Genomic DNA, 57,671 nt, shown 5'->3' with positions numbered 1-57,671 from the left:
AACTTATAAAGTAAGTACTTAAAACCACTATGGGATTGATTATGCATTCAATTAGTGAAGGATGAATTCATCACCAATAAAAACCGACTTTTTAAGTTCATTAAAAATCTATATAAGAATTAAAGCCTATTAAAATTTAAAGCCTTAATTTAGCCCTTCAATTTCTAAAATCATGGAACAATATCATCATCTTTTAAAACATATATTGGATAACGGAACAGACCGTGGAGACAGAACAGGAACGGGAACTCGCTCCGTTTTTGGACACCAAATGCGCTTCGATTTGAGCAAAGGTTTCCCTGTAGTTACCACCAAAAAACTGCATTTAAGATCTATTATTCATGAATTGCTTTGGTTTATTAGTGGTGATACCAACATCAAATATTTAAAAGAAAATAAGGTTAGAATTTGGGATGAATGGGCAGATGAAAATGGTGATTTAGGTCCTGTTTACGGTCATCAATGGCGTTCTTGGCCTGATGGCAACGGAGGAACGATTGATCAAATTGAAAATCTAGTACATTCCTTAAAGAACAATCCGAATTCCAGACGACATATTGTAAGCGCTTGGAATGTTGCAGATGTTGAAAAAATGGCTTTACCTCCATGTCATTGTCTGTTTCAATTTTATGTTGCAGATGGCAAATTAAGTTGTCAACTCTATCAACGTTCTGCCGATACTTTTTTAGGTGTTCCTTTTAACATTGCAAGCTATGCTTTATTTACCATGATGTTGGCACAAGTTTGCGGTTTAGAAGCTGGAGATTTTGTGCATACTTTTGGAGATGTGCACTTATATTCTAACCATTTTGAGCAGGCAGAATTGCAATTAACAAGAGAGATTCGTCCACTTCCAACCATGAAAATCAATCCAGATGTAAAAAGCATTTTTGATTTCAAATTTGAGGACTTTGAATTGATCGGCTATGATCCACATCCACACATTAAGGCAAAAGTAGCTGTATAAATTTCTATTATCATGAAACATGCATTAATCGTAGCGATGGGGAAACATCGTGAAATAGGAAAAGACAACGATTTACTGTGGAGATTGCCGCGTGACATGAAGATTTTTAAAGAAACTACGCTCAATCATGTGGTTGTTATGGGAAGGAAAAACTGGGAATCTATTCCAGAAAAATTTCGTCCACTTCCGCAAAGAAAAAACATTATTTTAACTCGAAACAAGGACTACAAAGCTAAAAATGCAATTATTATTCACGATTTTAAGGACATTTCCAAACATCTTGATGAAAATGAAAAATGTTTTATCATTGGTGGAGCAGAGATTTATCAACTTGCATTGAAACATGATTTCGTAGATGAAATGTACATTACGCAAGTGGATGAGACTTTTGAAGCCGACACATTTTTTCCTTTTGTGAATTGGGAAAATTGGGAGGAAGAAGATTTACTTAAATACGAAAAAGACGATAAAAATCCGTATTCATTTACGGTAAAAAAATATACAAAATAAACATGAAAGTTTGCATTGCCGAGAAGCCGAGTGTGGCTAAAGATATTGCCAATACGATTGGAGCAACCCAACGTAAGGACGGCTATTATGAAGGTAATGGATATCAAGTGACATGGACTTACGGTCATTTGTGTACACTAAAAGAACCCAAAGACTACGTTGAAGATTGGAAATACTGGAATTTACGGTATTTACCCATGGTTCCTTCTCGATTTGGAGTAAAAGTCATAGAAGATGAAGGAATTCAACGGCAATTCCACATTGTGAAAAGATTATTGACCAAGGCCACAGAAATCATAAACTGCGGTGATGCTGGACAAGAAGGAGAAGTTATTCAACGCTGGGTTTTCTTAAAAGCGCAAACAAAAGCACCCATCAAAAGATTATGGATTAGTTCACTTACGGAAGAAGCAATTAAGGAAGGATTTGCGAATTTGAAAGAAGGAAATCAATTCAATAATCTTTATGCCGCAGGGAGTGCACGAGCAATAGGAGATTGGTTACTGGGAATAAACGCCACACGTTTGTTCACCAAAAAGTTCGCTTTACAACGACAAGTTTTATCAATAGGACGTGTGCAAACCCCTACTCTAGCGATGATTGTCAATCGAACATTAGAAATTGACAATTTTAAACCTCAAGACTATTGGGAATTGCGAACCGTTTATCGGGATACCGAGTTCAATAGCGTCTTGGGGAAGATTAAGAAAAAAGAAAAAGCAGAATATGCTTTAAGCAAAATAAAAGAAGAGCCTTTTGAAATCACATCTTTTGAGCAAAAGGAAGGAAAAGAAAAACCACCACGCTTATTTGACTTGACGGCATTACAGGTCGAAGCCAATAAAAAAAGAGGCTATTCAGCGGATCAAACCTTGAAATTGATTCAGAACTTGTATGAGAAAAAGTTGGTGACTTATCCACGTGTAGATACAACCTATTTACCCGATGATGTTTATCCAAAAGTACCAGGAATATTGAAAAACCTCGGTTATTATCAAGAATTAACGGCTCCACTTTTAGAAAAAAAGCTTCCAAAAAGTAAGCAGGTTTTTAACAATAAAAAAGTTACCGATCACCATGCGATTATTCCGACTGGAGTTAAACTAAGTGGCGTCACTCCAGACGAACAGCGCGTTTACGATATGGTTACACGCCGGTTTATAGCTGTTTTTTATCCTGACTGTAAGGTAAGTAATACAACCGTATTGGGAGAAGTTTTAAAATTAGAATTTAAAGCTACAGGAAAACAGATTTTATCTCCCGGATGGCGCGTAGTTTACCAAAAAGATGATTCAAAATCGAAAGGTAAAAAGGAAAAGCTAATGCCTGTTTTTGAGAAAGGCGAAAAAGGTCCACACGAACCACGCATCGATCAAAAGCAAACTTCTCCTCCCAAACCATATACAGAGGCAACACTTTTACGTGCCATGGAAACCGCGGGAAAGAACGTTGAAGACGAAGAAGCACGGGAATTAATGAAGGACAACGGAATTGGAAGACCTTCTACCCGAGCCAACATTATTGAAACTTTATTCAGAAGGCGCTACATCGAGCGATCAGGAAAATCAATTGTAGCGACACATACCGGTATTGACTTAATTCAAGTGATTGACAACGAAACTTTAAAATCGCCAGAATTAACAGGAGATTGGGAACGTAAGCTTAGACTCATCGAAAAAGGAGAATATCAGCCAGCACAATTCAAACAAGAGTTGATTGAAATGGTGGTTGAGTTGACCAATGAGGTTTTATTTAACAAACAGCAGAAAGTCATTCGTATTTTAGACGATACACAAAAGGAAGAAAAGGACAAACCTAAAAAGAAAAGAGCCAAGACAAAAAAAGTTGAAATCACCGAATTGTCTTGTCCGAGTTGTAAAAAAGAAGGATTTTTAGAAGGGAAGAAAGCTTATGGTTGCGCCCACTATAAAGAAGGTTGCAAGTTTGTGATTCCCTTCAAATTTATGGGTAAAAAACTAACCAACAAACAGCTGAACGACCTTATCACGAAAGGGAAAACAACAAAAATTAAAGGTTTTCAAAAACCCGGAAGTGAGGATAAAGTTGATGGAAAACTCGAATTAACCGATGATTTTAACGTGACGTTAAACACTGATTAAACGACTATAAAACAATATTTAAAAAACTAAAAAGATAATGCGATGATAAGAATTTTACTTTCAATAATAACTTTAGCCGCGTTCATATTCCTACATGATTCAGTCATTGCCTTAGGATTAAAAGTTGGCCTATCATTCACTTTTTCGAAGATTTTACCATATATGTTGCAATTTTTAGCAGTGTGTATGCTTATTTTTAATGTATATCGTCAATATTTAGAAAGTGCCTCTTTGACTGCACGACGTTTAGTAAGTATTTTAATTTTATTTGGAGGAAGTGGAGTTGCATTTGCTTTTCATCCAATTTACGAAGGCGATTTTAGTCACCAATACAGAGAGATTAGTTTAGCTGGAGCGCATAAAGATGCATTCGAACAAGGACTTACGATGATTGCGCTTCCAGGTTGTGGTTTCTGTTTTGAAAAGTTAGAAGAAATGAAATATGTTAAAAAGTTATATCCACAACTTCCCATGCATGTTTTGGTCATCAACCAGGACGAATTAGCATTAGAATCATACCGTGAAGAAAGCGAGGGATTAATTGAAGTTGACTTTTTTCCTGAGTCAACATTATTAAAAAACATTATAACAGACGGTTTTCCTAATTTGATTTACAAACCATCAGGAACAGACCAAAAATTAATCAATTGGTCGAATAGTGGGTTTGGAAGTGCCAGTTGGGACTACGTACTAACAGAAGAAGGCTTATAAAAAGCTTAGCATTTCAATGAAAGGCAACATTTGTTACGCATTGAAGTCATTAAAATTCTTAATTTTGTCACCCATAATTAATTCACAAGAAAATGAGTAAAATAGAAAATACAAACTGTTTAATAATTGGTTCAGGACCTGCGGGATATACAGCGGCAATTTATGCAGCACGAGCAGAGATGAATCCAATTATGTATCAAGGTTTACAACCAGGAGGTCAATTAACGACAACCAATGAAGTTGAGAATTTTCCAGGATACCCTGAAGGAGTTACCGGTCCAGAAATGATGGATCAACTGCAAAAACAAGCTGAACGATTTGACACAGATGTACGTTCAGGTTTTATAAACAAAGTTGACTTTTCAGGTGATGTGCATAAATGCTGGGCGGATGACGGCACTGAAATTCATGCAAAGACAGTTATTATTTCTACAGGAGCCTCTGCCATGTATCTTGGTTTAGAATCAGAACAAAAATACCTCAAAATGGGTGGTGGTGTTTCTGCTTGCGCTGTTTGTGATGGTTTCTTCTATAAAAACCAAGAAACTGTTATTGTTGGGGCTGGAGACACAGCTTGTGAGGAAGCACATTATTTATCAAAATTATGTTCTAAAGTCACAATGTTAGTGCGACGTGATGAATTCCGTGCTTCTAAAATCATGGAAGACCGTGTTAAAAACACACCAAATATTGAAATTTTACTGAACACAGAAACAGAAGAAGTACTAGGAGACGATAATGGTGTTACGGGAGTTCGTGTAATCAACAACAAAACGCAAGAAACAAAAGAAATAGCCTGTACAGGTTTCTTTGTTGCGATAGGTCATAAACCAAATACGGAGATTTTTAAGGATTACATCAACATGGATGAAACAGGATACATTAAATATGAAAAGCCAGGAACATCATTAACAAATGTGAAAGGGGTTTTTGTTGCTGGTGATGCCGCAGACAATGTTTATCGTCAGGCAGTAACTGCTGCAGGAACTGGATGTCAAGCAGCTTTAGATGCAGAACGTTATTTAGCAGCCTTAGAAGGATAAGAAAACATAAGTTTGAAATAAAAATAGTGAAAAGGTGATTTTGTAAAATCACCTTTTTTTATGGCCAAAACTTCTTGCTTTAATGAAACACTGTATGATGAGAATTGATACTTCGCTATTGAAACGCACACATTCGCAAAACAGCATTATTATGTTCTGACAGAAATTGTAATTTGTGGTATGCCCCAGCGTAAATGGAAAGCTTGCTGAACTTTTTTGGATAATTTTCTTCGTTTTGAAGAGCGACCCTGGGAGGCTCCTACAAAACGATAGAGAAATTTCAAAAAAGAAAGCAACTTGAAATTGAAGATGGAAAAAGGCCCAAATAAAAAAAACAAAAAAAGCCATAAAACATGCTGAAATGTTGATATAATTGGAAAAGTTAGCCTTATATTTTTTTCTTCCCGAAAAAGGGCGTATTTTTGTACCCCAATTTTTGAGATAACCAAACTATGATAGACGAAGCCCTTTTTGAGCCAAAAACATTATATCCATTTCAACAAAGAACTGTTGATCAGATCCTTGCTGAGATAAAAGAAAATGGAAACGACTTTAACCTATTATTTCAGTTACCTACTGGTGGTGGAAAAACGGTAATATTTTCTGAAATTACTAGAAACTATATAGAAAATTGGGGAAAAAAGGTTTTGATCTTAACGCACAGGATTGAATTATCGGTGCAAACATCAAAGCAGCTCAATGCGATTGGTGTTAGCAATAAAATTATTAATAGTGAGGTAAAAACACTTGAGGATCAAAATGAATTCAATTGTTTTATTGCTATGGTGGAGACACTCAATAATCGTTTACAAGATGATGAAAACTTCATAAAAGAAATAGGGTTAGTCATTGTGGATGAGGCGCACTACAATAGTTTTCGAAAAATATTTCAATATTATAAACAGGCCAACATTTTGGGAGTAACTGCAACCCCTTTAAGTTCCAACAAAGCTTTGCCACTCAATGATCATTATGATAAATTAAAAGTTGGAGAAAGTATTGCATCCTTAATTGAAAGTGGATATTTGGCCAATGCGGAGACATTTACATATGACGTTAACTTGCACGGATTAAAGATTGGTTCCAACGGTGACTTTACGGTAAGCAGTTCAGAACACGTTTACGGAAACTACTTTATGCAAGAGAAATTACTTTTTGCATACGAAGAAGTTGCTGTGAACACTAAAACGCTTATTTTTAATTCGGGTATTGAGACCAGTATCCGCGTTCAAGAAACTTTTCATAAAAGAGGTTATAAAATACGGCACTTAGACAGTACTTTTTCGGATAAAGACCGAAAGGATATTCTAAAATGGTTTAAAGAAACGCCAGATGCTATTTTGACCTCTGTGGGTATTTTGACAACTGGTTTTGATGAACCTACAGTAGAAACAATTATTTTAAATCGAGCTACGCGATCTTTAACGCTCTATCATCAAATGATTGGTAGAGGTTCTCGAAAATTGCCAAAGAAGGATGTTTTTCAACTCATTGACCTGGGGAATAATGTTCGCCGTTTTGGATTATGGCAGGACTACATTAATTGGCAAGATGCCTTCCAATATCCTGATCGATTCTTGGAAGCACGTTTATCTGAGCAAGAAGATATTATGTTTGAGGCCGCTTATGTTCTTCCAAAGCACATTAAAGAAAAGGTAGACACTGAAGTTTTGGATCAATTTAAAATGAAACAAGTTTACGAAGATCTTATTGACCGTGGTAAAAAAGGAAAATTGGCCGTTGATCAGTCACTAGAAAACCATTTCCAAGCAATTTACAATAAAGCAGATGACTTTTATGATGGGCTTGAAATTCAAGAAGCGCTTCAAGAACACATAGAGAATCGTTTAAAACAATATACGAAGTGCATTGCTAAGAGTACACGTAATTATTTCAAATATTTGATGGAAACATACAACCGTCAATTGCGTCAGAAACTACGTGCCAATCTTGACGATGAGTAATTTTGTTTTATTCCACTAAAAAAACATTTACACGTGTTTTCAATAATTTAAAGCGTATTTTTGCACAAATTTTTTTAAGCTATGATTACAGTTAATAATTTAACCCTTCAATTTGGGAAAAGAGTCTTGTTCGATGATGTTAATTTAAAATTTTCTCATGGAAACTGCTATGGAGTGATTGGCGCAAACGGTGCTGGAAAATCAACATTTCTAAAAATATTAACAGGTGATCAGGACCCAACCAAAGGACATGTTACCTTAGAGCCAGGTAAAAGAATGGCTGTATTAAAACAAGATCACTTTGAGTTTGATGAATTTGAAGTGTTGCAAACTGTAATTCGTGGACATCAGCGTTTGTTTGAAATCATGGTTGAGAAAGATGCATTATATGCCAAGCCTGATTTTTCTGAAGAAGACGGTATGAAAGCATCAGAGTTAGAGGCCGAGTTTGCAGATATGGAGGGCTGGAATGCCGAAACAGACGCTGCAACTATGCTTTCAAGTTTGGGTATTGAAGAATCTATGCACAACACACTAATGAAGGATATCCCCAATGCATTGAAAGTACGTGTATTACTGGCTCAGGCATTATTTGGGAATCCAGACTTATTGGTTCTCGATGAGCCTACCAACGATTTAGATTTAAAAACAATCGAATGGTTAGAGGACTTTTTGCTTGATTTTAAAAATACAGTAATTGTAGTTTCTCACGACCGTCACTTTTTAGATACAGTTTGTACCCACATTTGTGACATTGATTACTCTAAAATAAACTTATTTACAGGAAATTACACATTTTGGTATAAATCTTCTCAATTAGCAGCTAGACAAAGAGCTGATAAAAACAAAAAGGCTGAAGACAAGAAAAAAGAACTTCAAGATTTTATTTCTAGGTTCTCTGCAAACGCTTCCAAGTCTAAACAAGCAACCAGTAGAAGAAAATTGCTAGACAAGCTAGATTTAGATGAAATACAACCTTCATCAAGAAGATATCCCGGAATTGTTTTTGAACAAGAAAGAGAAGCAGGTGATCAGGTTTTACACGTAAACAATCTGGCTTATGAGCAAGATGGGCAAACCTTATTTCAGCATATAAACATAAATGTTTCAAAAGATGATAAGATTGCTTTTATTTCACGAAATTCACAAGCATTAACAGCATTTTTTGAAGTTTTAAATGGAAATAAAGCTCCTAGTAAAGGAGATTTTAAATTTGGAACAACAATTACAACTGCTTATCTCCCCAATGATAACAGTTCATTTTTCCAAAAAGATGAAAGCTTAGTAGACTGGTTAAGAAATTATGCACAAACCGAAGAAGAACGTGAAGAGGTTCATTTACGTGGTTTTCTAGGAAGAATGTTGTTTTCTGGAGAAGAAGCGATGAAAAGTGCAACTGTTCTTTCAGGAGGAGAGAAAGTAAGATGTATGCTTTCCCGATTGATGATGAAGAGAGCAAATTTATTAATGTTAGATGAGCCAACAAATCACCTGGATCTAGAGTCAATTACAGCTTTAAACAATGGAATGAAAGACTTTCCAGGAATTATTTTATTCACTTCACATGACCAGGAGTTGGTGCAAACCGTGGCTAATCGAATTATTGAAATAACGCCAAATGGAATGATTGACAAACTCATGCCTTATGATGAATATTTAAAAGACGAAAAGATTAGTCAAATTCAAGAAGAAATGTACGCATAAACTAGATTTTAGAATTGAAAATAGTTAATTTGACATTCGGTAGATAAACGGATTGTACATTAGAAACCTTTCAAAAAACATAAAACTTTAGTTTTATGTTTTTTGAAAGGTTTTTTTTTGACCTATTTATCGAAATCATCAAGAATTACCTCACAACATTGTAGGCTTAAGAGCTTATCAAACAAATAGTTTGGGGTTAACTCCTCAACAAAGTTGAATTTAACAAAAAGTTTTCAACATTTTACGTAACCATTGTTAATAACTTGCGTTAAAGAAGCAAAAACAATGGAGAAATGAATAAGATATTGGCTTTTACTTTTTTTGCTTTAATTGGAGGTTCAACTTTTGGATTTGCACAAAAACAAAGTTTAGAGCGCTATATCGAAGTTTGGAAAAACACAGCAATTCAACAAATGCACACACATGGAATTCCAGCAAGTATTACACTTTCACAAGGAATTTTAGAAAGTGGATTTGGCAATTCTAAATTAGCACAACAAGCCAATAATCACTTTGGAATTAAGTGCCATGATTGGGAAGGTGAAAGCTTTCTAAAAGATGATGACAAAAGAAACGAATGTTTTAGAAAATACGATGATGCCGCCCAATCTTATGAGGACCATAGTTTATTTTTAACAAGTCGTTCTCGATATGCGCCCTTATTCGAATTAAAAACCACAGACTATAAAGGATGGGCAAAAGGGTTAAAAACTGCTGGGTATGCGACAAATCCAGCTTATGCCAAAAGATTAATTGAACTTATCGAGCGATATGAACTTTATCAATATGACCAAGCATCTACCCATGACTTAATTGTTGAAGCATCAATTTCCACAAAACCAACAAAGAAGGAGAACAATAAATTAGATGCTGAGCAGGGTCCAGCGAAAACTACGCTTAAATCAGACAGAAAATTTGAAATATTTACAAACCCTAATAAAACAAAATACGTTTTAGCAGGAGAGCATGATACATTTTATCAAATTTCGAAATCAATGGGTGTGAGTTTACATCAATTACATAGGTGGAACGATTTCCCGCCCACAAAGGATTTATTGAAAAAAGGAGACAAAGTTTATATCATGCGAAAACGAAGCAGAATTAATATGGATGATGCACAGCTTGCAAATTATCAAAATACAGACTTATGGAAAGTTTCTCAAGAAATAGGCGTACAACTTTCGAGTCTATTAGACAAAGAAATTTTTAAAAGTTCTTCGATCGCTTCAAATTAGAAATGAAAAATTTTTCATAGTTGCCACAACTCAAAAGTGGATAGTTTAAAATGTTGTTGTTTGTTAAAAAGAACTGTCTTGCAAGGCAGTTCTTTTTTATTTTAGGAAAACAAGAATACCTAATTTCTGTTATTCTATTAAATTGCTTAAATTCGAATTTGTATTGCTAAAATAATTTAGAACCCATGAAGCCAAGTAATGAATTATTCCATCTTATTAAGTCGTTAACTAAATCTGAAAAACGATTTTTTAAGCTTTCTTCCTCTATTCAATCAGGAGAGAAAAATTACTTTAAAATATTTGACTTCATCGATGCCCAAGACAGTTACGATGAAAAAAAGTTAAAGGAACATTTTAAAGATGAAAGATTTATAAAGCACTTGCCCTCTGAAAAAAACCATCTTTATAAACTTATTTTAAAAAGTTTACGGCAATTTTATGGCGAGCAATCGGCTTCGAATCTAATTATGCAAGAGATCAAAAACATCGAAATACTCTACAACAAAGCTTTACACAAGGAATCGAACAAGTTTTTAAAACGTGCAAAAAAATAGCACATGAAAACGAAGAGTTTTATTATTTAATTGAACTTATTGCATGGGAAAAAGTTTTAACGGAAGAAGCGTATCAGTCAGGAGATTTCACAATCGACCTAAACGATATCATTAAAGAGGAAAGTCGAGTTATTGATAAACTTAAAAACTTAGCTGAATATCATATCCTCTATTCAAGAATAAATGCCGTTTTTAGGAGTGATGGATTCACTAAAAATGAAGAAGAGAGAAAAACCGTAGATGAAATTGCAGACCATCATCTTATAAAAGGTAAAAACACGGCAATTTCTAAAAGAGCAGCTTCAATTTGTTATTACATACAAGGATTATGTGCAGTCACCAACAGAGACTTTGAGTTAAGTCATGCAAAGTTTAATCGCGTTAAAGAAATCTTAGATGCTAATCCCAAAATTAAAATTGATTTGGGACAGCGGTACGTTCTCACACTTACGCATTTGATGCAAAGCTATATTTATGAGAAAAATTTTGATTTAGCACATCAAATGATTGATCAAATTAAGGGGTTAAAAGGAAAGGTTGGTTTTAAATCGCTCTACTTGAATTTAAGAATCAATAATATTTTACTTACTGACCAAATGAACCTGTTTAATATCCAAGGTCAATTCGAGAAGTCACGCGAAGTTTATCAAAAAGATTATACAAAAAACAAGGATTTAATTGAACGCTCAAGTAAGGAGAATCAGATTAAGTTTTACTTTACAACAGCCTACACTTTATTTGCGGTTGATGAGAAAAAAGAAGCCTTAAAGTTTATCAATCTTCTATTGAATGACAATGAACAACAATTGAGACAAGACATTTATAGTTTTTCGCGTATACTCAATTTAATGCTTCATTTTGATTTAGAGAATTATGAGTATATAGAATATTCAGCAAATTCTGCCATAAGATACTTAAACAAAGTAAAACGTGACCATCAAATCGAGAAGGTGTTCATTAAGCAAATTAAGAAAATTGCCAAAACGGCAACCAGTTCTGAAACTATACCAATATTTAAGGAAACGCTTTCGGAAATAAATTTGTTGTTAGTAGAAGAAAACGAGAGGGTAATTCTCGACTATATTGATATTGTATCCTGGTTAAAATCGAAGCTTACTAATGATTCTTTCTCTAATTTAGTTAAGCATAGCCTTAAAACTTAAAACTTGCTGTAAAAACAAGATTATGTGCATTGGTATTAAAAACAGTACGATTTTCCACCTTACTCGGATCAAATGCGTAATATTCACTATTCATTTCCAATAGCCTGTATCCTAAGTTGAGAGACAATAATCTATTCTCCCATCCAATACCCGCTGCATAAGTCATATTTGGCCTTGTAATACTTGAAATATCTTTATTTTTGTAAGGTTGGGGAAGAATAGCAATTCCACCTCGAACGAAGAATCCAGAAAAAATCATATATTCAATTCCCAATCGTGTATTCACGATAGTTCGATACTGTTCTCTTACCGCATCATTTTCATATTTAAAATCGTATTGACTAGCATTGTATTCATTCGAATTCGCAGGTCTAAGTTTTCCAGCAACTAAACGTGATAATTCTAAATCTAAATTAATTGCTCCGCGCATTCCTAAAATATAAGCGAAAGAAGTTCTAATTTTCATGGGTGTCTTCAATCTATATTGAAAAGTACCTTCTGGAACATATTCAGGTTCAACATATTTTAAACCGTCGTCATGCAATGCAGTCATATCAGCTGTCCATTTATCTTCTAGGGTAAAAACTGTTGGCGACTCAAAAGACAATCCAATTCGATATTGATCAGTAGGCAAATAAATTAAGCCGAGTTTTAAATTAAAACCTGTCCCCTCTGTAGATTGATCATATAAGTAATTAAAACTCATTAACGAAGTACCCACCGTATCTAATAATTCTTCATGATGGGAATAACTTTCTTCATAATTAACACGTCGCACACCTATACTCGCACCATAATACAAGACATCCATGTAGTTTTCTGAATATCCAATATGAAATTCCCCAATTCCCCCGTCAGTGATAATTTCCCTTTCGTGGTACATGTCTCCAAGCGTTAGTAAGGAATAATATTGCTCACCAGAAGGATCGTAGTTAAGCGCAAAAACATCGTATGCCAACCCCGTTGTAAAAGGTCTTAATTCAAAAATATATGCTGGATCGATACCGTAACCCGAATTAGCAAAAACATCAAGTAAAGAATAAAAGTTTTCTCCTTCGTAACGTTTTCTATTCGCAAAATTCTTTAAACGTGTATATCCGAGGGTCAACTGTCCGTACTTTCTTCCATCATTACTTGTACTTAAATCAGTTGTAAAAACAACACCTGCAGCCGCTAATGAAAATTTATTCTCAGAAGAATTCACGACCGTTCCGTTGTATGTGGCACTGTTTGTTAAAATAGAATTATTAAAACTGATGGATGTTTTTGAAGTCGAGAACCTTCCCATACCAGCAGGGTTAATTTGGAGCGCACTTATATCAGCACCTAACGCTCCAAACGAACCTGCCATGGATTCAAACCTAGCCGAACCAAAGATATCTGTTGTACTGTACCTCAACACATCAAGTTCATTCTGTGAAAAGGAAAATAAACTCAAGAACACAAGGATGCAGACAATTCCAATTTTATGCATAGAACAGCTAAATATTTATTTTAATAGATTAAACTTTTTCCTAACGTCTTCTAGAAGTTGATGATGATGAACCGCTACTTCTACTTCCGGAACTTGAACTTCCTGAATAAGACTTACTTCTTGATGGAGAAGTCATTCTAGTTCTTGTATTCCCGTTATTTGCAGGTGAATGTCCTGATATTTTTGCACTTCCTCTATTATACTGCTGACTTTGAACACCAGAAGGTCGAACATTCGGTTGTTTGTTTTCAATTATTGCTGAACGTCTTGCTGATGAAGAAGGTGTATACCTTCGGTGCGCTTGAGACCTATGCGCAGATGCCGCTGTATGTCTTCTTTTCACATTTTTCATATCATTAGTACCCTTATATTTTCTAATATTAGTTTTACTTAAATCATTACTCAAAACGTTTTGACCTAAAGCTCTTCTTGAAGCACCTACATATTGGTTATTTTTGCTTTTTGAAGAATACCCTGAATTATTTGAAGCTGATTTTGCTTTTGGGTAATAACTAGAACGACTAGAGCTTGAAGTCACATTACTTCTCTTTCCATAATAATTGTTAGCCGTTGAGCTATTTGGATTATTATAACTTGGGGCACCGTTATATATACCATAACCTGGCATAAAACCATGTCCGAAATAATGTCCATGACCATAACCGTAAGGATTATACATACCACCATATCCATACGTAAATCCGTAATCATAAAAAGGACTGCTACCAAATCCATAGCGTGCTCTTAACCCCATTCCATGACCAGTATAAATTCCAAAAGGCTCATAAAAACGGAACCCCATTCCATGAAAATTGGTTGGATTATATCCAAACATTCCATACGGCATGTATGATTCCATAATCAATAATTGATTCCTCATCATCACATGATTAGCTCTTGGATCTCTATAATCATCTTTAAACAATCCCTTATTTCTTTCAACAAAGGCATTGTAGGAAGTAATATCATTTTGATCTTCATCCAAATTTATTGCAGTTGGCTTTTGTAAATAAACATCATTCTCTGAAATCTGACCATAATTAGCGCACGCACTAAGTGTGCAAATAGCTAAAGATAGTGCAGTAAACTGTAGTAATAACTTCATAACTGTTGGTTTTTAATTAAACTTACACATAAATGGAAGCTTTTCCAAATTGTGTTCTTATTTTTGTAACGTTATAGTGTCTTCTTTAGTTGTGATGACACCAAATATTAATAATAAATTAACAAATACTATTCCAAAGATGGCAAAATACACCAAAAGATCTGAAGATTACTCCAAATGGTACAATGAAGTAATAGAGAGAGCAGGACTTGCAGAACATTCTGATGTTAGAGGATGTATGGTTATTAAACCGTATGGTTTCGCAATTTGGGAAAACATAAAGGAGGTTTTGGATAAAAGATTCAAAGAAACAGGACATTCAAATGCCTACTTCCCTTTACTTATACCAAAATCTTATTTAAACAAAGAGGCACAACATGTAGAAGGCTTTGCTAAAGAATGTGCTGTGGTGACTCATTATCGCTTAAAAAATGACAAAGACAACCGTTTAATTGTTGATCCTGAAGCTAAGTTGGAGGAGGAATTAATAATTCGGCCAACGTCAGAAACTATTATATGGAATTCATTTAAAAACTGGATTCAATCCTATAGAGATCTACCTTTAAAAGTTAACCAATGGGCAAATGTTGTTCGATGGGAAATGAGAACACGTTTATTTTTAAGAACTTCAGAGTTTTTATGGCAAGAAGGTCATACCGCACATACAACAAGAAAAGAAGCTGTTGAGGAAGCTGAATTAATGCTGAAAGTATACGCTGAATTTGCTGAACAATACATGGCTATGCCTGTTGTACGAGGTGTTAAAACTGAATCAGAGCGATTTGCAGGCGCCGACGAAACGTTTTGTATTGAAGCACTAATGCAGGATGGAAAAGCCCTACAAGCTGGAACCTCACATTTTCTCGGTCAAAACTTCTCGAAAGCATTTGACGTTAAATTTGCAGACAAAGCAGGAAAGTTAGAAAATGTTTGGGCTACATCATGGGGAGTTTCTACTCGCTTAATTGGAGGTCTAATCATGACACACTCCGATGATGAGGGCTTAGTTTTACCACCAAAATTAGCACCAATTCAAGTTGCCATTGTACCTATATATAAAAATGAAGACCAATTAAATGCCATTTCAAAAAAAGTAGATGCATTACGCAATCAATTACAAGACAAAGGCATTTCAGTTAAATACGATGATGATGACAACAGAAGACCTGGTTGGAAGTTTGCAGAATACGAGGCAAAAGGGGTACCTGTAAGAATTGCCATCGGCCCAAGAGACCTAGAAAACAATAAAGCGGAGGTAGCACGTAGAGATACAAAAGAGAAAGAAATTGTGGACTGGGCAGGTATTTCTGATCACATCTCAAATCTTTTAACAGACATTCAAGAAAACCTATTCCAAAGAGCGCAAACATTTAACGCAGAAAATACTACTGAAGTAGATTCTTACGAAAAATTTAAGGAGACAATTGAGCAAAAAGGAGGTTTCATTAGTGCACATTGGGACGGAACAATTGAGTCAGAAAACAAAATTAAGGAAGAGACTAAGGCGACAATCAGATGTATTCCGCTGAACAATAAAGTTGAAGAAGGCAAGTGCATATACTCTGGAAAACCTTCCAAACAACGGGTCTTATTTGCAAAAGCATATTAATTATGAATAAAAACAAGGCTGAAATTGCATCATTACTTAAAAAGCGATCATTATTAAAGCAAGATGTATATGAAAAGTCCGCACATTGTTATGGCGAATTTCGTAAAGTTATAGAAAATGAGATCGAACGCCTTACCAAGGAAATTAATAATCCACGAGTACGACTAAAGCTTCAAACCAATGGAGACTTTGAAACTCATGCTTATGTAGGTAGCGACGTATTGGTATTTAATATGCATACCAATGTTTTTACGCAACCAAATAATTCATCAATTTGGAAAGATTCTTACTTTGAAAAGAATCCGGAGAAAGGATATTTCGGAATTATTAATATTTACAACTTTTTGGCAGAATCTTTTCTACAAAAACGGATGAACGACCCAGGATATCTACTATGTAGAATACTTGTTAATATTGACGGTCGCTTCATTATTGAAGGAAAAGGTGAATTAGGGTATTTATACCGAAACATTCGAAACAACATTTTTGATCAAGCAACTATGAAGGTGATTTTTGATCAAGCTGTAAAATACGCAGCTGAATTTGATTTATACACCCCAACCTATGAAAGTGCGAGCGTAGTTAATGTAATGCAAATAAAAAGTGTTACATCAGCTCAAAAACTAAAAACAGGTAAGCGACTGGGATTCAGGTTTAAAAATGAACTAAAATAAAATAATTATTTTTTTTACGAAAAATGTTTTGTTATAACAGAAAATGAATATATATTTGCACTCCGAAATTTGAAATAATAATGGCCCATTCGTCTAGTGGTTAGGACATCAGGTTTTCATCCTGAAAACAGGAGTTCGATTCTCCTATGGGCTACTCAACAATATTCTAACGAGAATATTTTTTAAACATTATTTCATTTTTTTGGCCCATTCGTCTAGTGGTTAGGACATCAGGTTTTCATCCTGAAAACAGGAGTTCGATTCTCCTATGGGCTACTCAACAATATTCTAACGAGAATATTTTTTAAACATTATTTCATTTTTTTGGCCCATTCGTCTAGTGGTTAGGACATCAGGTTTTCATCCTGAAAACAGGAGTTCGATTCTCCTATGGGCTACTTTATAAACATTATAATAAAATAAATTATGGCGAATCACAAGTCAGCAAAAAAGAGAGTAAGATCAGACAAAGCAAAAGCGCTTCGTAATAAATACCAACATAAAACAACACGTAATGCGATTAAACAATTGCGTGAAACTACAGACAAGAAAGAGGCAGACAAATTACTTCCTTCAGTAGTAGGTATGTTGGATAAACTCGCAAAAAGAAACATAATTCATAAGAAAAAAGCAGCAAACCTTAAGTCAGGTTTGACAAAACACGTTGCTAGCTTATAATTAATAACAATCGTATTTTAAAAGCGGAAGTTCACTAGAACTTCCGCTTTTTTTGTTCAACATTTTTTAAGTCTTATTTAAGAATTAATCAATAACGATTCATTATCTTTGTCTACATGGATTTAAAAAATGATTTGCTGTTAAGAGCAGCTCGAGGCGAGGATATAGAAAGGTATCCAGTTTGGTTAATGCGTCAAGCAGGAAGGATTCTTCCAGAATATAGAGCTCTTAGGGGTTCTTTAAGTGGTTTTAAAGAGCTCGTTGAAACTCCTCATCTAGCAGCAGAAGTAACTATACAACCCGTTGATCATTTGGATGTAGATGCTGCTATAATTTTTTCTGATATTTTGGTTATTCCCGAAGCAATGGGATTAGAATATCAAATGATTAAAGGCGTTGGTCCTCATTTCGAACAAACAATTAAATCTGAAAAAGATCTAGATCAACATGCTCAATTTGATTTTAACGTTGAAGATCGTTTAGGCTATGTGAAAGAGGCGATCGAAATCACAAAGAAAGAATTGAATGGTCGTGTTCCACTTATTGGATTCGCAGGAGCTCCTTGGACAATTTTTTGTTATATGATTGAAGGTGGAGGATCGAAAACATTCTCACAGTCAAGAAAAATGCTTTACCAAAATCCTAGTTTGGCACACGAGTTGCTTAATCGAATAACGGAATTAACGATACGTTATTTGAAAATGCAAATTAAAGCTGGTGCAGATTTGGTACAAGTTTTTGACTCTTGGGCTGGTATTTTAGGACAGGATCAATATGAAGAGTTTGGTTTAAAATATATGAACAAAATAGCAAATGCGATTAACGAAGTACCTGTTACGTTGTTTGCTAAAGGTGCCTATGCAACTCTACCGAATTTAGCTCAAGCAAATTGCAACACAATAGGATTAGATTGGAATATGAATGCAGCGGAAGTACGTAAAATAGTAGGTGAAAATTATACTTTACAAGGTAATTTGGATCCATGCGCGTTATACGCTAATCATGATGAAATTCAAAATCTTACAAAAAACATGTTGGATAGTTTTAAAAGTAAACGACATATTGTTAATTTAGGACATGGTGTTTATCCAGACATTGATCCAAATAAGGTTAAAACATTTATAAAAACAGTAAAAGATTATGAAATATAGAACGAATACATTGAAAACATTATTATTCACGTTTCCGGTTTTGCTATTGACATTCTCAGTACAAGCCCAAGAAGGTGAAAACTTAGTTAACAATCCAAGTTTTGAAGATGCTCAAAATAGAAAAATCCGAAGAATTGGAGATATGAAAAGAGCTGATGGTTGGGTTTCAGCTACTGGCGAAAGAGCAGACCTTTTTTCTGCTGATGCCAACCTTCCTGAAGTAATGACGCCAGAAAATGTATATGGTAAGGAAGAACCTAAAACAGGTATCAACTATGCAGGAGTTAAAACTTACTCGTACAGAGAAAAAGAGAATCGCACCTACATCACATCTCAGTTAGTTTCGCCACTGAAAAAGGGAATGCGATACAAGGTGCAGTTTTATGCATCACTAGCCGAATTATCAAAGTATTCAGCTAATCGATTGGCAGCACATTTCTCCAAAAAACCTATAGGTTCTGATGATAAAATTCCAGCAATTATTCTTGCTGAGGATGAGATTCACGTTGAACACCCAAAGAAAGAAGTTTTCGGAGGAATGTACGGATGGGACCTTGTTTGTGGTGAATACGTTGCTACTGGAAAGGAAAAATACATAACAATTGGTAACTTTTCCTTAGATAAGGATATAAAGTCTGAGCGTGTTCGTAAACCAAGAGATATAAGAGGTTCACAAGTTATTGCTGCATACTATTATATCGACGATGTTTCTGTTCAGTTATTAGGTCCTGACGAACAATGTGATTGTAACTATGCTGATGAAGCACAAATCAGAACATCCACTGTATATCAGCGTGCCCCTGAAATCACAAAAGATATGACAGCGAAAGATAAAATTGAACAATTTAACATTTTCTATCTCTACGGTAGGTATGATGTTAAAGTAGATGGGTTAAAAACGCTAGATAGAATTGCTGAAATAATGAAAGAAAATCCTGATATGAAAATAAAAATATCTGGTCATTCGGATGCAGACGAAGCTGTTGCAGCTTCAGATAAAATTGTTTCATTAAGAAGAGCGGAATATATCGTTACTTTACTTGGAAAAAGAGGGGTTGATGAAGATCGTTTAATCATCGAAGATGTTAAAAACGGAAAAGACTCTAAATTCATCAACGAGGAAGACGATGAGAAATTAATAAACGCTAAGAATAGACGCGTAACGTTTAAAGCTTTATAATTTTATAATTACACTATTAATAAAGGATATGCTCAATTGGGTATATCCTTTTTTTTTGAATAATAATTAGATAAGTAAACATCCAATTACATAAAGACTGAAACTAAAATGTGAGCTTTTGAAAAGTTGAGGTTTATTCGATTGATAAAATTTCTTGTTCCATATTGTTCAAAACAAAACGATCTCCTTCTTTTTTGTTCAATAACAATTTACCCAGTGGCGAACCTGTAGAGATAGCGAAAACCACATGTTCCCCTACTAACACCTTTCCCATGCTTAAGCCTAAAAAATATTTTCCTGAATTCGTTGTTATTAATGCTCCTGCTGTTGCTTTTAAATTTGACTCTTGAATCGGGAGGCGAAACAATTCATTTCTCATCATTTTAATTTGATGAATACTTCTTTGCGCATTATCCATTTCCTGTTGCATCATGGCTCGGCTCGTTTCATATTTATCTCCAGCACTGCTTTTAGTATCATTATTCCTTGATTCTAAAGCATCATTATAGGTTTGTTGAGCCATTTTTAATCGCTCATCCAATACATTTTTAATCTCGGATACCACTTTACTCTTTAATTCTTCCATCGCTATTAATATCGCATTTTTTTCAATTCAATTAATTTTAAAGTGTTAAAAAATCTCTATAAAAGTTCGGATATGACTTATCAATTGCATTTGCCCCTTCAATCGTAAAAGATAATTGAGTACCAATTGAAAAGAGACTCATAGCCATAGCTATTCGGTGATCATTGTGAGATGAAAAAACAATTTGATCTGATAATATAGGTTTGCCAATACCATGAACAATCATTTTATCGACTAATAATTCAATCTTCACCCCTACTTTTTCACATTCTTGCTGTAATGTTAATCCCCTATTACTTTCTTTGTGCTTTAACCTATTCACTCCCTTTATAACTGACTTTCCATTAGCATAAGCTGCTAAAACAACCAATGGAGGAAACAAATCTGGACACTCTGTCGCATCAAATTCAAAGGAAACAATTTTATCTCGTTTAATTGATAATATATTATTTTTCCAAAGAACTTTAGCACCTGCTAATTCTACAGCATTCAAGATAGCCTTATCCCCTTGTTTTGAATTTTCTAAGAGTCCAGATAATTCCACCTCACCTCCTATTGCAGCAGCAACAATATGAAAAGAAGCTGCACTCCAATCACCTTCTACATCATAAACAATTTCTTTTTCAATTCTTTGATTTCCTTGTATCTGGAAGGATGCAAAATCGTTGTTTGAGACTTTCAGTCCATAGTGATTTAATAAATCGATAGTCATTTCAATGTAAGGCTTACTTTTTAAATCCTTAACAGAAATATATGTATCTGATTTTAAAAATGGTGCAACAATTAAAAGTCCTGTAAGAAACTGAGAACTTACGCTTCCATCAATTTCTATATTAAATTCAGAAATTTTTCCACCAATAGTTATGGGCAATTTACCGTTATTGGATTGCACGTTTTTTCCAAACTGTTTCAAACCATGAATAACCATCTCCATTGTACGTTTCAATATAGAGCCTTGACCATTCACCGTGAAATCTTGTTCAAACAACAAGGCAAATGAACTAAACAGGCGCGTGCTTAAACCAGACTCGCCACAATTTATAGATATATTGCGGTTACTATCAAAGTCAATTCCTCTATTTAAAATAAAAGCATCACCTTTCCTATCAAATTGAGCCCCTAAATCCTTAAGGATATTTTGAGCTGCTACACAATCATCACTTTCAATCAAGCGGTTAATGGTTACCTTATTATTGCTCATTCCTGCAATCGCAAGTGCTCTTTGGGCATAACTTTTCGAAGAAGGGAGCTGAACTTTTCCACTGATATTTGATTTTGGTTTAATTACAATTTTATTCATATTAACGAAGATAATTACTTGTTTGGTGAAAGCGTAGAAATGTAAGTTTAAAATTCAAAAAGAGAACCGGATATAATTAAAACGCTGAATATAAAAAAGCCTCGATTATTTTATCGAGGCTTGGATATAAATTCTTTATGATGTTACAAGGCTAGTCTTTCTCTTCTTTAAAATTAGCTAAACGATATGCAATTCCAAGACCAATAACTTGCTTAAATTGGGTACGCGGACCTTTATTTCCATTTCTATCTTCAATTTCTACATCATCATCATAAATAACGTTCAATTGTAAGTTAGCAGAAAACCATTTGTTGATCTTAAAATCAAGAATTAACTCTCCATTTACATCAATGTTTTGTGGATTATTAATATAACTTGAGAATAATTCTAATCTTGATTTCAAGTTAATATTTTCCATCAATTCTTTTTGATAAATAACTCGAAAGTAAGATCCTAATTCTGCGCGAAAATTTTCTCCTTTTTTAGTTAATTGTCCCAAACTATTGTATTCAGCAGCTGCGACACCAAAAGCTCCTTCATTCGCCAAGGTTTGATCATTAACAAAGGTAAACTTCCCTGACAATGGAGAAAGTAATATTTTCAAGTTATCATTGGGAATATATTCAATACCTAATGAAACGCTAACATATCCAGGTGCCATAAATGTAGACGAACGGATAGAATCTTCAGGGTTTGAGTATCCATCTAAATACTGTGTTCTGAAACCTCCCAAAAGAGATATATACCAGGGATCTTTTAAACCATAAGAAAAGGTAGATTGTAAATCTATAATATCATCTGTTTTCTCTAAATCTTCATCGAAATATTGAACACCACCAATTCCTGTAGATAATGAATTTGCCCATTTAAATCGGTTTTTACTATAGTCTGCACTTGCATTTATAAACCCTAATCCAGATACGTTGTTTCGACCACCTGCTGCCCAATTTGTAAAAGAGGACTGCGTCACATTTAAAGAGAAAATACTTTTCAACTTCCAATTTGATGGTTCTTCGGCGGGAGAATTTGAATCTTCTTGTGACCAAAAATTAGGTGTGATAAAACAAACAAGTAAAATACAAAACAAATAATTTTTAAAATTGCTTGACATTGGTTAATTAAATTTAAAGTTAAATAAAAATTCCATGCAAAATTGATGTTTTTTCGAAACAATTCCTAATCCATTAAGTAGTTATTCTGTGATTATCATGTATAAAAGTGAAGAATTTCGTACATTCGTGGCAATTAAAAAAAGAAAAATACAATATCATGAAAGAAGTTTATATTATTTCTGCAGTGCGTACACCAATGGGAAGTTTCCTAGGTGGATTATCAACAGTACCTGCAACGAAATTAGGAGCAACAGCAATTAAAGGTGCAATTGAAAAAGCCAACATTAAATCAGAAGATATCAATGAAGTATTTATGGGAAATGTGCTTCAAGCAAATTTAGGACAGGCTCCTGCTCGTCAAGCAGCAATGTTTGCGGGTATTTCTGACCAAGTTCCTGCGACTACTGTTAACAAAGTATGTGCTTCAGGAATGAAATCATTGTCTTTAGCTGCACAAACAATCTTAGCAGGTGATAACGATATCGTTGTTGCTGGTGGAATGGAAAACATGAGTAGTGTTCCGCATTATGTAAACGGAAGAAAAGGTCAAAAATTAGGTGACATCAAAATGATTGATGGAATGGTGAAAGACGGTTTGACTGATGTTTACGACCAAGTTCACATGGGATCTTGTGCTGATGAATGTGCAACTGAATATGAATTCTCGAGAGAAGATCAAGATAATTTTGCAATCAACTCTTACGAGAAAGCAGCTAAAGCTTGGAAAGAAGGAAAATTCAATGACGAAATCGTTCCTGTTGAAGTTCCACAAAGAAGAGGTGAACCTGTAATCGTAAGTGAAGACGAAGAATTTAAAAACGTTAAGCTAGAAAAAATTAAAAGTTTACGTCCGGCTTTTAGCAAAGATGGAACAGTTACTGCAGCAAATGCATCAACGCTAAATGACGGTGCTTCTGCTTTAATTTTAGCTTCAAAAGAGGCTGTTGAAAAGCACGGATTAAAGCCAATTGCAAAAATCGTAGGATATGCTGATGCTTCACAAGAACCAAAATGGTTTACAACTGCTCCAGCAAAAGCTTTACCAATTGCTTTAGACAAAGCAGGAATTGGTGTTAAAGATGTTGATTACTGGGAATTAAATGAAGCTTTCTCTGTAGTTGGATTAGCAAATACGAAAATCTTAGGGATCGATCCAGAAAAAGTGGATGTTAACGGAGGCGCTGTAGCACTTGGACACCCACTTGGAAATTCGGGTTCTAGAATTATTGTAACATTGATCAATGTACTGAAACAAAACGGTGGTAAAATTGGTGCTGCTGGAATTTGTAATGGTGGAGGTGGTGCCTCTGCTATGGTAATTGAAAGTGTAGATTAGGTATTAGGCGATGTGTAGTAAGGGCGATTTGCAAATCGCCCTTACACAAATTACCCCTACGCTCAATGATTATATAAAACAAAAAAAGCAGACCTAAGTCTGCTTTTTTTGTTTTATAATAATAATCTTAACCGACCATTTGAGCAAAACTACTTTGCTCTATAGCTCTTGGCCATGCGGATCGCAAATCACCTAGTGATGAAATTAGCGGATCGTAAATCATGGCTGATTTGTTGTCATTGAGTTCAGAAAAATGAATTTGTTTGATCTCTTCATTTTCTTGAATGGTAACATTCATTCTGTTGAAAAAGTCAATGCCTAACTCACTTCCTATTTCTTTCATTTCTTTTACAGAAGCATCCACAGAACACCCTGATGGAGGAACCAATGAATCGTTTACAGCAATTACTGCAAAGTAAGGATTCAATACTTTGGAAGTTGCCCAAAGTTCGTTTCCGTGCGCTGCCCAAGTAGAAACAAAAGATTGTAATCGTTCTTCCAATTCCTTTACTTCGGTATCTTTCATGGCTCTATCACTTTGATATAACCAAACTTTAGATTGATCAGGGAATTGGCTAAATAAATCTTTCGTTGAAGTTTCCATTTTACCTTGTCTTAATTTTATAAATCAGCAGCCGTTGCAATCAACTCTGCTACATCAATAACTTCAATATTTTCTTCTTGGTCTTTGTTCTTAACACCGTCTGTCATCATGGTATTACAGAAAGGACAACCTGTTGCAATAATATTCGGCTTTACTTCCATTGCTTCTTCGGTTCTTTTCACATTTACCTCCTTATCACCTTTCTCGGCTTCTTTAAACATCTGTGCACCTCCAGCACCACAACAAGTTCCTTTGGCTTTACAATTTTTCATTTCAACCAATTCAGCGTCTAGTTTCTCAAGCATAGAACGCGGCGCTTCGTATACGTTGTTTCCTCTACCTAAGTAACAAGGATCGTGGAAAGTAATGCGTTTTCCTTTAAAGGTATCTCCTTCTTTCATTTGCAACTTTCCGTCAGCAATTAAAGATTGAATTAACTGCGTATGGTGAACTACTTCATAGTTTCCACCTAATTCCGGATATTCGTTTTTCATTGTGTTGAAACAATGCGGACAACCCGTTACAATTTTTTTGATTTCATAACCATTTAAAACTTCAATATTTTGCATGGCTTGCATCTGAAACAGAAATTCATTTCCTGCACGTTTAGCGGGATCCCCAGTACAAGACTCCTCTGCTCCTAGTACTGCAAACTTCACCTCACATTTATTCAGAATTTTCACGATTGCTTTCGTAATTTTCTTTGCTCTGTCATCAAAACTTCCTGAACAACCTACCCAGAATAAAATCTCTGGAACTTCTCCGTTTGCAGTCATTTCTGCCATTGTAGGAACTTTCATCAAATCGCTCATAATATCTTTTTGTAATCAATTCATAATTTATTGTTCGTCCTTCCAGTTCAATCTATCATCTGGACTAAATTGCCATGGAGCCCCATTATTTTCAATGTTTGAAATCATTCCAGCCAATTCTGTTGGTACTTTTGACTCCTCCATTACTAAATAACGACGCATATCCATGATAATAGACAATGGGTCTATATTAACAGGACAAGCTTCTACACAGGCATTACACGAAGTACACGCCCATAATTCTTCTTCGGTGATGTAGTCGTTTAATAAACTCTTACCATCATCATAATCTTTACCGTTTTTTCTTAATCCAGCCCCCTTCTCTTCCAATCGGTCACGTGTATCCATCATAATTTTACGTGGAGATAACAGTTTCCCCGTTTGATTTGCTGGACAATTCGAAGTACATCTACCACACTCTGTACAAGTGTATGAATCCAATAAGTTTTTCCAAGTTAAATCTTCAACATCTTTAGCCCCAAACCTTTGTGGTTCACCTTCTGGTTCTTCTGGAGCTGCATAAGGATCAGCATCTGGATCCATCATAAGCTTAACTTCCTTCATTACAGCATCCATATTTGTAAACTGACCTTGTGGATTCAAGTTAGAGAAATAGGTATTTGGGAAAGCCAAAATAATGTGGAAGTGCTTAGAGAATGGTAAGTAATTTAAGAAAGTGAATACCATTACAATGTGTCCCCACCATCCAATTCTCTCAATTATATGAAGTGTAGATTCACTCATTCCTCCAAAAAGTGCTGGACCTATAAATTGAGATACGGCAAAATTAAAAGAATCATCACCTAAATCTGTAGCATGTGAAAGACCTTGTGCATATAGAACTTCATCTGCACCATTCATCATAAAGATAAAGCAGATCAAAATTAACTCCATTACAAGAATTAAGTTACCATCAAGTTTTGGCCAACCTTTCATTTCTTTCATATTTAAACGTGGAACTTTAATCAAGTTTCGTCGGGCCAAGAAAATAAAAGTGGCTACAAAAGCGAGAATGGATAGAATTTCAATAAAAGAAATCATAAATGTATAGAAACCTCCAAGCGAAGCTCTAAACAAACGGTGCTCCCCAGAAATTCCATCGGCAATAATTTCTATCAATTCAATTTGTGTAATTACAAACGCTGCGTACAAACAGAAATGCAAGAATGCAGGTAAAGGACGTTTAAACATTTTCTTTTGTCCTAGCGCAATGAGTGACATTACTTTGATTCGTTCTCCTTTATTATCAGAACGGTTCACATCTCGACCTAAAAGAATATTGGCTCGAATTTTACCAACATTCATTGCAAAAAAGCCAAAACCTGCAACAAGTAATACAACAAAAATTATAATTGATATCATAGATTAGTATTTTAATTTTACTGAATTGTGTCTAAAATTTTCTTCAACTTTTTCTCTTCATCTTTTGTAATTGGAACACCTTTGGTTTTTGAGCCAAAAACAGAGAAGTGAATATATCGTTCTGGATGAACTTTAATATCATCAACCAAATTCTGAAGTCTTTCGTTCGTTTCATTAAGTTCATCATAGAGCTGCTCATCTTTCAACAATTTACCTAAAGTCCCATTTCCTTCAGATGTCTCCGCAAGTAAACCATTTAACTTTTTCAAAGTAACCGTTGCTTCATTAATTGCGCCTTTAAAATCAACGGTCATTATAGAATCTGTTATGCTCACCACATTTCCAACTGCCTTTTGTATTTCAACATTTGTTTCCTTAAAGTTATGGGTAATATTTTCTACATTATCAAAGATTCTACTGAGTTTTGCCTTTTCATCTAAAATCATATTATCGATATTGTAGGCCACTCTTCCAAATCGAGATATGGCTATTTTCACTTCATTTAATCCTTCATCTAAAGTATGTGCAGCTGAAGTATCCCAAAAAACGGTAATCGAATTGACAATATTATCGATTGAAGTCATTAAATCTTCTAGCTTTCTTTTTACAGGCAATAATTGTGTTTCAATTTGCTCAGTTATTTCCTGACTCACGGTCCCTTCTAAAGTATCTCCTACTTTATGATAGCCTTTTTCAGCGATAAAATTTTGTTGAAGTTGAATTCCAGTACTCAAGACACCTGGAACAATTTTTATCCCGGAACCTTTCGCCAGACTCAATCCTTCAGTTTGAATACTGAATTTAACCAAAACACGCTTATTGGGATCAGTATAAGTGTTTGGATTAACCAAATCTACATTAAGTACCTTCCCTATTTCCACCCCGTTTAAAGTAACAGATGAAGAAGGAGCTAATGTTCCTGAAGTAGGGAAGTAAGCATAGTATACCTCATCACCACCAAAGAAGCTATTTCCTTTTAAATAGTTCACTCCAAATATCAAGAGTGCTGTTGATAAAATAACTGCTAATCCGGTTTTAAATTCTTTAGATACTTTCAATGCTTTGTATTTTGTGCTAAAATAATAGTTAAAGATTAAAATTAATAAGATTAGTCAACATTTTCTACTTCTTCGCCAATTTTATTGCTTTTGCTATAGGAATTCTTTCTCCATTTAAGAAAGCCACAACAAATGCATGTTCAAAACCAAGCTTCTGCATTTTCTTTTTGTACGTATTTGCAGAATCGAAGTCGTTTTCAAACATTCCGGCAGTATATTTAAACAAGCCATCTTGTTCATATTCGCGAACATTCACATTCATAAATCGCTTATGATTTAGGGCTAATTGCTTTCTCGATGTTTCAACCTGCACTTTAAAATAAATCTGATCTTCTCTTTCTTTAAAAGCAATTTTATCCTGACCTCCTTTTTCTTTTTTAATTTCTTCGATAGAAGCTTCGAAACCCTCGCCATTTTCAACTAGGGTATTCACGCCATCTATTTCTGCAACATATTCTTGAAAGGCTTTAAAAATAGTATTTGCCATTTTAATTTGATTCACAGGATCATTTAAAAACTCCTCCTCGCTACTGTTGGTCAAAAAACCTGTTTCAATCAATACACTCGGCATCGTTGTTTTATAAAGGACTAAAAATCCAGCTTGCTTCACCCCACGATCTCGTCTTCCAATAGATTTGAACTGTGCCTGAATTTTAGATGCTAAATTTATACTTTGATTTAAAAACACACTCAGTTGCAATTGTCGCGCAATAATAGCATCAGGAGAAAGTTCAAAATCTTTATATTTCTCTTGACTATTTTCTTCAAAAAGAATAGTACTATTCTCTCTTTCGGCTACTTTTTGCTGACTCTCTGTTCGATGAAGTCCTAAAACATAAGTCTCTGTGCCATACGCTGCTGAACCAGCAGCATTAGCATGAATAGAAATAAATACATCTGCATGATTTTCATTCGCTATTTTAGCACGCTGATCTAACTCTATAAACTCATCCGAATCTCTTGTAAAAATCACATTAATTTCAGGATATTTACTTTTTATGTATTCTCCTAGTTTAACTCCTATGGCTAAAACAACAGTTTTTTCATTGGTAATCCCCCCGTGACAACCAGGGTCTTTTCCCCCATGTCCAGGATCAATAACCACAGTTTTTATTCCACTAGACAAAACATCATCTAAAGATTCTTCTTGAGCAAAACTAGCATAAACTAGCCCCAAGAAATTAATAAATAATATTGTTTTAAATATATTTGACCTCACAACAATGTAATTTTTTAGATTTGCATCCGTTTTGTTAGACTATATGTACAAATTTACAAGTTCCTATTGAGCAAAAAATATTCCATAACGCTTTTTTTCGTCGTTGGGTTGTTAATAATCTTATTAACCCCCAGTGGATTTGCACAAGACACACTTGTTTCTGCAAATAAAGATCGCATCTACAGGATTGACGATTCGATGGATTCGCGGGTTTCCTTCTCTTGTAGAGATTCGATTGTTGCCAATTTAAAGAATAACACCATCTCGATGTATGGTGAAGCAATAGTTAAATACGAGGGTATTACAATGACAGCTGACTTAATTGAGATGGATACCGAAAAAAAAGAAGTCTATTGTGTGTACACCCTTGATGAAGAAGGTAATCGAATTGGAATTCCAAAATTTGAGGATGGTTCAGAATCTTTTACCGCCGCTACAATACGTTATAATTTTGAATCTGAAAAAGGCTATATTGAAGAATTAAAAACCCAGCAAGAAGAAATGTACTTGCACATGGGCGTTGCTAAGCGACAACAAAATGAACAAGTGCATTTTACACAAGGTAAATTTACAACTTGTGAATTGGACGACCCACACTTTCACTTTCAGTTATCAAAAGCAGTAATGGTACCCAATGAAAGAATTGCGACAGGTCCTATGAATTTATGGGTAAAAGGAATCCCTACACCACTAGGTCTACCTTTTAGTGTTATCCCGACAAAAGATCAGGAAATGGAAAATGGTTTTATCATGCCAATGATTACGCCTGTTTCACAATTTGGTTTTGGGTTTCAAGATTTAGGCTATTATTTCCCCATTAAAAAATCTGATCAAATCCAAACTACATTTTACGGGAGTTTGTACTCTAGGGGGACTTTTGAGCTAAGAAACCAAACAGATTATAAAAAAAGATATAAATTTGGAGGTGTACTTAATTTAGGATATAGTTCATTTAGAAAACCGTTTCCTGCTGATAGTATACGAGATCAAAAAATAGTTGTTCAGTGGAGGCATCAGCAAGAAGCAAAGGCAAATCCATATTGGCGTTTTAATTCAAGTGTAAACTTCCAATCCGACAATACAGGAAAAACAGATCTTGATCCATTGAGTCAACAATACTATCAAAACAACTTTAACTCCGATATAAACTTAATCCGATCCTTCCCTGGGAAACCTGTTACGATTGGTTTAAAAGCGGCGCTAAAACAAAACTCTGCATCACAAAACATCGATGCAGACCTTCCCACGTTAAGCGTTAATGTAAATCGTTTCTTTCCTTTTAAAGGATTACGTAAAAACAAGATTGGAAAAGAAAAATTTTATGAAAAGATAGGAGTAAGTTATAGCATGGAGGCTAAAAACCGAGCAATCTTTGGAGATTCACTCCTTTCTAATAAACGATTTGATTTGATCCAAGACCGAATGCAAAACGGAATAAAACATGATTTATCTATTAATTACCCATTAAAACTTTTTAGTAAAATTGTGACCTTAAGCACAACCGCACGGTATAACTTACGAATGAACTTCCAATCCGTTGACAAAAGATATGACAACGACCTAAACAGGGTGGTCAACGATACGTTGCAGGGCTTAGGAATTTCTCAAGATGCTTCAATTCGCTCCGAATTATCTACAAACTTATACGCTTATTACGATTTCATTGGAAATAGTGGAATGAAAATGCGTCATGTTATGACTCCCAGTGTTTCTATACAATTACAACCCAATACAAGTTCATTCAAAACGGAAATATTAGGCCCAAATAATGACGAGTATTATTACTCACCCTATGAAAACAGCCTGTATAGAGAAAGCGCAGGAAGAGATGTTGGTTTGATTAATTACTCTTTAAACAACACATTTGAATTAAAACATCGTAACCGTAACGACACCATTGGAGAAGAATTTAAGAAAACAAGAATCATCGATGCACTTTCTATTTCGGGAAATTATGACATTTTTAAAGATACTATGCAATTCTCTGATATAAATCTAAGACTAAGATTCACTCCCTTAAAAGGATTGAGTGTTGTGTCTTCAGCCTCAATAACACCCTACGCTTGGAATGAAAATGGACTCGCTTACGATCAATACGCATGGAAAAACAATCAAGGACTCGGCCGCCTTACAAAGGCCAACATCTCTACAACCTACACCTTTACGAAAGCAGAGTCGAGAGATAAAATAAAACGTAATCAAGAATTAATGGGAGATCACTGGGGCGCAGACTACCAATATTACAGACTTCATCCGCAAGAAGTAATCGATTTTGATATACCTTGGAAAATTAACCTAACACACACTTACTTTGTCCAGCTTAACAATTCAGCTAGCGAGCGTTATAAGCAAACACAAAACCTAGTCTTATCTGGAGACGTTAGCTTTACAGAAAGGTGGAAAGTGGCTTTAAATTCAAGTTATGATTTAAAGGAAATGAATTTAACGCAAACGCGAATATCATTAACGCGAGATATGCACTGTTGGCAACTCTCATTTTTCTGGACTCCAGTTGGAGGACAACAGAGTTTTCTAGTTCGATTTAACGCCACATCAGCACTTTTCCAAAGCGCAAAACTAGAACTGAGAAAACCCCCAGAATTTCTTTAATTGAATCACCTTGATAAGTTTATAATTATTAAAAAACTAACTCCTCGCTATAACACAACTAACATTTTCATATGCTAAAATTGTTGTACATATATTCTGAAGTGATAATTACTGACTGTGGATTTTTAAAATTTGAAAAACGTATTTCTTAGCTGAAAAATAAAGATTTCTCGTAATCTTATTAAAACTATACGGGTATAATTGTGAGGAATCAGTTGCAAAATCTGACTTACATCTGTTATGGAAATAAAAAAAATATCACAAGGTGAATTAATAAAAAGCTTATAAATTGTGAATATATAGCATTTGAATAGCTAAGGATTGCGTTCAAAAAAGAAGAATCTTTATGATATCATTCAATCAATTCTTGTCTGATTTATTCTTCAGCAATTTCAAAAAATCATAAACTTATCGACGCTCATCATTTATAAACACACGGTCATTGGAGTATATTTACTAAAGTAAAATAGCAATTTTAAAAAATTGTGATCACTTTTCGCGTCTCACACCAATAAAACCAGTAAAACAACCTATTAATTACAGCTAAATGATCGGATATTATCCTCTGGTATGTCACTACAAAATTTGAATGGTGCAGTGTAAGGTCCCTCACAAAGTTCATCCGTAGAATTAACATCTAGACTCCTTCTATTGTTGAGGTTATTATAATAGGGTTTATACTGACGAACTGTAACACGCGATGAAAATATCCCCAAAGCTCCCTCAACATTGGAATAAGTTGGTTGATTTTGAGCAAGAGAAGATGTAGGTTCATTTGTTAGCATATACGTGTATAAATCAGAAGATCCAGCGGTTAGAGTAATTTCCATTCCTCTGACCGTTCTTTTAGTGACATCTGAATTGGGTTGAATTTTATTCTTTAATACTTCATAAAAGACTTCTCCTTCAGCAAAAATAGAACTTGTTGATCCTACTAAATCTGTATTACTTCTTTCCCCTAAAGTATATTTAATTGTTTTATCCGTATTTCCTGAAGCTGTATATTCTCGATAATTAAATCCTAATTCAGTTTTAAATGTAGCCCCATTCCCCAAAGAAAAAACAATAGCCGTACTTGCATATTCTTTTGCTCCGCCGTATTTCTTAACAAAGTTAAAAGCAGAATTTTGCAATGGAGAGTTAATACTCACACCTTTTACTAACTCTGTTTGTCCTTCAACAATATGATTTCCATTATCGATATTGATATTTAAACGATAAATAGCATCTTCATCTAAGTATTTTGGAATGCTCGTTGGAATATTGGAAGGTAAAGCAGCAGGTTTGAAAAAATACAGTTTTTGCTCAGGACCATAAAAAACACCATCTTTTTTATTTTGAATGACAGTATCTTCTAATGTCCATTCTCGGAGTGTACTACCATTTTTAATTTCTTTAACTGTTGCTACGACATTATCGAAATAAGAAAGTTCAGGTTCTTTTGCAAATTCTAACGAGTTGCCTTCCTTCAAAAATGTTTTATTCAGTTTTAGAAACTGATATTCTTTTCCTTGATCAAGCAAAAAGTGAACAATAGGCTGTTCAACATATTCACCATTCACACTAAATTCTGTGTTACATCCGTAAATAAATGAAGCACTTGCTAGCAAAAAAAATATTTTTTTAATCATAAATTTGAATTAGGCTATAAAACTAAGAAAATAAAATCTATTTCATTTTACGTTCAATCAATTAAAACTACTTTTAAAAAAAAGGATTTTCAGAAAGTGTAGATTAATTATTTTACACGATTCATCCCCATTGCCTTTAGCATCCATTTAGGCAACGACTTTTTAGGGTCTCTATTTTTTAAATTAATATACCATCCTAATTTCTTCATCACCGGCACCTTATGAGTTTCTACAAACTCAATCCATGCACCATCTGGATCTTCAATGTAGGAAAAACGACCTCCTGCTTCCCCCATATCAAAAGTAGCTCCACTATCAACAGTAAATGGAAACCCAGCTGCTTCGCACTCTTTCTGAAGTGCATCCATATTTCTAACGTCAAAACAAAGGTGTATAAAGCCCCAATCTCCCCAGAACCTGTCTTTAAATATCTTTTTACAATCTGTTCTTTCTACAGCTTGTACCAATTCAATTTTTGTAGGCCCCAACAAAGGAGCGAAAGGACCTTTACGTGTTTCAGGGTGCGACAGTAAAACACGTCTTACTTTTTTATCTCCTTGAGGAAGCTCTGAAAAACAATCAAATACTGAGGTTTCATCATATTCAACAGTTGAATACCCTAAAATATCAGCATATAGTTTTTTAGCAGCATCAATATCACTTACACCAATCATCACTCCTGCTGCTCCACCTGTTTTTCCTTCAAATTTTGTTTTTTGAAAAACGTTTTGTTCTTCAACAACATTAAAAATATTTCCATTCGGATCTTCAACAAAAAAATGGGGTTCACCATGTGGAGTTTTCTTTATTCCACCAAGTAGTTTCGCGCCATTTTTACTCATATAATCGAATGAAGCTTGAACATCTCTTGATTTTAAACGACAAATATAGAGCCCAAAATCACCCAATTGAACATCGAATTTTGGTTTTTCAGTGTCTCTACTGGTAAATTGCCAAATTTCAAATCCACCTCCACCTTCCATAGATAGCGCTAAAGTAGCTGTACGTGACTGAACTTTTCCACCAGTATATCTAGTCATAAGAGGTGCTTCTGCTGCTTCCTCAAATATACGTACATCAACACCAAAGAATTTCCTGTACCATTTCCAAATCTCTTGCACGTTAGGCACGCCAATTCCTATTTGTTGAATACCACAGATTATTTTTTCCATCTCTATTAATTTTTCTTAAACCACAAATTTAATATACTTTTTGATGTTCTATGCAATATCTCAACAATTCAACTCAATCCACTACAAATGTAGTTAGTCCACTCAATTAAAACGACCAATATTTTTTTAACGTATATTTATATAAATAACAGCCTCTAAAAATTTCATTTATATTTGTTATACTATTTTTGATAAACAGCTAATATTATGAAACTATTTTTTTTAATTCCAACCTTTATTCTTACCGTATTCTCTCTCCATAGCCAAGATTGTTCATCAGGACGTTACAGCAGTGATCTATTTCCTGGTTCAGACCTAACAAGTGACATTCAATATGGTACTAACCTGGATTACGAGGGTAATTCTGTAGATTTAAAACTAGATCTTTACCAACCCACTGGAGATACTGAAAATGAACGTGCTTTAATTATTTTCATTCACGGAGGCTCATTTGTTCAAGGATCAAAAACAGGAAACGATGTGGTTCCTTTGGCTAAGTTTTATGCAAAGAAGGGTTACGTCACCTCCTCCATATCTTATCGATTAGGGATGACTATACCGCCAACAGAAAAAGACGCTTCAGAGGCTGTAATGAGGGCAACCCAAGATGCAAGAGCAGCTGTTAGGTATTTTAAAAAATCGGTGAAGGATGATGGTAATCCTTATGGCATTGATACTACTAACATATATCTTGCTGGAAGCTCCGCTGGTGGTTTCGTAGCGCTCCATTTAGCATATCTTGATGAGTTAAATGAAGTCCCATCAATCATTGATTTAAATGATAATTCGTTATCGGGTGGAATTGAAGGAAATTCTGGAACCCCCAACCACACTTCAAATGTAAAAGCCATTGTTAATATAGCAGGTGCAATTGGAGATACAACATGGATGAACAATAACTCCACACCTGTTTTAAGTTTACATGGAGATCAAGATGAAACTGTACCATTTGGAAGTGATATGCTTTCCTTACTCATTTTTGAAATTATGGAAGTCGACGGAAGCGAGTCTATTCACGTAAAAGCAGAAAAAGAAAACATAAAAAACTGTTTTAAAGCAGAATATGGAGTTGGACACGTCCCTCATTCTTCGAGTACAGAGTACCTTGATACGGTTACGATGTACATGACTCCATTCTTATTGAGTGAGGTTTGCGGTACAGCTGAGTTTTGTGTTTGTAATACCCCTGTGGATCCAACAACATGTCATCCAAAAGATGGAACAGCAAAATTAGATTATGAAAACCTAAATGCAAATTTGATGATGTATCCAAACCCAGCAAAAGACAAGGTTTATTTTACTTTAGAAAAGTCCCCCATTCATACTATTTCAGTAATAGATATAAAAGGAAGAAAGATTAAACAAGCTAAAATTGCTAATCACAATACCACTTTGGACCTAACAAACTTTGATTCCGGTGTGTATTTCGTTAAATTAACTGTAAATGAACAGGTACTCACCAGAAAGTTGGTTGTTCAATAATGATAAATGTTGAGGATTGATTTTTTTTAAAACTCTACTCAGTTTTTTTTATTCTATTTTAATTGGCCTTTAATTACAGGTCAATAAGATTAGATTACGCAATGATTTCAGCGAATTGTATTCTCAATTTCCTTTATGCTTGTTTCCCTAAAGTAATACTCCATAACGACATATTTTATCAAATTGTGCACTTAGGCTTAATCAGAATGGATGACATCTTTATAAAATAGGAGTAAAAAAGTTAAACAAGCTCGACTTTGTCGTCGTGGCATTTTAACAAACCTATTTTTGCAAACACTCGATATGACAATGACATCACAGATTCAAGTCTTATATACAATCATGTTAGCATCTTAGTTCTTATGCAAAATACTAGTATGAATATATTAGATAAAAAAATGCATCCCAAAAAAGGATGCATTTTTATTTATTTATTTTGAGTAATTAATTATGCACTATTGTTCCACTATAAATTGGACGTTCATTTTTAAGTGGATTAAGTATCTGAACCTTCCAAATATATGTTTTATTTGCCGGTGTCATTTTACCTGTTTCATTATCTAAACCATCCCAAGCATTATTTTTATTTTCGGATTTAAATACCACATGATTATCAACAGGATCAACAATTGTCAACACAAACTGAACGTCTCTCTGCGTTAAAGAATATGGCATGAAAGTTCTATTCCTTGCATCCGAACCGTTTGGCTTAAATGCATCTACAGCCATCAGGTTGTATTTGTTGTGAATCCGAACAGTTTTCGTGTTTATACCTTTACATCCATTTCTGTCCGTTACTTTTAACGCAATTTTATAATCTGCTTTCTTAAATAGATTATGTGTCATCTTCTCTCCAATATGCGTAAACTCGCCATCTACAAACCATTCGTATGCTTCATAATCCTCATAAGTTTCACAAATAACTACTGGTAATCCCTTTTCAAAAATGTTGGCTTCATACGTAAAGTTTGCTTCAGGCTTTGGATTGACCTTCACATATTGAGAACCAATAACTTCATTATTCTGATTATAGAATTGAATCTCTTGGGATGATTTAATTTGTAATTGAATTTCATCACCAGGCAGGATTACTTGATATGCATTGCGTGTACTGTATTTAAGCTTCACCTGCGCATTCTCATTATTGTTGCGCACGTAAACTGTTTCTCCCTCACAAATTTCTTTGGCAGATAATATTCCACTTAAGAACTTTTTTTCCTTTGGCTGTTCGTTATTAACTTCTCCATCATTGTAAACGCCTTCTGCTTCATCTTGACTTGAGATAATTTCATTGGAACTTGAATTATGCTTCTCGTCATGAACTACATTTTCAAGGGGTGGGATATCAGCAACTAAATCACTTTCTTCATTAATAGAATTGTCTGCATGCTGTTTCTTCTTGTCTTTTATCTGGTCTTTTGAAGATTCCTCTATGATTGGTTGATTTTCAGCGTTTGTTTTAGCGATATCCTCCACAACTTCTCCTTTCTTAGTAGTTGTCAAGTTAACATCATTATCAAACCACAACAAATATGAGCCTGCAATTATTACAGCAACTAAAGTCCCAGCCAAACTCCATTTTAATATCGAGCTAACACCACCACTATTTGCAGCAGCTTTCGCATCTAATTGAGCACTCACATTTTCCCATGCTTTGGGATCGTATGGTGCTTCATAGTCTTGGAGACTATTTTTGATTATGTTTTCTAAATTATCTTTCATTGGTCTAAATTGACAAATTTCTCACTTAATATCTTTCTTAAATTTTGCTTTGCTTTAGCTAGATTAGATTTTGAGGTTCCTTCGCTGATGTCTAAAATGGAAGCTATCTCTTTGTGAGAATAGTTTTCAATAACATATAAATTAAAAACAGTTTGGTAAGCTGGCGATAATTCTTGAATCGCTTCAATCGCATACTCTGCCTTTATTTTAGTAATATCATCATCTAAATTATGTTCTTGAACGCTGTAGCTATCATTAAACATATATTCTTCATCTGTAGAAAAGGGCTGACGATTTCTTTTACGAATAGCATCTATTGATGCATTAACCATAATTCTCCTCACCCATCCTTCAAACGAACCTTTAAAATCAAATTCTTCTAACTTATCAAAGATCTTTATAAAACTTGTTTGAACAACTTCTTGAGCTCGATCACGATCCTTTGTGTATCGTAAACAAACGCCCAACATCTTCCCATAAAATAGCTCAAAAAGTTGCTTTTGTGCAGCTCTTTCATGCTTTATGCATCGCTTAATTAATTTTTTGAGTTGATCGTTCTCCACTTTTGTTTCATTTTATTAACGTGCTCTATATTCAACGGTTGCTTTTAAAGTAAATTGATTTTAGTTTTTTATCAATCTTCAATCCTCCTGTTACATATTTTGTTGTTTTACACAACTCAGAAATATAATTTAGAAGCTTTGTATTACACTATTCTACTTCGGTCAAAAAAGAGTCAGCAATTTATCAACCCGAAAAATAATAAATAAAAGTCAAAAACTAGTCATTTCCTTCTTTACATAAATTCAACATCACTTTAATGAAAAAGTCTTTAATTGAGCATTGAACAATATAAATTCCAAGAATTATTTTTAGAATCAGCCTTCTAATTTTGATTAATTTCTTAATTTCGTGAACAGGATATTCTATTAAAAATAAAAAATATACATAATGAAAGTTACAGTTGTTGGAGCAGGTGCCGTAGGGGCGAGTTGTGCAGAATATATCGCGATGAAAGATTTCGCTGCAGAAGTTTGTCTTTTAGATATTAAAGAAGGATTTGCAGAAGGAAAAGCGATGGATTTAATGCAAACTGCATCCTTAAACGGATTTGACACAAAAATTGTTGGTTCTACAAGTGATTATTCAAAAACAGCGAATTCTGACATTGCTGTAATCACCTCAGGTATTCCGAGAAAGCCAGGAATGACAAGAGAAGAATTAATCGGAACGAATGCTAAGATTGTTAAATCGGTTGTTGAAGAGTTAGTAGCTCATTCTCCAAATGTTATCATTATTGTGGTGAGTAACCCAATGGACACAATGACTTATTTGGTACATAAAGCAACAGATATTCCTAAGAACAGGATTATAGGAATGGGTGGAGCATTAGACAGTGCTCGTTTCAAATACAGATTAGCTGAGGCATTAACATGTCCTATCTCTGATGTTAACGGAATGGTTATCGGTGCGCATAGTGACACAGGAATGGTTCCATTAACTAGATTAGCTTCAAGAAACGGAGTGCCAGTAAATCAATTCTTAGATGATGCTAAACTAGAATATGTTGAGCAAGAAACTCGTGTAGGAGGTGCCACTTTAACAAAATTACTAGGTACATCTGCATGGTATGCACCAGGCGCTGCAGTTTCAGGATTGGTTCAAGCAATTGCGTGTGATCAAAAGAAAATGTTCCCATGCTCTCTATACCTAGAGGGTGAATACGGTCAAAAAGACATTTGCATGGGGGTTCCTGCATTAATTGGAAGAAACGGTGTGGAAGAAATCGTTGAAATCGAATTATCTGATGATGAAAAAGCTAAATTTAATGAAGCTGCCGACAAAGTTCGCGATACAAATGGAGCACTGAATCTTTAAGATTTAAAATTATATTTTAACACAGAAATGGTTGTTGGAGAGATTCAATGACCATTTTTTTGGGCCAACTTATCAGGCTTTCTACTACAATCTTTTAGAATAAATGGTAAATAGATTTAAACGAAATTGCTTATTGCGATTTAAATGGGTAACCCTATTATTTTTTTCTATATTTACAACTTACTACAACACCGCAATTATGAAATTCACACATCTAATTATTGTTCTTTTTCTATTCAGTTTCTTATCCTTAGCTCAAGAGGAGACATTTCCTTGTGCGACCGATCAAATCAACAGCAAGCTTTATCATCAAAACCCCGACTTACAATCTGGAATTAAAAAGGCAACACTTGAATTAGAAAGTTTTACTCAGACCTACACGCAACAGGCGGCCCATCAAAGAAGCGGTGGAATTTATATTATTCCTGTAGTTTTTCATGTAATTCACGATTACGGAGAAGGGAACATATCAGTTGCTCAAATTAATGACGCGGTAAAACAAGTTAATTTACAATTTCGAAAAAACAATGCCGACACTGTTGACATTGTAAATGATTTTCAAGGTCTTGCTGCCGATACAGAAATAGAAATAAGATTAGCACAATTAGACCCAAACGGTAATTGCACCAATGGAATCACACGAACATATTCTCCATTGACAAACGTAGGCGATCATCAAGTTAAAAGCTTAGTTCAGTGGCCTCCCGATCAATACCTCAATGTGTATGTTTGTAATAGCGCTGCAGGACTAGCTGGACACGCACTGCTCCCAGGCGCAGCAGATACCATTCCGCAATGGGATGGAATTGTTATGCAACATAGTTATATCGGCTCCATTGGCACCTCCAATCATTTTAAAAGAACCGTATTGACACACGAAATAGGTCATTTCCTTAATTTACAACACATTTGGGGAGGAAACAATGTTCCCGACTTTTACTACCTGCCTGTAGCGGATAACGGAAATTGCTCACATGATGACGGAGTAGCAGACACACCGAATACCATTGGATGGCAATCTTGTAATTTAACAGGCAACACATGTAGCTCTTTAGACATGGTACAAAACTACATGGATTATTCTTACTGTTCTTTATTCTTTACGGAAGGTCAAAAAATAAGAATGCATGCAGCTTTAAATGCAAACATAGCGAATAGAAACAATCTTTGGACCCCTTCCAACCTAGTTGCAACTGGCGTTACTAACAATACAAACCTGCTATGCAGAACACAGATTTTTGCGAATAAAAGAGTTATTTGCGCTGGAGATTCGGTTACCTTTTCAGACTTTTCGTATCATGGAGTTAATAATAGAAACTGGACATTTGAAGGTGGGAATATTAATACATCTGCCGACTCTAGTGTGACCGTAATCTACAACTCTCCAGGGAATTTCAATGTTACCCTTCAGGTATCAAATGGAATTGAGCAAGTAGACTCTGTATACACCAATTTTATTCAGGTATTAGATAATCAACCCATGAATAAAAACTTAATTGAAAACTTCGAAGACAGTTCCTTGATTTCTGAAAGATGGGTGGAAAACTCCAATGAGAACCCTGTTAAATTCAGAAGAATTAACTACGGTAAAAACAGTCAGTACTCGATCTATCTTAATAATTATAATGGTCCCGAGCGAACGTCATATATTTTCAAAAGCAAACCGATTGATGCTACAACATATAACAAAATTGCCCTTACTTTTGATCTAGCTTATGCTAAAAGAGCAAACATGGGTAACGAAAGATTAGAAATCCAACTTAGCAAAGACTGTGGGGAAAGTTGGGCAACAAGAAAAGTTGTTTTGTTAAATTCATCTTCATTTGAGACTGCCGAGTATGAATATTTCCCCTCGGATAATGCAGCTTGGGGAGAACATGAGTATACAATTCCACTTAGCAACTATAATGTTGACAATTTAATGTTCAGATTCAAATACAACGCAGACGGGGGAAATAATCTTTTTCTAGACAATATTAACTTTTCTGACATAAGCGAACTTGATTTAAAAGCAGAAGAAAATCAAAAGAAGTTAGAGATTTACCCCAATCCAACAGATTCCTATTTCATTATCTCCTCAGGCAATACAACCTTGAATGGACAAATAATTTTGTATGATATTTATGGAAACGTTATTAAAAATAAACCGGTAAAGAAGGCGTATAATGTTCAATTTTCAATTCAAGACATACCATCAGGAACATATTTTATTAGGTATGAATCAAATCAAGAAGGTTTATCAACTAAAATGAAAAAAGTAGTTATATTGAAGTAGTTCACTTATACTTGAAAGATTCAAAATAAAGTATTCTTTGAATAGTTTAAAGAAGAAAGACCGTTATTCAGGGAAACATTTGCTTACCTCTACCCCAGTTCCTAAGCCAATATCGCTTAAATTTTTTAATTCTGGGAAATCAATAATCAGCAAACCACTCGTTGGTAAAACTATTTTTTGATCAAGTAAGTAAGAAGCTAAATCTGACAAGCCATTATTGTGCCCAATCAATAAAACAGTATCATCTTGGTGTTCATTATTCCAAAGGAAATTTAACATATACGTGTGATCTGCCAAATACATTTCTTTTAAAAAAGAAATTGAAGAAATAGATAAGCTTGGCGCAATTATTTCATAGGTTTGTTTTGTTCTACTTGCGCTTGAACAAAAAACACAAAATTCAGCCTCACTCGCTTCATTTTCAAGTCTTTTTTTAATTTGATTAACCTGTTCTACACCATGGTCAGTCAATTCACGATCAAAATCTTTTCCAGTCGATGAAGAATCATAGGCCTCTCCATGGCGAAGTAAATACAGTTTCATTTCAAATTCGAATTTAGAATATGTTGCGAAGATGAAAAAATAAATGATTTATACCAACCCATTGTCATTAAAATACGTATTAATGTCATGGAGGTGCAAAAAAGCTTTAATAATTAAGGAAATTGCAAAGTAAAAAAAACATAAAAGGAGTTAATAACTACATGCATGTTGATGTCAAATTACTCAAGTCATGCGCCAAAAATAAGCGCAAAGCTCAAAAAGAGTTGTACGAGGCTTGTTTTCAATTTTTGATGCCAATATGCAAGAGGTATCATAATAATGAACAAGATGCTCGTGCTATTTACAACGTTGCTTTTATGAAAATTATCGACAACCTCAATAAATTAGATCTTGACGATGTTCATTTTGCGGCTTGGGCTAAAAGGGTTATGTCCAATACACTTATTGATGAATACAGAAAAAATAAAAAGTACAAAGAAAAAATTCACAAACGAGACACGGATAGAGAATTAGAATATCATTCAGAGGGAATTAAAAATGAAGCAGAAAGTAACTTTGGTGAATCTAGTATTATGCGTTTATTGGATTATTTAAAGCCTGCAACCAAACGTGTCTTTATGTTATACGTCATTGAAGGCTATAATCATAAAGAAATTGGTGAAATTATGGAAATGTCTGACGGAACTTCAAAGTGGCATTTATCAGTTGCACGTAAAGAACTTAAAGCGCTTATTGAGAAACAAGAGAAAACAACATTGAAAACATTGATTATATGAGCAAAGATTTCAACAATATAGACCAATTATTCAGGGATGCTGCACATGCAGAAAATGCACCGCAGTACAAAGCTGAATACTGGAACGAAATGAGCACTCTGTTAAAACAAAGGGATAAGAAAAAGAAAATTCTTTTATTTTGGTCGCTAGGTGGTGCCACTATATTTTCTATGTTAATTTTTCTCGGTTTGTTTTTATTTACCAATCATTCCGCAGAGGTAAAGTACACACAAGTTGCGTTAGATAGTGGTATAAATAAAAATAATCAATATGAAAATACCGAAGAAAGTTCAACATTAAAGTCAAAAACGAATAACACAGAAGTTGCTAAAATCACTGAAAATAAAATTACGACCAATAATAGTTTTGACAAGCCCACTAATGAACATTTTATAAGCAAGAAAAACACTGCTCCACAATCAAAAGAAGAGGTTTATTTCAGCCAGAAGAATGAAAAGAGTAAGACTTTGACGCAATCCAATTCTGATCATCGACCAATCAACGCTTTCAAAAAAGAACAGATCGAGGATGAAGAACCAACACAAACAGAGGGAAAAAGCGGAAAAGATATAGCGCTAGACGCAAAGTACAGTCAAAGAATAAATCAAGCCCCTCCAGGTGATATTTTTGAATCTAGCTTGGCTCAACATAACACTAAAAACATAACTTTATACGCTAAAGTTAGTGGTGGAGTGATGGAAAACTATGAAACCAGCAGACCTTTTGAATCTGGAATAGTGAATTTGTCTTTAAACATAGAGGCCGACTTTAATAATGTACTTTTAAGATTTGGTTTAGGATCACAAATCACATCAAACGCCGACTTAGTTGTTTCACAAAGAGCAAAGGTTTATGGATTTGACGTTAGTCACCATCAAAGTGATCTATCTTATCAAAGTCTTTATGATATTTATGTACCTTTAGAATTTGGATATAGATTTAATAAAACATCCTTTGGATTAGGAGTACAAGCCAATTATTTATTATCCACAGGAATGGACCTTAGTTTCTATAAAGACAATCAATTACAATCTACAAAAAGATACAAAGGACCTAAAGACGGTCTTAACAAGTTCTCTACTCAAGGATATGTATGGTTAGAACATACAATCAGCAAACGATTTAGTGCAGGATTAAAAGTAGGAACGAATATATCTGGACGCATTAATGACAATGTGTATTTCAATAATTCAGCAACAACTAATCCTATTTATGGACAATTAACTTTGCGTTTTAACATAATCAAATGAAATTAAAAGAAATTACATATTTAACGGTTCTCATCTTTTTTATGTCCATTATTTTTGGATGTGATAAAGAAGAACTACCGCAATTTCCAACGGAAAACACACCCGTTTTCAATGTAAAAGGTAGTATTGGACAAACTCCTATTGAGATACAAGCTGGAGAAAATGATGCAGTTATGGTAGCCAATCATACATCGCTGAATAATGTTCGTATTTTTAATGGAGACCTTGGTAATGCTCAGCAGTCTATCAAGATAAAAATACATAACGCAGATGTTAATATTCCAGGAATAGACATCTTTAACGACGCAACTTCGTATATGATTGCAGAGGAGTTCGGAAACACTAAATTATTGGAAATTAAAAAGGAAGACTTTGAAAACAATTCAGAAATTGAATCGCTTAATTGGTTTGTTGATGATAAACCCGAAAATACTCCAACCTTAACTTTATACGAACCAGGAAAGTATAAAATATGTGTTGATATACAATTTATTAACGGAGCAAAAGCTAAAACATGCAACACTATCCTAGTTGGATACAGAAAAAACACTGATTTAGATATTTATTATGAATTTGATCAAAATTATAATTTTCAAGCTGAAGCCTTAACCAGTAGCGCTACTGTCAACAATGTAAAATGGTTTATTAATGATGATTTTTACGCAGAGGGCGTAACATTAAATGCTTCAGAACTTCCAAACACTTTTAAACTAAAAGCTCAAGTAGAGTTTTCAAATAGCGTTACCCTCGAAAAAGAGATCTACATAAATAGTTTTGACAGTTATTTTAGTGTTGAAGATTTTACGAAAATCGGCCATCACACCGCTGTAATTTGGGATGCAAAAGCCAAATTTGACCTATTGATTAATGGCACAACATATACATCTGTGGGGGATAATCCTGAAGAATCTTTATTTGAAATAGATGAAATCGTAGAATATGAAAGTGGTGAAACCAATCAAAATGTAAAACTTCTGAAAGGATCATTAAATACTTTATTTCGAAACAACACAACCGGAGAGGTTGTACCAAGTGATCTCAACATTGAAATAGGAGTTGGATATTAAATCTTAGAATGTAAAATCAGTCAATCTAGCGTATTTTTTATTCGTATTCAATTACCACTTGTTTCAATACGCAATAATTTAATAGGGTAATCCTATAATTTAATAAGCGAAAGCCCATCCTTGGATTCAGTCTAAACCCAATAATTGCACCCTTTTATTTAGAAATAAAAAACATTTCTTTGGTCAAAGCTGGTTTTAAAATTTTAGACAAACCATTTCATGATTTATTTATGTAAAAAATACGCTAAATAATACGGGTTATATTGTATTTTTGCACCAAAGGCAAACCAGTTTGTCGCTGTTTCGTTTATTCGAGAGAGAGGAAAGTCTGGGCAGTACAGAGCACCGTACTTCTTAACGAGAAGGATTCTAAGCAATTAGATTACAGATAGTGCCACAGAAATAAGTAGCCTTGGAGTAATATTCAAGGTCATAGTGAAAAGGCGAGGTAAGAGCTCACCGCTCCGATGGTGACATCGTTGGCTAGGTAAACCTTACGGACTGAAAGACCATGTAAACCAAGGTTTGAGAACTGCTCGTTCAACTTGGAGGGTAGGTCGATTGATCCCGCGGGTGACTTCGGGACTAGATAAATGACAAACAGCCATCTTCGATGGTTTACAGAACCCGGCTTATGGTTTGCCTTTGTTTTTTTCTTATTTTTGATTCATGGAATTTTTAAAACAAGAATTAGAGGATTATGTCAATGCACATACATCCAATGAGTCCGATACACTCGCAGAACTCAACAGGCAAACCCATATAAAAGTCCTTCAACCACGTATGCTATCTGGACATCTTCAAGGTAGAACGCTAAGTATGTTCAGTAAAATGATTCGGCCTAAAAGAATATTAGAAATAGGAACATACACAGGTTATTCTGCAATTTGCCTAGCTGAAGGACTTGATGAAGATGGAATGCTTCTTACCCTAGATGTTAATTATGAGTTAGAAGACATGGTCAATGAATATATTAACAAGGCTGGATATTCCAACAAAATTAAAATGATTGTTGGTGATGCTATGGAAATCGTACCAACCTTAGATCTAGATTTTGATCTCGTGTTTATTGATGCAGATAAAACTAATTACAGTAATTATTACGACCTACTTATAAAAGATCTTCCCAGTGGATCGATAATTATTGCAGACAATGTACTGTGGTCAGGAAAAGTAATAGCGCCCACCAAGAAAAATGACAAGGACACTGAAGCACTTAAGATTTTTAACCAAAAAATTCAAGATGATCCCCGTGTCGAAAATGTACTTATGCCCATCAGAGATGGATTAATGGTAATACGAAAAAAATAGAACATGCATATTGATTTAAGATCAGACACGGTTACCCTTCCTAGTAAAGCTATGAAATTATTTATGATGGAAGCACCATTAGGAGATGATGTGTTTCAGGAAGATCCTACTATTAATAAACTAGAGGCGTATGCAGCTAAGTACTTTGATAAAGAAGCGGCTTTGTTTTGCGCTTCAGGTACTCAAACCAATCAAATAGCGATCAATGTGCATTGTAAACCTGGCGATGCAGTAATTTGTTCAGAGGATGCACACATCTACTTTTATGAAGGGGGTGGAATTGCAAAAAACAGTGGATGTTCTGTTCAGTTACTAAAAGGAGATCGGGGAAGAATAACTGCCGAAGCTGTAGCGGAAAACATAAAAGACCCCACAAACCCCCATTATCCTTTAACGCGTTTAGTTGCTTTAGAAGACACCATGAATCGGGGGGGTGGAGCTATTTATGATTTTAACGCCATTAAAGAAATACGCAAAGTTTGCGACTCGAATAACCTTCCGCTGCATTTAGATGGTGCACGTGTTTTTAACGCACTTATAGAAAATAAAATACAGCCCCACGAATATGCCCGTCCTTTTGACTCTATTTCAATATGTCTTTCCAAAGGATTAGGAGCTCCTGTTGGTTCTATTTTATTGGGTAATAAAGATTTTATTGATCGTGCAAGACGCGTAAGAAAAGTTATGGGTGGAGGAATGCGCCAAGCAGGTATTATTGCTGCTGGTGGATTATACGCGATGCAAAACAACATCGATAGGTTAAAAGAAGATCACCTGCACGCTAAACAATTAGAAAATGAATTACAACAATTAACTTGGATAGAAAACGTGCTACCCGTACAAACAAATATAATCGTAGCCAAAGTTGCTGCTCATAAAAACGTTGATAAAATTATCCAAAAATGCGCTCAAAAAGGATTGTTTTTTATGCCTTTTGGCGAACAAACCTTTCGAATGGTAACGCATTTAGATATTACAAATAAGGACATTAATGATTGCATTCATATCTTAAAAACCATTTCTTAAATGAAAAACAGGGTATTTGCTTACTTCATACTGATCATTTCTCTCATCACCTCTTGTGCAACCGACACACAACAAGAAGCAGAAGTAATTTCATCGAAAGAAATTCTTCCACAAGCCGAAAGACAATATGATTACGTAGAAGACTCAGTGAAAACAGATACTTTTCAGCTATCTAAACGGACCGAGAAAATTCTCAAGCGCGCATCCTCCATTCGTTTAGACTCAACAGAAAAATTAAAGAAGAACAATCAATTGTTTATGCCAAATCGATTAGGATATGTCGATAAAGAAGAAATATATCTTTTTAAAGACAGCAATTATTTTCAATATCTAACATGGACGTTTGAAGATAGCACAAAAACAATGAATGCTTTTTATAATTGGCTTGACTGCTTCGGGACAAAGTGTGAGTCTTTGCGCATCAATGAAATTAAAAATGTACAAAAAAACTCATTTGTGATTTGGGTAAACCAACAAACTATTCATTACATCGAAAGTTTAAAAACAGTGAATAGAATTGATTGGGAAAAAATACTATTCGAAAACAATGATTTAGGTTGGTATTATGTTATTCATCAAGCTAAGCAAGGGGCTGTGTATTGGCAAACGAGTGGTCAGGATAAAGCCAAAAAAACAGTGATTTCTAATGAAAGCACTGTTTTCTTATTCTTTAAATCCGATTTTTAGAAGGATTCTAAGTTTTCTTCATCAACAGCCTCCTCTTCTACTTCACAATCTTCAATTGCAGTATTAAAGGCCTCTTTTTTCGCATCCTCCATTGCATTATAAGCTTCAGGATTTTTAAATGTTTCAACTGCTTTGTCTACATAACAGTCACAATCATACCCTCCTTCGGTAATACATTCATTTTTAACCATATTTTTCTGATCATCAGACCATCCGCCCCCACAAGAAGCTAAAAAAAGTACAGTTGAACTTAGTAATAGTGTAAATAGTTTATTCATAATAATTTTATTTGTAAATTTGGAATAAGATTTGTCTAAAAATAAGCATTATTCATTAAAATCAAAACTATGAAATTAAATTTAATTGTTTCTTTATTTACAGCGATTGTACTTTCCTTTTCTGTAAATGCACAAAAAGTTACTGTTGCCGGTGCTGAGTTTCCTACAAAAATGAAAATCAGTGATAAGGTCGTTGAATACAACGGTGCAGGATTACGTCAAAAGTATTTCTTCAATCTATATGTTGCTGCACTATACGTACCCGAAAGAACGAGTAATGCACAAACCATTATAGATCAAAATGAAGAGTCTGCTATGCGTTTAAAAATATTATCAAATAAAGTTACACGCGATAAGTTTGTGGAAACGGTCAAAGATGGTTTTGCTACTTCAACTGAAGGAAAAGCAAGTGAATCAGAAATTGCCGAATTTATGAAACTGTTCAATGTTGAGTTTAAAGAAGGAGATGATATCATTTTAATATACAAACCTTCTAGTGGAATTGAAGTTTATATGAATGGTAAACATTTAGGAGGAGCGAAAGGTCTAGCATTCAAAAAAGCACTATGGGGAATTTGGCTTGGGAAAAAGCCTGCAGATGCCTCAGTTAAAAAAGCAATGCTTGGAAAAGTATAGGGACTTTTTAAATATTTAAAGTATAAAAACTTCTGTTTTATATAATTATAAGACAGAAGTTTTTTTATTGTGATGAATTGAAATAAAGTATGAAAATAGGTTTACTTTCTGACACCCATAGTTTTCTAGATGAAAGAGTATTTACGTATTTTAAAGACGTGGATGAAATATGGCATGCTGGAGATGTTGGGGATATAACGATACTTGAAAAATTAAGTGCTTTCAAGCCTTTGGTTGGCGTTTACGGAAATATTGATGGTACAAATATACGACGTGAACTCCCCGAATTTCAACGTTTTGAACGCAATGGTGTCGAGGTACTGATGACGCATATTGCTGGTAAACCTGGAAAATATTCAAAACCATTACTACAGGAAATAAATAAAAATGGCGCTCCTCAACTATTTATTTGTGGTCATTCACACATTTTACTCGTAAAGTTTGATCCAAAACACCAAATGTTGTGGCTTAATCCAGGAGCCTGTGGAAATCATGGTTTTCACACGGTAAAAACACTCTTGCGGTTTGACTTGTTATCAGGAGAAATAAAGAACTTGGAAGTTATTGAAATGGGGGTTCGTGGAAAAAATAAATAATCATTTTTATATTCATCTATTAACAATTTTTTATAAATTAATCCGTTCATTAAATTCAAATGAAACAACTTTTAATAATTCTTCTCATTCCAATTACCCTTTTTGGACAAACTGGAGGTAAAAATGCTTTTCCGTTTCTTGATTTACCTTATAACGCAAGAGCTGCATCACTAGGAAGGCAATTTATCACCGCCTTTGACAATGACATCAATGTGGGTATTCAAAATCCAGCCGCATTTAATACGAAAATGAGCAACTCTGCTGGCTTCAACCAAGCATTACTTGCAGGGGGTATTAATCATGGAATGGTTGCCTATGCACATGACATTAACAAGGTTGGCACAGGTGCACTACATCTAAGATATGTTGCTTATGGACAGATGGATCGAATGAATATAGAAGGAGAAAAGATTGGAACTTTTTCTGCAGGCGATTTTGCACTTGGCGGAAGTATCGGAAGAACGCTAAATAAAAACATATCCATTGGTGCTACTTTTAATTTGATTTGGTCACAATTAGAGTCTTACAACTCCATGGGCATTGCCTTTGATTTTGCAGGAATGTACCGCAGCACAAATGAAAGAACAACTGTTTCCGCAGTAGTGAAAAATATTGGAGCACAGCTCTCGACTTATACAAATAAAACGAGATCTCCTTTACCAATTCAAGCCATGTTAGGTGTATCACACAAACTCGCACATGCTCCTTTTCGGTTTTCTATTGTGGCCCATCACTTAAACCAATGGGATTTAACCTACGATGATCCTAATGCTAAACCAACAATTGACCCATTAACAGGTAAAGAAGTTCCAGTCGAAAAAGCTGGATTTGGTGAAAAGTTAGGCAGACATTTTATTTTTCAAGTGGAAGCGCTTATTGGAAAAACAGTACGTATTAGAGGTGCTTTTGATTATAACCAAAGAAGAGAAATGCTGGTTGAAAACAGACCTGGAATGGGTGGTTTTTCTTTTGGTGCTGGTTTAAACTTTAAAAGATTTACAATTGATTATGGGTTAGTTGTATTTTCAAGTGCTGGGTTTAATAACCTTATTTCTTTACGCACAGATTTTGATTTGTGGAGAAAGTAAAAATAGACTAAACAAAAGACTTTTTTTAGCACATAAAATCGTGCTATACATTTTAATTGAAAAGGTTTAGGGCAACTAACAACTTAAAAGCCAGAAGATAAAAGAAATGTACGGATATTGAGAAGCTACACCTCATTTCGTAATGCTACAATAGTTGATAATTCAATTGGGATACCAAGATAAGTCGTAATTATTAAAAAGAGATATTACCTTAATTCTCGTCTTCTGTAGGCGATTGCATTGGCGTTTTATATTTCATATCTGATGAATCAAAAATAAAGTAAACATACAGCTCTCCAGTTGATATGATATTTTTCGGTGTGTATCCATTTGGATTGTCTATTGAAGAAAGCGAATAATCTTCAATTACACCATTATACATAGCGATGTCTTTTGCAATTCTAACCGAACTTTCCTTGTGCTTTATAGCATAAGCCTCTGGATTTGCTTCACCTATATGATCAAAAACAGGACAACTAAAAGTCAGATAAATCTTGTTATTTCTAACGGTATAATAATTACGTTGCATACTATTTCTAATGCGATAATCAACGTAAAAATCTTGATGAGCTTTAGAAGTAAGACTTAAAAATTGAGCTTGTAAAGGGAATTTAGCATTGGAACCCACAGGTGCCGTTGATAGTAATTCATTACTCCCACCTAGTTGAACAAATACATAATTTTGAGGTGCTGTAAATCCAGTTTTCTCAAAGAATCGTTCTGTATTGCTTTTTTTACATTTTCAAAGGCATGATGCTCACGGTTGACTAAGATTAAGGCATCTATTAAGGTATCGGCATCAATATATTTTTTCAAAAACTGAATATCGTATTCCTCTGTTGCAGGTATTTTGAGCTTATTCTCAATTTTTCGTATGATTTTTTCTTCAGAGGATAATTCTTCAACCTCTTTTTGTTTTTCTTCTGATTTAAATTCTTTTTCCTGCCGAGAAGTACACGATATCACTGATAAACAAAGAAGTAAAAATAAAGACAACCGTTTAAATATGTTCCAATACATGCTTTATTAATTCTATAATTTTTTCATCGTAGTTTTTGGTGAATTGCTTCTTACGTCTATTGGCTAGACCTAAACAAATAGCAGTTGCTTGATGTCCTAAAGCAGACGATAAAGAAAACAAGGCAGAACACTCCATCTCTAAATTGGCAATTCGCACCTCATCATGTTTAAAGTCACTAAAAGAATCTAACATATCATTTTCCACTAAAGGCAAACGCAATCTTCTACCTTGTGGCCCATAAAACCCAGAACTTGTAACTGTGATTCCAGTTTCTATGTCATCTGTTAACAGACGATCATTCAATATTTTTGATGCAGGTGTGAGATAAGGTTTTACATATTTCGGAAGTTTAACCTTTGACTCGATATCTAACGCTAATCGCTCTGTTTTTTCATCTACATTTCTTTCATAAAAATGTCCAACATTATCTATTCCCAAAGCATGTGTAGACAAAATAAAACTGTCAATAGGTATTTCATCTTGAAGAATTCCACATGTTCCTAATCGAACAATTTCTAATACCGTTTTTTCGGACTTTTCGTTTCTTGTTTCTAAATCAATATTGACCAGAGCATCTAATTCGTTAATAACTATATCGATATTATCTGTTCCTATTCCTGTTGATATAACAGATAAAGACTTTCCTTTATAATTACCCGTGTGACAAGCAAATTCACGGTGTTGACTTTTATGGGTAACCTCGTCAAAAAATTTCGACACCAGTTCTACACGATCTTGGTCGCCTACAACAATGATTTTATGTGCAATATCTTCAGGGCAAATGTCTAAATGATAGACTCCTCCTTTTGGGGTTATAACAAGTTCTGATGGTAAGTAATCAGCCATACAAGCTTAAATTTTAATTTATTTTAATGATCCAAATACTTTTGATAGTAAATCTGTTACACGTGCTGCAGGATCTTTACGGATTTTATTCTCTTCTTTTTCAACCATTGTAAATAAACCATCTATTGCTCTTTCTGTAACGTATTTATTCAAATCGGTTTCTATTTTATCACCACCTGTAAAAGACATTGCTTGATTATATCTTTTTGAAACAGGTCCCCAATATTCAGTGAGCTTTACCTTTTCAATTGAGGTTTGAACTTTCGGCGCAAAAACAACAATCAGTTCGTTCGTTGTTTTTTTCCTTAAAAAATCTGTTGCAGCTCCTTCTCCTCCATTAAGAATTGAAAAACCATCTTGCACCGTCATATTCTTAATTGCATCAATAAAGATGGGCGTTGCATCCTTAGCAGCGTCTTCTGCGGCACGATTCAAAGTCGTTACAATTTTATTTACTTGATTATCTAATCCCCATTCCAATGCTTTTTCTTTCATCTTACTGGCACTCTCAGGAAATGGTAACTTTATTTCTTGATTTGCCAAAAAGCCATCAGTCACTGCTGTAACATCTACGGCATTCTTAATACCAACAGTAAGCGCTTCTTTTAATCCAGCAATTACTTCTTTGTTGGTTAATGCGGGTTTATTATTTTCATTACCCACACCATCTTCTATTGATAGGTCTCTTGCCGCTCCTTCAAGAATTTCACACCCCATTGAGGATATCATAAAGGCAGTTAGCATCAAAATTTGTAGAACTTTTTTCATTTCAATTGGTTTTTAACAAACTTACGAATAATTTTACTTTTTTAATTCGAAATATAAACGAAGTTTTATGAAAGCTGGAGTGATAAATATTGGTGATGAACTATTAATTGGTCAAACTGTAAACACAAATCTCACATGGTTAGGAAAAAATCTCGGTGATGTTGGTATTTCGATTTATAAATCAACCACTATTCTAGATGAGGAAGATGAAATTATAGCAGCCCTTGATGATTATATGCAAGAAGCCGATTTAATTATTATTACAGGTGGATTAGGACCGACTAACGATGACATTACCAAAGAAACATTGACACAGTATTTTGAAACTGAATTGGTGCTTAACCAACAAGTTTTGGCGCGCATTGAAAGTTATTTTTCGGCTATGCAAAAGGAAATGCTCCCGAGCAATGTTCAACAAGCCATGCTTCCAAAAGACGCACTTGTTATCGACAATCAACACGGAACAGCCTCCGGAATGTGGTTTGAAAGAAATGGAAAGGTTATTATTTCACTTCCTGGTGTTCCTTATGAAATGAAGGCGCTAGTCATTGAGGAGATTATTCCACGTTTGAAGTCCTCCTATGGAATCAAAGGGAAATATCATCAAACCATTATGCTTCAAGGTATCGGTGAATCATTTCTAGCAGAAAAAATACACGATTGGGAACAAAGAATTTATGAAGATCAATTACACCTTGCTTATTTGCCTTCAACAGGATTAATAAAACTCCGTTTAACTGCTGACAAAGGAATTGAAGATGCTGCAAAAATCAATCGATATTTTAAAGAATTAGAACATCGATTTCCCGAGTATGTGTATGGCTACAACGAAGCAAATATTTTTAATGAGGTAGGTAAATTATTTATTGCGAGAAACCTAACATTAGGAACAGTAGAAAGTTGTACAGGTGGAGGAATTGCAAATGCATTTATTCAATTTCCAGGAACATCTTCGTTTTTTTAGGTGGATTAATAACCTATGCTAATGACTTGAAAATGTCGTTAGCAAATGTACCTGAAAAAATCTTACAAAAACACGGTGCTGTATCAGAACAAACGGCAAAAGCGATGGCTGAAGGAGGAAGATTAAAGTTAAATACCGATTATACAATTGCGGTTACTGGAATTGCGGGGCCAGATGGTGGAACTAAAGAAAAACCAGTAGGAACAGTTTGGATCGCCCTTGCTGGTCCTCACCGAACAATTGCAAAAGTATTTCATTTTGGAAATCACCGTGGTAGAAACATTGAAAAAACAATGCTGTATGCTGCAAATTTAATACGTAAAGAGATTTTAGAGATAGCCTGAGTTAAGCTTGTCCGATTTTTAATTTAATGAGTGGCTTGGTTCTTTTGAAATAGTCTCCTAATAACGGGATACCTATGGTAACTCTACCTCCATTTCAAAATAAGATTGGGTATTGGTATAATCATAGAAACGATATGCAATGTTTGACTTCGATTTTAACTTTATGGTGATAAACCCTAAACCTGCTCCACCTTTTTCAGTCATCATACCATTACTTAAGTTTTCGAGATAAAATTCCTTAATTTCTACAGAATTCATCCGATTCAAATTATTCAAATGTTTTACAAGTAATTTTTGACTTTTGAAATTGACAACATTTCCAAATGAAGCCGTGTAAACTCCGTTATCTTCCTTAATCATCACATGCCCATATTGTTTACCCTTGGTATCTCTGGCGCCATGTATTCGAATGTTTTGCAAGCCTTCAATCATAACCGTAAACATTCTTTTGGTTAGCTTCTTTGGTGTTTCTCTGTTAAGCATGATATATTCAAGTCCTTCAGACAAACTGTTAACAAGATCTTGAGAAAACTCACCAAAATGAGACATCATGATATAACCAGAATCACTTGTTGAGAATTTTTCACGTAAATCCTCAAAAATTTCATCAATACTTATATTTAATTGCTTCGTTTTCCCCATCGTGTGAGTCAGTAATGTTTATTATTTATATAAACCTAATTACTTAATAATTGTTCATTTAATAATAAACGTTTGATTTAACAATAAGTTGTTTTTTACCTCAATAAATTCACATTTCCTGAATAATTAAATGTTGAACCATCAGAACGCGTTCCTCGTAATTTATAAACGTAACTTCCTGTATTTACTGCTCCTCCTCTATAAGTACCGTCCCAACATTCATTAATATCAGAGGTCTCAAAAACTTTTTCTCCCCATCGGTTAAAAATTTGAAATTGCATAGTATGAATACAATTCCCAATAACACAAAGTTCATCATTCAAATTATCATTATTTGGAGAAAATATAGTAGGGACTTGAATACGCATGCAAGGGTCTTCTACATTGAAACGAATAGAGTCTTGTCGCGTGCATCCATCAGGAGAAGTAACCGTTAAAACATAATACATCGTATCAGTAGGCGAAGCCACAGGGTCTGGACAATCACTGCAACTTAAATTCTCCGTTGGGTTCCAACTTAATGTTGAACTATCAGGAGTATAAACTGTATTTATCGTTACAGACTCACCCTCTGTCAGCGTCTGATCTAAAGTAGTAATATCCACGAAAGGAATTATAGGCGCATCAATATCAAAAGGTCCAGCACTTACTTCACATCCATTGCTATCTGTAACAATTAAATTATAAGTGCCCGCAATTAGACTTTCAATGTCAAGACTATCCGTTACTTCACCATTCCATTGATAAACATAAGGTGTTGTTCCTCCACTAACTGATATGCCTTGAATGCTTCCATCATTTTCCGCACAAGAGGCGTCCACGATTTGAACATTACTAATATCAATCGTTGGTGAAGGTATTGCACTTATATTATGTGGCCCAGATGTTACAGAACAACCAGAATTATCAGTAATCGTTAAAGTATGAGCTCCTGCTGATAAATTATTAGCATCTATTGTTGTTTGTCCTGAAGGCGCCCAAACGTAAGTTAATCCTGTACCTGTTGTAGAAATACCTGATACACTACCGTTATTATCTCCACAAGTAGCGTCTTTTACCTCAAGATTCGTCAGGTCTAAAACAGGTCCTCCAATTTGATTAATAATATGTGGTCCAGAAGTGGCTGTACACCCAGCATTATCAGTTACCGTAAGTGTGTAAGAACCATTAGGTACTGCGTTTAAATCTAAAGTTGTTGCTCCAGATGGAGACCATGTATAAGATAATGCTCCTGTTCCGCCAGTTACAGAAATGCCAGTAATCCCTCCATTCACTGCACCACACGTCGCATCTGAAATCGCCATTGACCCCTCATCAATATTAATTGGTGTAGTACTATTAATAGTAAACGGTCCTGCGGTTGCAACACATCCTTCATCATCAGTTACTGTTAAGGTATATGTTCCTCCGTTTGCACCATTTAGATTTGCATCTGGGGAAGCATTTCCATTCCAATCATAGGTATATGGTGTTGACCCTCCTGAGACTGTGATTCCAGAAATACTTCCATCGTTTCCTGCACATGTCTCATCTGTAACATTAATTCCAGTAGCATCAATGGTGGGGGATGGAAGTGTGTTTATCGTAAATGGCCCTTCAGAAGCAGTACACCCAAGATCATCTGTTACGACTAAGGTATACGAACCTGCTGTAGCACCAGATAAATCCTCATCTGGAGATGTATTTCCGTTCCATGTAAATGTGTAGGGCGTTGCTCCTCCTGAAGTTGTTATACCAGTAATTTCGCCATCGTTTCCATTACATGTTTCATCGGAAATAGAAATGTTAGAAATGTCTAAAACAGGATTCCCAGAACTGGTAATGGTATAAGGTCCTCCTGAAACTGTACAACCTGCTCCGTCTGTT

51 protein-coding genes, 3 tRNA genes, 1 other RNA gene and 1 pseudogene (1 of these 56 running past the window's edge) are annotated in these 57,671 nt (G+C 34.7%); 34 read left to right on the top strand and 22 right to left on the bottom strand.

Going from position 1 to position 57,671, the window contains the following annotated elements:
• The first annotated feature begins 172 nt into the window (after positions 1–172).
• From CW751_RS07715 to CW751_RS07665, 10 genes are all read left to right on the top strand, one after another.
• The gene (locus CW751_RS07715; RefSeq protein ID WP_101334425.1) at positions 173–967 is read left to right on the top strand and encodes a thymidylate synthase; all 795 of its coding nucleotides are present in this window, start codon (positions 173–175) and stop codon (positions 965–967) included.
• A 6-nt stretch (positions 968–973) separates the two neighbouring features.
• Positions 974–1,477, top strand: a complete 504-nt coding sequence (locus tag CW751_RS07710; RefSeq protein ID WP_101334424.1) for a dihydrofolate reductase — start codon at positions 974–976, stop codon at positions 1,475–1,477.
• 2 nt (positions 1,478–1,479) lie between these two features.
• Positions 1,480–3,597, top strand: coding sequence for a type IA DNA topoisomerase (locus CW751_RS07705; protein ID WP_101334423.1), 2,118 nt, complete (start codon positions 1,480–1,482; stop codon positions 3,595–3,597).
• 42 nt (positions 3,598–3,639) lie between these two features.
• Positions 3,640–4,308, top strand: a complete 669-nt coding sequence (locus tag CW751_RS07700) for a hypothetical protein (protein WP_133122162.1) — start codon at positions 3,640–3,642, stop codon at positions 4,306–4,308.
• A 92-nt stretch (positions 4,309–4,400) separates the two neighbouring features.
• Positions 4,401–5,351: a thioredoxin-disulfide reductase gene (gene trxB / locus CW751_RS07695; RefSeq protein ID WP_101334421.1), complete on the top strand. Its 951-nt coding sequence runs from the start codon at positions 4,401–4,403 to the stop codon at positions 5,349–5,351.
• A 452-nt stretch (positions 5,352–5,803) separates the two neighbouring features.
• A complete protein-coding gene (locus CW751_RS07685) occupies positions 5,804–7,315 on the top strand; it encodes a DEAD/DEAH box helicase (RefSeq protein WP_101334419.1) in 1,512 nt (503 codons plus the stop codon).
• Between the two features lie 81 nt (positions 7,316–7,396).
• The gene (locus CW751_RS07680) at positions 7,397–9,019 is read left to right on the top strand and encodes an ABC-F family ATP-binding cassette domain-containing protein (protein WP_101334418.1); all 1,623 of its coding nucleotides are present in this window, start codon (positions 7,397–7,399) and stop codon (positions 9,017–9,019) included.
• A gap of 293 nt (positions 9,020–9,312) precedes the next feature.
• Entirely contained in the window at positions 9,313–10,254 is a 942-nt protein-coding gene (locus tag CW751_RS07675; RefSeq protein WP_101334417.1) for a glucosaminidase domain-containing protein, read from the top strand.
• 185 nt (positions 10,255–10,439) lie between these two features.
• The gene (locus CW751_RS07670) at positions 10,440–10,808 is read left to right on the top strand and encodes a hypothetical protein (protein ID WP_101334416.1); all 369 of its coding nucleotides are present in this window, start codon (positions 10,440–10,442) and stop codon (positions 10,806–10,808) included.
• Positions 10,809–11,230: 422 nt separating this feature from the next.
• Complete coding sequence (locus CW751_RS07665; RefSeq protein WP_133122161.1) at positions 11,231–11,971, top strand: hypothetical protein; 741 nt, start codon at positions 11,231–11,233, stop codon at positions 11,969–11,971.
• Here the strand turns inward: CW751_RS07665 and CW751_RS07660 are convergent.
• Together CW751_RS07660 and CW751_RS07655 are read right to left on the bottom strand one after the other, a co-directional pair.
• Positions 11,961–13,445, bottom strand: coding sequence for a hypothetical protein (locus tag CW751_RS07660; protein WP_133122160.1), 1,485 nt, complete (start codon positions 13,443–13,445; stop codon positions 11,961–11,963). The genes CW751_RS07665 and CW751_RS07660 overlap by 11 nt on opposite strands.
• Positions 13,446–13,485: 40 nt before the next feature.
• Entirely contained in the window at positions 13,486–14,550 is a 1,065-nt protein-coding gene (locus CW751_RS07655) for a type II toxin-antitoxin system CcdA family antitoxin (RefSeq protein ID WP_101334413.1), read from the bottom strand.
• 139 nt (positions 14,551–14,689) lie between these two features.
• Between CW751_RS07655 and proS the strand changes: the two genes are divergently transcribed.
• The 8 genes from proS (at position 14,690) to CW751_RS07615 (ending at position 19,842) form a co-directional block, all read left to right on the top strand.
• Positions 14,690–16,159, top strand: a complete 1,470-nt coding sequence (proS, locus tag CW751_RS07650; RefSeq protein ID WP_101334435.1) for a proline--tRNA ligase — start codon at positions 14,690–14,692, stop codon at positions 16,157–16,159.
• Between the two features lie 2 nt (positions 16,160–16,161).
• Entirely contained in the window at positions 16,162–16,833 is a 672-nt protein-coding gene (locus CW751_RS07645) for a hypothetical protein (RefSeq protein WP_101334412.1), read from the top strand.
• An 82-nt stretch (positions 16,834–16,915) separates the two neighbouring features.
• Positions 16,916–16,987, top strand: a tRNA-Glu gene (locus CW751_RS07640).
• 50 nt (positions 16,988–17,037) lie between these two features.
• Positions 17,038–17,109: transfer RNA gene (locus CW751_RS07635), tRNA-Glu, on the top strand.
• Between the two features lie 50 nt (positions 17,110–17,159).
• A tRNA-Glu gene (locus CW751_RS07630) sits at positions 17,160–17,231 on the top strand.
• Positions 17,232–17,259: 28 nt separating this feature from the next.
• A complete protein-coding gene (gene rpsT / locus CW751_RS07625) occupies positions 17,260–17,511 on the top strand; it encodes a 30S ribosomal protein S20 (RefSeq protein WP_101334411.1) in 252 nt (83 codons plus the stop codon).
• A 116-nt stretch (positions 17,512–17,627) separates the two neighbouring features.
• A complete protein-coding gene (hemE, locus tag CW751_RS07620) occupies positions 17,628–18,662 on the top strand; it encodes a uroporphyrinogen decarboxylase (protein ID WP_101334410.1) in 1,035 nt (344 codons plus the stop codon).
• Complete coding sequence (locus CW751_RS07615) at positions 18,652–19,842, top strand: OmpA family protein (RefSeq protein WP_101334409.1); 1,191 nt, start codon at positions 18,652–18,654, stop codon at positions 19,840–19,842. The genes hemE and CW751_RS07615 overlap by 11 nt, the downstream gene beginning before the upstream one ends.
• Before the next feature lie 133 nt (positions 19,843–19,975).
• On the opposite strand, the gene CW751_RS07610 is transcribed toward CW751_RS07615, so the two are convergent.
• The 3 genes from CW751_RS07610 to CW751_RS07600 all read right to left on the bottom strand — a co-directional run bounded on the left by CW751_RS07610 (position 19,976) and on the right by CW751_RS07600 (position 22,839).
• The gene (locus CW751_RS07610) at positions 19,976–20,428 is read right to left on the bottom strand and encodes a hypothetical protein (protein WP_101334408.1); all 453 of its coding nucleotides are present in this window, start codon (positions 20,426–20,428) and stop codon (positions 19,976–19,978) included.
• Between the two features lie 37 nt (positions 20,429–20,465).
• A complete protein-coding gene (gene aroA / locus CW751_RS07605; protein WP_101334407.1) occupies positions 20,466–21,728 on the bottom strand; it encodes a 3-phosphoshikimate 1-carboxyvinyltransferase in 1,263 nt (420 codons plus the stop codon).
• A 151-nt stretch (positions 21,729–21,879) separates the two neighbouring features.
• On the bottom strand, positions 21,880–22,839 hold the full coding sequence (locus tag CW751_RS07600; protein ID WP_101334406.1) for a DUF3078 domain-containing protein: 960 nt from the start codon (positions 22,837–22,839) through the stop codon (positions 21,880–21,882).
• A gap of 158 nt (positions 22,840–22,997) precedes the next feature.
• Here CW751_RS07600 and CW751_RS07595 point away from each other — a divergent pair, with 158 nt between their 5' ends.
• A complete protein-coding gene (locus CW751_RS07595; RefSeq protein ID WP_101334405.1) occupies positions 22,998–24,176 on the top strand; it encodes an acetyl-CoA C-acyltransferase in 1,179 nt (392 codons plus the stop codon).
• A 127-nt stretch (positions 24,177–24,303) separates the two neighbouring features.
• Here the strand turns inward: CW751_RS07595 and CW751_RS07590 are convergent, their stop codons facing one another.
• The 5 genes from CW751_RS07590 to CW751_RS07570 all read right to left on the bottom strand — a co-directional run bounded on the left by CW751_RS07590 (position 24,304) and on the right by CW751_RS07570 (position 29,231).
• Entirely contained in the window at positions 24,304–24,780 is a 477-nt protein-coding gene (locus tag CW751_RS07590) for a hypothetical protein (protein ID WP_101334404.1), read from the bottom strand.
• Between the two features lie 17 nt (positions 24,781–24,797).
• Complete coding sequence (locus tag CW751_RS07585; protein WP_101334403.1) at positions 24,798–25,592, bottom strand: (Fe-S)-binding protein; 795 nt, start codon at positions 25,590–25,592, stop codon at positions 24,798–24,800.
• A gap of 27 nt (positions 25,593–25,619) precedes the next feature.
• Complete coding sequence (locus tag CW751_RS07580; protein WP_101334402.1) at positions 25,620–26,954, bottom strand: (Fe-S)-binding protein; 1,335 nt, start codon at positions 26,952–26,954, stop codon at positions 25,620–25,622.
• 17 nt (positions 26,955–26,971) lie between these two features.
• A complete protein-coding gene (locus CW751_RS07575; protein WP_165779251.1) occupies positions 26,972–28,012 on the bottom strand; it encodes an MlaD family protein in 1,041 nt (346 codons plus the stop codon).
• A 64-nt stretch (positions 28,013–28,076) separates the two neighbouring features.
• Complete coding sequence (locus CW751_RS07570) at positions 28,077–29,231, bottom strand: N-acetylmuramoyl-L-alanine amidase family protein (RefSeq protein ID WP_165779250.1); 1,155 nt, start codon at positions 29,229–29,231, stop codon at positions 28,077–28,079.
• Positions 29,232–29,297: 66 nt separating this feature from the next.
• On the opposite strand from CW751_RS07570, the gene CW751_RS07565 reads away from it, so the two are divergent.
• Positions 29,298–31,841, top strand: a complete 2,544-nt coding sequence (locus tag CW751_RS07565; protein WP_101334399.1) for a putative LPS assembly protein LptD — start codon at positions 29,298–29,300, stop codon at positions 31,839–31,841.
• Between the two features lie 533 nt (positions 31,842–32,374).
• On the opposite strand, the gene CW751_RS07560 is transcribed toward CW751_RS07565, so the two are convergent.
• Entirely contained in the window at positions 32,375–33,472 is a 1,098-nt protein-coding gene (locus tag CW751_RS07560) for a DUF4249 family protein (RefSeq protein ID WP_101334398.1), read from the bottom strand.
• Between the two features lie 107 nt (positions 33,473–33,579).
• A complete protein-coding gene (locus CW751_RS07555; RefSeq protein WP_101334397.1) occupies positions 33,580–34,644 on the bottom strand; it encodes a VOC family protein in 1,065 nt (354 codons plus the stop codon).
• Positions 34,645–34,851: 207 nt separating this feature from the next.
• Between CW751_RS07555 and CW751_RS07550 the strand changes: the two genes are divergently transcribed.
• Positions 34,852–36,126: a T9SS type A sorting domain-containing protein gene (locus CW751_RS07550; protein ID WP_101334396.1), complete on the top strand. Its 1,275-nt coding sequence runs from the start codon at positions 34,852–34,854 to the stop codon at positions 36,124–36,126.
• Between the two features lie 444 nt (positions 36,127–36,570).
• On the opposite strand, the gene CW751_RS07545 is transcribed toward CW751_RS07550, so the two are convergent.
• Both CW751_RS07545 and CW751_RS07540 read right to left on the bottom strand, forming a co-directional pair.
• Positions 36,571–37,848: a hypothetical protein gene (locus tag CW751_RS07545; protein WP_101334395.1), complete on the bottom strand. Its 1,278-nt coding sequence runs from the start codon at positions 37,846–37,848 to the stop codon at positions 36,571–36,573.
• A complete protein-coding gene (locus tag CW751_RS07540) occupies positions 37,845–38,411 on the bottom strand; it encodes an RNA polymerase sigma factor (RefSeq protein WP_101334394.1) in 567 nt (188 codons plus the stop codon). Before CW751_RS07540 ends, CW751_RS07545 begins: the two co-directional genes overlap by 4 nt.
• A 388-nt stretch (positions 38,412–38,799) precedes the next feature.
• On the opposite strand from CW751_RS07540, the gene CW751_RS07535 reads away from it, so the two are divergent.
• Entirely contained in the window at positions 38,800–39,726 is a 927-nt protein-coding gene (locus tag CW751_RS07535; protein WP_101334393.1) for a malate dehydrogenase, read from the top strand.
• 199 nt (positions 39,727–39,925) lie between these two features.
• A complete protein-coding gene (locus CW751_RS07530; RefSeq protein WP_165779249.1) occupies positions 39,926–42,001 on the top strand; it encodes a M43 family zinc metalloprotease in 2,076 nt (691 codons plus the stop codon).
• Positions 42,002–42,064: 63 nt separating this feature from the next.
• Here the strand turns inward: CW751_RS07530 and CW751_RS07525 are convergent, their stop codons facing one another.
• The gene (locus tag CW751_RS07525; protein WP_101334391.1) at positions 42,065–42,544 is read right to left on the bottom strand and encodes a SixA phosphatase family protein; all 480 of its coding nucleotides are present in this window, start codon (positions 42,542–42,544) and stop codon (positions 42,065–42,067) included.
• 122 nt (positions 42,545–42,666) lie between these two features.
• On the opposite strand from CW751_RS07525, the gene CW751_RS07520 reads away from it, so the two are divergent.
• The 7 genes from CW751_RS07520 (at position 42,667) to CW751_RS07490 (ending at position 48,622) form a co-directional block, all read left to right on the top strand.
• Positions 42,667–43,281 carry an RNA polymerase sigma factor gene (locus CW751_RS07520; protein WP_133122159.1) on the top strand — a complete coding sequence of 205 codons (615 nt, stop codon included), beginning with the start codon at positions 42,667–42,669 and terminating at the stop codon, positions 43,279–43,281.
• Positions 43,278–44,531 (top strand): hypothetical protein, encoded by a 1,254-nt coding sequence (locus tag CW751_RS07515; RefSeq protein WP_101334389.1) that lies wholly within the window; start codon positions 43,278–43,280, stop codon positions 44,529–44,531. Before CW751_RS07520 ends, CW751_RS07515 begins: the two co-directional genes overlap by 4 nt.
• Positions 44,528–45,598 carry a hypothetical protein gene (locus CW751_RS07510; RefSeq protein ID WP_101334388.1) on the top strand — a complete coding sequence of 357 codons (1,071 nt, stop codon included), beginning with the start codon at positions 44,528–44,530 and terminating at the stop codon, positions 45,596–45,598. The genes CW751_RS07515 and CW751_RS07510 overlap by 4 nt, the downstream gene beginning before the upstream one ends.
• A gap of 279 nt (positions 45,599–45,877) precedes the next feature.
• Positions 45,878–46,248: RNase P RNA component class A (gene rnpB, locus CW751_RS07505), an RNA gene on the top strand.
• Positions 46,249–46,267: 19 nt separating this feature from the next.
• Entirely contained in the window at positions 46,268–46,909 is a 642-nt protein-coding gene (locus CW751_RS07500; RefSeq protein ID WP_101334387.1) for an O-methyltransferase, read from the top strand.
• 3 nt (positions 46,910–46,912) lie between these two features.
• On the top strand, positions 46,913–47,935 hold the full coding sequence (locus CW751_RS07495; RefSeq protein WP_101334386.1) for a threonine aldolase family protein: 1,023 nt from the start codon (positions 46,913–46,915) through the stop codon (positions 47,933–47,935).
• Positions 47,936–48,622 carry a hypothetical protein gene (locus tag CW751_RS07490; protein ID WP_101334385.1) on the top strand — a complete coding sequence of 229 codons (687 nt, stop codon included), beginning with the start codon at positions 47,936–47,938 and terminating at the stop codon, positions 48,620–48,622.
• Here the strand turns inward: CW751_RS07490 and CW751_RS07485 are convergent.
• Positions 48,619–48,900 carry a hypothetical protein gene (locus CW751_RS07485; RefSeq protein WP_101334384.1) on the bottom strand — a complete coding sequence of 94 codons (282 nt, stop codon included), beginning with the start codon at positions 48,898–48,900 and terminating at the stop codon, positions 48,619–48,621. The genes CW751_RS07490 and CW751_RS07485 overlap by 4 nt on opposite strands.
• 69 nt (positions 48,901–48,969) lie before the next feature.
• On the opposite strand from CW751_RS07485, the gene CW751_RS07480 reads away from it, so the two are divergent.
• From CW751_RS07480 to porQ, 3 genes are all read left to right on the top strand, one after another.
• Entirely contained in the window at positions 48,970–49,536 is a 567-nt protein-coding gene (locus tag CW751_RS07480) for a chalcone isomerase family protein (protein WP_101334383.1), read from the top strand.
• 89 nt (positions 49,537–49,625) lie between these two features.
• Positions 49,626–50,132 (top strand): metallophosphoesterase family protein, encoded by a 507-nt coding sequence (locus CW751_RS07475; RefSeq protein WP_101334382.1) that lies wholly within the window; start codon positions 49,626–49,628, stop codon positions 50,130–50,132.
• Positions 50,133–50,191: 59 nt separating this feature from the next.
• Positions 50,192–51,220, top strand: a complete 1,029-nt coding sequence (gene porQ, locus CW751_RS07470) for a type IX secretion system protein PorQ (protein ID WP_101334381.1) — start codon at positions 50,192–50,194, stop codon at positions 51,218–51,220.
• Between the two features lie 211 nt (positions 51,221–51,431).
• Here porQ and CW751_RS07465 read toward each other — a convergent pair whose 3' ends face one another.
• From CW751_RS07465 to CW751_RS07450, 4 genes are all read right to left on the bottom strand, one after another.
• Complete coding sequence (locus CW751_RS07465; protein WP_101334380.1) at positions 51,432–51,749, bottom strand: hypothetical protein; 318 nt, start codon at positions 51,747–51,749, stop codon at positions 51,432–51,434.
• 131 nt (positions 51,750–51,880) lie between these two features.
• Complete coding sequence (locus CW751_RS07460) at positions 51,881–52,240, bottom strand: hypothetical protein (protein ID WP_133122158.1); 360 nt, start codon at positions 52,238–52,240, stop codon at positions 51,881–51,883.
• Entirely contained in the window at positions 52,221–53,087 is an 867-nt protein-coding gene (locus CW751_RS07455) for a nucleoside phosphorylase (protein ID WP_101334378.1), read from the bottom strand. The genes CW751_RS07460 and CW751_RS07455 overlap by 20 nt, the downstream gene beginning before the upstream one ends.
• A gap of 18 nt (positions 53,088–53,105) precedes the next feature.
• Positions 53,106–53,855 (bottom strand): DUF4197 domain-containing protein, encoded by a 750-nt coding sequence (locus CW751_RS07450; protein WP_101334377.1) that lies wholly within the window; start codon positions 53,853–53,855, stop codon positions 53,106–53,108.
• 67 nt (positions 53,856–53,922) lie between these two features.
• Between CW751_RS07450 and CW751_RS07445 the strand changes: the two are divergent.
• Positions 53,923–55,163 (top strand): annotated as a pseudogene (locus CW751_RS07445) (competence/damage-inducible protein A).
• A gap of 72 nt (positions 55,164–55,235) precedes the next feature.
• On the opposite strand, the gene CW751_RS07435 reads toward CW751_RS07445, so the two are convergent.
• Entirely contained in the window at positions 55,236–55,805 is a 570-nt protein-coding gene (locus CW751_RS07435) for a SiaB family protein kinase (RefSeq protein ID WP_101334374.1), read from the bottom strand.
• A gap of 95 nt (positions 55,806–55,900) precedes the next feature.
• Positions 55,901–57,671 carry the 3' portion of a T9SS type B sorting domain-containing protein gene (locus tag CW751_RS07430; protein WP_165779247.1) on the bottom strand. The gene runs 2,801 nt beyond the window's last position, so 1,771 of the gene's 4,572 nt are visible here — the last part of the coding sequence; the start codon falls outside the window, past its right edge; it ends in the stop codon at positions 55,901–55,903.

Source organism: Brumimicrobium salinarum (assembly GCF_002844555.1).
GTDB lineage: Bacteria > Bacteroidota > Bacteroidia > Flavobacteriales_D > Crocinitomicaceae > Brumimicrobium > Brumimicrobium salinarum.
The sequence above is the reverse complement of the archived record's forward strand: the minus strand, read 5'-3'. Positions and strand labels throughout refer to the sequence as shown.

What these genes read in the sequence shown, in the direction of transcription:
- CW751_RS07500 (WP_101334387.1), top strand. Translation starts at nt 46,268, where the DNA reads ATGGAATTTTTAAAACAAGAATTAGAGGATTATGTCAATGCACATACA.
- CW751_RS07515 (WP_101334389.1), top strand. Translation starts at nt 43,278, where the DNA reads ATGAGCAAAGATTTCAACAATATAGACCAATTATTCAGGGATGCTGCA.
- CW751_RS07530 (WP_165779249.1), top strand. Translation starts at nt 39,926, where the DNA reads ATGAAATTCACACATCTAATTATTGTTCTTTTTCTATTCAGTTTCTTA.
- CW751_RS07595 (WP_101334405.1), top strand. Translation starts at nt 22,998, where the DNA reads ATGAAAGAAGTTTATATTATTTCTGCAGTGCGTACACCAATGGGAAGT.
- CW751_RS07705 (WP_101334423.1), top strand. Translation starts at nt 1,480, where the DNA reads ATGAAAGTTTGCATTGCCGAGAAGCCGAGTGTGGCTAAAGATATTGCC.
- CW751_RS07555 (WP_101334397.1), bottom strand. Translation starts at nt 34,644, where the DNA reads ATGGAAAAAATAATCTGTGGTATTCAACAAATAGGAATTGGCGTGCCT.
- CW751_RS07455 (WP_101334378.1), bottom strand. Translation starts at nt 53,087, where the DNA reads ATGGCTGATTACTTACCATCAGAACTTGTTATAACCCCAAAAGGAGGA.
- CW751_RS07560 (WP_101334398.1), bottom strand. Translation starts at nt 33,472, where the DNA reads ATGATTAAAAAAATATTTTTTTTGCTAGCAAGTGCTTCATTTATTTAC.
- CW751_RS07485 (WP_101334384.1), bottom strand. Translation starts at nt 48,900, where the DNA reads ATGAATAAACTATTTACACTATTACTAAGTTCAACTGTACTTTTTTTA.
- CW751_RS07715 (WP_101334425.1), top strand. Translation starts at nt 173, where the DNA reads ATGGAACAATATCATCATCTTTTAAAACATATATTGGATAACGGAACA.
- CW751_RS07510 (WP_101334388.1), top strand. Translation starts at nt 44,528, where the DNA reads ATGAAATTAAAAGAAATTACATATTTAACGGTTCTCATCTTTTTTATG.
- hemE (WP_101334410.1), top strand. Translation starts at nt 17,628, where the DNA reads ATGGATTTAAAAAATGATTTGCTGTTAAGAGCAGCTCGAGGCGAGGAT.
- trxB (WP_101334421.1), top strand. Translation starts at nt 4,401, where the DNA reads ATGAGTAAAATAGAAAATACAAACTGTTTAATAATTGGTTCAGGACCT.
- CW751_RS07450 (WP_101334377.1), bottom strand. Translation starts at nt 53,855, where the DNA reads ATGAAAAAAGTTCTACAAATTTTGATGCTAACTGCCTTTATGATATCC.
- CW751_RS07585 (WP_101334403.1), bottom strand. Translation starts at nt 25,592, where the DNA reads ATGAGCGATTTGATGAAAGTTCCTACAATGGCAGAAATGACTGCAAAC.
- CW751_RS07670 (WP_101334416.1), top strand. Translation starts at nt 10,440, where the DNA reads ATGAAGCCAAGTAATGAATTATTCCATCTTATTAAGTCGTTAACTAAA.
- CW751_RS07550 (WP_101334396.1), top strand. Translation starts at nt 34,852, where the DNA reads ATGAAACTATTTTTTTTAATTCCAACCTTTATTCTTACCGTATTCTCT.
- CW751_RS07580 (WP_101334402.1), bottom strand. Translation starts at nt 26,954, where the DNA reads ATGATATCAATTATAATTTTTGTTGTATTACTTGTTGCAGGTTTTGGC.
- CW751_RS07615 (WP_101334409.1), top strand. Translation starts at nt 18,652, where the DNA reads ATGAAATATAGAACGAATACATTGAAAACATTATTATTCACGTTTCCG.
- CW751_RS07535 (WP_101334393.1), top strand. Translation starts at nt 38,800, where the DNA reads ATGAAAGTTACAGTTGTTGGAGCAGGTGCCGTAGGGGCGAGTTGTGCA.
- CW751_RS07545 (WP_101334395.1), bottom strand. Translation starts at nt 37,848, where the DNA reads ATGAAAGATAATTTAGAAAACATAATCAAAAATAGTCTCCAAGACTAT.
- rpsT (WP_101334411.1), top strand. Translation starts at nt 17,260, where the DNA reads ATGGCGAATCACAAGTCAGCAAAAAAGAGAGTAAGATCAGACAAAGCA.
- CW751_RS07675 (WP_101334417.1), top strand. Translation starts at nt 9,313, where the DNA reads ATGAATAAGATATTGGCTTTTACTTTTTTTGCTTTAATTGGAGGTTCA.
- CW751_RS07610 (WP_101334408.1), bottom strand. Translation starts at nt 20,428, where the DNA reads ATGGAAGAATTAAAGAGTAAAGTGGTATCCGAGATTAAAAATGTATTG.
- CW751_RS07680 (WP_101334418.1), top strand. Translation starts at nt 7,397, where the DNA reads ATGATTACAGTTAATAATTTAACCCTTCAATTTGGGAAAAGAGTCTTG.
- CW751_RS07525 (WP_101334391.1), bottom strand. Translation starts at nt 42,544, where the DNA reads ATGAAACTGTATTTACTTCGCCATGGAGAGGCCTATGATTCTTCATCG.
- CW751_RS07660 (WP_133122160.1), bottom strand. Translation starts at nt 13,445, where the DNA reads ATGCATAAAATTGGAATTGTCTGCATCCTTGTGTTCTTGAGTTTATTT.
- CW751_RS07495 (WP_101334386.1), top strand. Translation starts at nt 46,913, where the DNA reads ATGCATATTGATTTAAGATCAGACACGGTTACCCTTCCTAGTAAAGCT.
- CW751_RS07475 (WP_101334382.1), top strand. Translation starts at nt 49,626, where the DNA reads ATGAAAATAGGTTTACTTTCTGACACCCATAGTTTTCTAGATGAAAGA.
- CW751_RS07655 (WP_101334413.1), bottom strand. Translation starts at nt 14,550, where the DNA reads ATGAAGTTATTACTACAGTTTACTGCACTATCTTTAGCTATTTGCACA.
- CW751_RS07465 (WP_101334380.1), bottom strand. Translation starts at nt 51,749, where the DNA reads ATGCAACGTAATTATTATACCGTTAGAAATAACAAGATTTATCTGACT.
- CW751_RS07590 (WP_101334404.1), bottom strand. Translation starts at nt 24,780, where the DNA reads ATGGAAACTTCAACGAAAGATTTATTTAGCCAATTCCCTGATCAATCT.
- CW751_RS07480 (WP_101334383.1), top strand. Translation starts at nt 48,970, where the DNA reads ATGAAATTAAATTTAATTGTTTCTTTATTTACAGCGATTGTACTTTCC.
- CW751_RS07685 (WP_101334419.1), top strand. Translation starts at nt 5,804, where the DNA reads ATGATAGACGAAGCCCTTTTTGAGCCAAAAACATTATATCCATTTCAA.
- CW751_RS07435 (WP_101334374.1), bottom strand. Translation starts at nt 55,805, where the DNA reads ATGGGGAAAACGAAGCAATTAAATATAAGTATTGATGAAATTTTTGAG.
- porQ (WP_101334381.1), top strand. Translation starts at nt 50,192, where the DNA reads ATGAAACAACTTTTAATAATTCTTCTCATTCCAATTACCCTTTTTGGA.
- aroA (WP_101334407.1), bottom strand. Translation starts at nt 21,728, where the DNA reads ATGAATAAAATTGTAATTAAACCAAAATCAAATATCAGTGGAAAAGTT.
- CW751_RS07460 (WP_133122158.1), bottom strand. Translation starts at nt 52,240, where the DNA reads ATGTATTGGAACATATTTAAACGGTTGTCTTTATTTTTACTTCTTTGT.
- CW751_RS07490 (WP_101334385.1), top strand. Translation starts at nt 47,936, where the DNA reads ATGAAAAACAGGGTATTTGCTTACTTCATACTGATCATTTCTCTCATC.
- proS (WP_101334435.1), top strand. Translation starts at nt 14,690, where the DNA reads ATGGCAAAATACACCAAAAGATCTGAAGATTACTCCAAATGGTACAAT.
- CW751_RS07700 (WP_133122162.1), top strand. Translation starts at nt 3,640, where the DNA reads ATGATAAGAATTTTACTTTCAATAATAACTTTAGCCGCGTTCATATTC.
- CW751_RS07600 (WP_101334406.1), bottom strand. Translation starts at nt 22,839, where the DNA reads ATGTCAAGCAATTTTAAAAATTATTTGTTTTGTATTTTACTTGTTTGT.
- CW751_RS07645 (WP_101334412.1), top strand. Translation starts at nt 16,162, where the DNA reads ATGAATAAAAACAAGGCTGAAATTGCATCATTACTTAAAAAGCGATCA.